The organism is Capnocytophaga sputigena, from assembly GCF_900446695.1.
GTDB lineage: Bacteria > Bacteroidota > Bacteroidia > Flavobacteriales > Flavobacteriaceae > Capnocytophaga > Capnocytophaga sputigena.
Map to the genome: position 1 here is coordinate 170,104 of NZ_UAVP01000008.1, position 57,671 is coordinate 227,774.

At 39.9% G+C, this 57,671-nt stretch carries 49 protein-coding genes and 6 tRNA genes (2 of these 55 only partly in view); 30 read left to right on the forward strand and 25 right to left on the reverse strand.

Features of this window, described 5'->3' with window-relative positions; all coding sequences use genetic code 11:
• From DR017_RS07315 to DR017_RS07360, 9 genes are all read right to left on the reverse strand, one after another.
• Window positions 1-1,482: the 5' portion of a glutamine--tRNA ligase/YqeY domain fusion protein gene (locus DR017_RS07315; protein WP_002677782.1), read on the reverse strand. Its footprint begins 207 nt before the window's first position; the window shows 1,482 of its 1,689 coding nt (coding positions 1-1,482); the start codon lies at window positions 1,480-1,482; its stop codon lies off the left edge, out of view.
• Window positions 1,483-1,904: 422 nt separating this feature from the next.
• A complete protein-coding gene (locus DR017_RS07325; RefSeq protein ID WP_002677961.1) occupies window positions 1,905-3,476 on the reverse strand; it encodes a DUF6850 family outer membrane beta-barrel protein in 1,572 nt (523 codons plus the stop codon).
• Window positions 3,440-4,732, reverse strand: a complete 1,293-nt coding sequence (locus DR017_RS07330; protein WP_040360791.1) for a DUF4876 domain-containing protein — start codon at window positions 4,730-4,732, stop codon at window positions 3,440-3,442. The genes DR017_RS07325 and DR017_RS07330 overlap by 37 nt, the downstream gene beginning before the upstream one ends.
• A 23-nt stretch (window positions 4,733-4,755) precedes the next feature.
• Window positions 4,756-7,404, reverse strand: coding sequence for a TonB-dependent receptor (locus tag DR017_RS07335; RefSeq protein WP_002677980.1), 2,649 nt, complete (start codon window positions 7,402-7,404; stop codon window positions 4,756-4,758).
• Window positions 7,405-7,565: 161 nt separating this feature from the next.
• A complete protein-coding gene (gene pheT, locus DR017_RS07340; RefSeq protein ID WP_002677958.1) occupies window positions 7,566-9,995 on the reverse strand; it encodes a phenylalanine--tRNA ligase subunit beta in 2,430 nt (809 codons plus the stop codon).
• 93 nt (window positions 9,996-10,088) lie between these two features.
• Complete coding sequence (locus DR017_RS07345; protein WP_002677750.1) at window positions 10,089-11,738, reverse strand: acyl-CoA--6-aminopenicillanic acid acyl-transferase; 1,650 nt, start codon at window positions 11,736-11,738, stop codon at window positions 10,089-10,091.
• A gap of 75 nt (window positions 11,739-11,813) precedes the next feature.
• Window positions 11,814-12,803 (reverse strand): aspartate-semialdehyde dehydrogenase, encoded by a 990-nt coding sequence (locus DR017_RS07350; RefSeq protein ID WP_002677977.1) that lies wholly within the window; start codon window positions 12,801-12,803, stop codon window positions 11,814-11,816.
• A gap of 83 nt (window positions 12,804-12,886) precedes the next feature.
• Entirely contained in the window at window positions 12,887-13,324 is a 438-nt protein-coding gene (locus tag DR017_RS07355; protein WP_040360789.1) for an HAD family hydrolase, read from the reverse strand.
• A gap of 15 nt (window positions 13,325-13,339) precedes the next feature.
• Complete coding sequence (locus tag DR017_RS07360) at window positions 13,340-14,476, reverse strand: trans-sulfuration enzyme family protein (RefSeq protein ID WP_002677963.1); 1,137 nt, start codon at window positions 14,474-14,476, stop codon at window positions 13,340-13,342.
• A gap of 137 nt (window positions 14,477-14,613) precedes the next feature.
• Here DR017_RS07360 and DR017_RS07365 point away from each other — a divergent pair, with 137 nt between their 5' ends.
• The 21 genes from DR017_RS07365 to DR017_RS07465 all read left to right on the forward strand — a co-directional run bounded on the left by DR017_RS07365 (window position 14,614) and on the right by DR017_RS07465 (window position 36,577).
• On the forward strand, window positions 14,614-15,582 hold the full coding sequence (locus tag DR017_RS07365) for a hypothetical protein (protein WP_002677797.1): 969 nt from the start codon (window positions 14,614-14,616) through the stop codon (window positions 15,580-15,582).
• Window positions 15,583-15,598: 16 nt separating this feature from the next.
• Window positions 15,599-17,959, forward strand: coding sequence for a hypothetical protein (locus DR017_RS07370; RefSeq protein ID WP_002677641.1), 2,361 nt, complete (start codon window positions 15,599-15,601; stop codon window positions 17,957-17,959).
• 89 nt (window positions 17,960-18,048) lie between these two features.
• Window positions 18,049-18,552, forward strand: coding sequence for a Panacea domain-containing protein (locus DR017_RS07375; protein WP_002677808.1), 504 nt, complete (start codon window positions 18,049-18,051; stop codon window positions 18,550-18,552).
• Between the two features lie 2 nt (window positions 18,553-18,554).
• A complete protein-coding gene (locus DR017_RS07380; RefSeq protein WP_002677693.1) occupies window positions 18,555-19,001 on the forward strand; it encodes a hypothetical protein in 447 nt (148 codons plus the stop codon).
• 33 nt (window positions 19,002-19,034) lie between these two features.
• On the forward strand, window positions 19,035-19,262 hold the full coding sequence (locus DR017_RS07385; RefSeq protein WP_002677837.1) for a hypothetical protein: 228 nt from the start codon (window positions 19,035-19,037) through the stop codon (window positions 19,260-19,262).
• Complete coding sequence (locus DR017_RS07390) at window positions 19,249-19,524, forward strand: type II toxin-antitoxin system RelE family toxin (RefSeq protein ID WP_002677841.1); 276 nt, start codon at window positions 19,249-19,251, stop codon at window positions 19,522-19,524. The genes DR017_RS07385 and DR017_RS07390 overlap by 14 nt, the downstream gene beginning before the upstream one ends.
• Window positions 19,525-21,858 carry a tetratricopeptide repeat protein gene (locus DR017_RS07395; protein ID WP_002677884.1) on the forward strand — a complete coding sequence of 778 codons (2,334 nt, stop codon included), beginning with the start codon at window positions 19,525-19,527 and terminating at the stop codon, window positions 21,856-21,858. It abuts the gene before it with no gap.
• Window positions 21,859-21,871: 13 nt separating this feature from the next.
• Window positions 21,872-22,393, forward strand: coding sequence for a CvpA family protein (locus DR017_RS07400; protein WP_002677713.1), 522 nt, complete (start codon window positions 21,872-21,874; stop codon window positions 22,391-22,393).
• A gap of 13 nt (window positions 22,394-22,406) precedes the next feature.
• Window positions 22,407-23,204 (forward strand): hypothetical protein, encoded by a 798-nt coding sequence (locus DR017_RS07405; RefSeq protein WP_002677733.1) that lies wholly within the window; start codon window positions 22,407-22,409, stop codon window positions 23,202-23,204.
• A complete protein-coding gene (rsgA, locus tag DR017_RS07410) occupies window positions 23,205-24,143 on the forward strand; it encodes a ribosome small subunit-dependent GTPase A (RefSeq protein WP_002677998.1) in 939 nt (312 codons plus the stop codon).
• A 3-nt stretch (window positions 24,144-24,146) separates the two neighbouring features.
• The gene (locus DR017_RS07415; protein ID WP_002677765.1) at window positions 24,147-24,767 is read left to right on the forward strand and encodes a hypothetical protein; all 621 of its coding nucleotides are present in this window, start codon (window positions 24,147-24,149) and stop codon (window positions 24,765-24,767) included.
• Window positions 24,768-24,785: 18 nt separating this feature from the next.
• Window positions 24,786-25,520: a hypothetical protein gene (locus DR017_RS07420; protein ID WP_002677999.1), complete on the forward strand. Its 735-nt coding sequence runs from the start codon at window positions 24,786-24,788 to the stop codon at window positions 25,518-25,520.
• A 1-nt stretch (window position 25,521) separates the two neighbouring features.
• Window positions 25,522-25,983 carry a hypothetical protein gene (locus DR017_RS07425; RefSeq protein ID WP_002677736.1) on the forward strand — a complete coding sequence of 154 codons (462 nt, stop codon included), beginning with the start codon at window positions 25,522-25,524 and terminating at the stop codon, window positions 25,981-25,983.
• Between the two features lie 229 nt (window positions 25,984-26,212).
• Window positions 26,213-26,692: an S-ribosylhomocysteine lyase gene (locus DR017_RS07430; RefSeq protein ID WP_002677943.1), complete on the forward strand. Its 480-nt coding sequence runs from the start codon at window positions 26,213-26,215 to the stop codon at window positions 26,690-26,692.
• A gap of 12 nt (window positions 26,693-26,704) precedes the next feature.
• A complete protein-coding gene (locus DR017_RS07435) occupies window positions 26,705-28,474 on the forward strand; it encodes an aminopeptidase P family protein (RefSeq protein WP_002677661.1) in 1,770 nt (589 codons plus the stop codon).
• 374 nt (window positions 28,475-28,848) lie between these two features.
• Window positions 28,849-30,369, forward strand: coding sequence for a hypothetical protein (locus DR017_RS07440; RefSeq protein ID WP_002677927.1), 1,521 nt, complete (start codon window positions 28,849-28,851; stop codon window positions 30,367-30,369).
• A gap of 1 nt (window position 30,370) precedes the next feature.
• Window positions 30,371-31,297, forward strand: coding sequence for a hypothetical protein (locus DR017_RS07445; protein ID WP_002677640.1), 927 nt, complete (start codon window positions 30,371-30,373; stop codon window positions 31,295-31,297).
• The gene (locus tag DR017_RS07450) at window positions 31,294-32,208 is read left to right on the forward strand and encodes a hypothetical protein (RefSeq protein WP_040360778.1); all 915 of its coding nucleotides are present in this window, start codon (window positions 31,294-31,296) and stop codon (window positions 32,206-32,208) included. Before DR017_RS07445 ends, DR017_RS07450 begins: the two co-directional genes overlap by 4 nt.
• The gene (locus DR017_RS07455) at window positions 32,205-33,104 is read left to right on the forward strand and encodes a hypothetical protein (protein ID WP_002677875.1); all 900 of its coding nucleotides are present in this window, start codon (window positions 32,205-32,207) and stop codon (window positions 33,102-33,104) included. Before DR017_RS07450 ends, DR017_RS07455 begins: the two co-directional genes overlap by 4 nt.
• Window positions 33,105-33,109: 5 nt before the next feature.
• Window positions 33,110-33,979, forward strand: coding sequence for a hypothetical protein (locus DR017_RS07460; protein WP_002677715.1), 870 nt, complete (start codon window positions 33,110-33,112; stop codon window positions 33,977-33,979).
• Window positions 33,980-34,081: 102 nt separating this feature from the next.
• Window positions 34,082-36,577, forward strand: a complete 2,496-nt coding sequence (locus DR017_RS07465; protein WP_002677995.1) for a TonB-dependent receptor — start codon at window positions 34,082-34,084, stop codon at window positions 36,575-36,577.
• On the opposite strand, the gene DR017_RS07470 is transcribed toward DR017_RS07465, so the two are convergent.
• The gene (locus tag DR017_RS07470) at window positions 36,574-36,987 is read right to left on the reverse strand and encodes a hypothetical protein (protein ID WP_002677738.1); all 414 of its coding nucleotides are present in this window, start codon (window positions 36,985-36,987) and stop codon (window positions 36,574-36,576) included. The genes DR017_RS07465 and DR017_RS07470 overlap by 4 nt on opposite strands.
• Window positions 36,988-37,318: 331 nt before the next feature.
• Between DR017_RS07470 and DR017_RS07475 the strand changes: the two genes are divergently transcribed.
• Genes DR017_RS07475 through DR017_RS07500 form a run of 6 tightly spaced genes read left to right on the forward strand, consistent with a single transcriptional unit; the run spans window position 37,319 to window position 45,852 of the window.
• Window positions 37,319-37,891, forward strand: a complete 573-nt coding sequence (locus DR017_RS07475) for a restriction endonuclease subunit S (RefSeq protein WP_002677766.1) — start codon at window positions 37,319-37,321, stop codon at window positions 37,889-37,891.
• Window positions 37,878-39,410 carry a type I restriction-modification system subunit M gene (locus DR017_RS07480; RefSeq protein WP_002677937.1) on the forward strand — a complete coding sequence of 511 codons (1,533 nt, stop codon included), beginning with the start codon at window positions 37,878-37,880 and terminating at the stop codon, window positions 39,408-39,410. Before DR017_RS07475 ends, DR017_RS07480 begins: the two co-directional genes overlap by 14 nt.
• Complete coding sequence (locus tag DR017_RS07485; RefSeq protein ID WP_002677776.1) at window positions 39,410-40,786, forward strand: Fic family protein; 1,377 nt, start codon at window positions 39,410-39,412, stop codon at window positions 40,784-40,786. The genes DR017_RS07480 and DR017_RS07485 overlap by 1 nt, the downstream gene beginning before the upstream one ends.
• Window positions 40,783-41,937, forward strand: a complete 1,155-nt coding sequence (locus DR017_RS07490; protein WP_002677669.1) for a restriction endonuclease subunit S — start codon at window positions 40,783-40,785, stop codon at window positions 41,935-41,937. Before DR017_RS07485 ends, DR017_RS07490 begins: the two co-directional genes overlap by 4 nt.
• A gap of 34 nt (window positions 41,938-41,971) precedes the next feature.
• Complete coding sequence (locus tag DR017_RS07495; RefSeq protein ID WP_002677996.1) at window positions 41,972-45,178, forward strand: type I restriction endonuclease subunit R; 3,207 nt, start codon at window positions 41,972-41,974, stop codon at window positions 45,176-45,178.
• Entirely contained in the window at window positions 45,178-45,852 is a 675-nt protein-coding gene (locus DR017_RS07500; RefSeq protein WP_002677679.1) for a M48 family metallopeptidase, read from the forward strand. Before DR017_RS07495 ends, DR017_RS07500 begins: the two co-directional genes overlap by 1 nt.
• Window positions 45,853-45,854: 2 nt before the next feature.
• Here DR017_RS07500 and DR017_RS07505 read toward each other — a convergent pair whose 3' ends face one another.
• Both DR017_RS07505 and DR017_RS07510 read right to left on the reverse strand, forming a co-directional pair.
• Complete coding sequence (locus DR017_RS07505) at window positions 45,855-47,156, reverse strand: hydroxymethylglutaryl-CoA reductase, degradative (protein WP_002677806.1); 1,302 nt, start codon at window positions 47,154-47,156, stop codon at window positions 45,855-45,857.
• A 28-nt stretch (window positions 47,157-47,184) separates the two neighbouring features.
• Window positions 47,185-48,378 carry a porin gene (locus tag DR017_RS07510; RefSeq protein ID WP_002677784.1) on the reverse strand — a complete coding sequence of 398 codons (1,194 nt, stop codon included), beginning with the start codon at window positions 48,376-48,378 and terminating at the stop codon, window positions 47,185-47,187.
• Between the two features lie 116 nt (window positions 48,379-48,494).
• Here DR017_RS07510 and DR017_RS07515 point away from each other — a divergent pair, with 116 nt between their 5' ends.
• Both DR017_RS07515 and DR017_RS07520 read left to right on the forward strand, forming a co-directional pair.
• Window positions 48,495-49,175 (forward strand): porin family protein, encoded by a 681-nt coding sequence (locus tag DR017_RS07515; RefSeq protein ID WP_002678003.1) that lies wholly within the window; start codon window positions 48,495-48,497, stop codon window positions 49,173-49,175.
• 287 nt (window positions 49,176-49,462) lie between these two features.
• Window positions 49,463-50,140, forward strand: a complete 678-nt coding sequence (locus DR017_RS07520) for a porin family protein (protein ID WP_002677771.1) — start codon at window positions 49,463-49,465, stop codon at window positions 50,138-50,140.
• A gap of 156 nt (window positions 50,141-50,296) precedes the next feature.
• Here the strand turns inward: DR017_RS07520 and DR017_RS07525 are convergent.
• The 12 genes from DR017_RS07525 to DR017_RS07580 form a co-directional block, all read right to left on the reverse strand.
• Window positions 50,297-50,369: transfer RNA gene (locus tag DR017_RS07525), tRNA-Phe, on the reverse strand.
• 102 nt (window positions 50,370-50,471) lie between these two features.
• The gene (gene fbp, locus DR017_RS07530) at window positions 50,472-51,497 is read right to left on the reverse strand and encodes a class 1 fructose-bisphosphatase (RefSeq protein ID WP_002677768.1); all 1,026 of its coding nucleotides are present in this window, start codon (window positions 51,495-51,497) and stop codon (window positions 50,472-50,474) included.
• A 74-nt stretch (window positions 51,498-51,571) separates the two neighbouring features.
• Window positions 51,572-52,288: a pyridoxine 5'-phosphate synthase gene (locus DR017_RS07535; RefSeq protein ID WP_002677911.1), complete on the reverse strand. Its 717-nt coding sequence runs from the start codon at window positions 52,286-52,288 to the stop codon at window positions 51,572-51,574.
• A gap of 11 nt (window positions 52,289-52,299) precedes the next feature.
• Entirely contained in the window at window positions 52,300-52,803 is a 504-nt protein-coding gene (locus tag DR017_RS07540; protein ID WP_002677694.1) for a hypothetical protein, read from the reverse strand.
• A gap of 13 nt (window positions 52,804-52,816) precedes the next feature.
• Entirely contained in the window at window positions 52,817-53,056 is a 240-nt protein-coding gene (locus DR017_RS07545; protein WP_172458402.1) for a NifU family protein, read from the reverse strand.
• 52 nt (window positions 53,057-53,108) lie between these two features.
• Window positions 53,109-54,230, reverse strand: a complete 1,122-nt coding sequence (locus tag DR017_RS07550; protein ID WP_002677756.1) for an Mrp/NBP35 family ATP-binding protein — start codon at window positions 54,228-54,230, stop codon at window positions 53,109-53,111.
• A gap of 582 nt (window positions 54,231-54,812) precedes the next feature.
• Window positions 54,813-54,883 (reverse strand) — tRNA-Trp (locus tag DR017_RS07555).
• Window positions 54,884-54,957: 74 nt separating this feature from the next.
• The gene (tuf, locus tag DR017_RS07560) at window positions 54,958-56,145 is read right to left on the reverse strand and encodes an elongation factor Tu (RefSeq protein WP_002677857.1); all 1,188 of its coding nucleotides are present in this window, start codon (window positions 56,143-56,145) and stop codon (window positions 54,958-54,960) included.
• A 65-nt stretch (window positions 56,146-56,210) separates the two neighbouring features.
• Window positions 56,211-56,282: transfer RNA gene (locus tag DR017_RS07565), tRNA-Thr, on the reverse strand.
• A gap of 12 nt (window positions 56,283-56,294) precedes the next feature.
• Window positions 56,295-56,367, reverse strand: a tRNA-Gly gene (locus DR017_RS07570).
• Between the two features lie 22 nt (window positions 56,368-56,389).
• A tRNA-Tyr gene (locus DR017_RS07575) sits at window positions 56,390-56,471 on the reverse strand.
• Window positions 56,472-56,509: 38 nt separating this feature from the next.
• Window positions 56,510-56,583, reverse strand: a tRNA-Thr gene (locus DR017_RS07580).
• Window positions 56,584-56,679: 96 nt separating this feature from the next.
• Here DR017_RS07580 and DR017_RS14110 point away from each other — a divergent pair.
• Window positions 56,680-57,030, forward strand: a complete 351-nt coding sequence (locus DR017_RS14110; RefSeq protein ID WP_157753327.1) for a hypothetical protein — start codon at window positions 56,680-56,682, stop codon at window positions 57,028-57,030.
• On the opposite strand, the gene DR017_RS07595 is transcribed toward DR017_RS14110, so the two are convergent.
• Window positions 57,022-57,671 carry the 3' portion of a glycoside hydrolase family 3 N-terminal domain-containing protein gene (locus tag DR017_RS07595; protein ID WP_002677986.1) on the reverse strand. Its footprint extends 1,636 nt past the window's final position, so 650 of the gene's 2,286 nt are visible here — the last part of the coding sequence; its start codon lies off the right edge, out of view; the stop codon is at window positions 57,022-57,024. The genes DR017_RS14110 and DR017_RS07595 overlap by 9 nt on opposite strands.

Consider the following 57,671-nt stretch of genomic DNA (forward strand, 5'->3'; position numbering starts at 1 on the left):
ATCTTCTTGGCGATCGGGTTCAGGAACAGTAAATAGACGGTCGTAGAGGCGTGCTTCGGCTTCTATTGCGTGAGCTACTGATACCCAATGCAATGTACCTTTTACCTTGCGCATACTCGCCTCGGTACCACTACCACTGCGGCTCTCGGGGTCGTAAGTACAATGGATTTCGGTAATATTCCCTTGAGCATCTTTCACAACACTTTCAGCTTTGATGATATAAGCATTTTTAAGGCGTACTTCCCCTCCTAATTTCAATCGGAAATACTTTTTATCAGCTTCTTCGCGGAAGTCGTCGCGCTCGATATACAATTCACGACTGAAAGGCACTTTACGGAAAGTCATAGGGGTTACCTCAGGGTTATTTTCGGCGTCAAGCCATTCTTCTTGTCCCTCAGGATAATTGGTAATCACCACTTTCACGGGGTCGAGCACTGCCATTACGCGGTTAGCTTTTTTATTGAGGTCTTCGCGCACACAGAATTCTAAAAGAGATACATCGATGAGGTTTTCGCGTTTGGCAATACCAATGGTATCAGCGAATTTGCGAATCGCTTCGGGGGTATATCCACGGCGGCGCAAACCAGAGATAGTAGGCATACGAGGGTCATCCCAGCCAGCCACATAATTTTCGGTTACCAATTGTAAGAGTTTTCGCTTACTTACAATGGTGTGACTAAGGTTACGACGGGCAAACTCACGTTGTTTAGGTCGGGTACGTGAGTTGTCGTATACTTGATCTAAAAACCAGTCGTATAGTTCGCGGTGAGGCAAAAACTCTAAGGTGCAGAGAGAGTGAGATATTTGTTCGAGGTAGTCGCTTTCACCGTGAGCCCAGTCGTACATAGGGTAGATATGCCATTTGTCGCCTGTGCGGTGGTGTGAAGCGTTCATAATACGGTAGATGATAGGGTCGCGCATTAGCATATTAGGCGATGCCATATCTATTTTGGCGCGGAGTACATAGGTACCATTTTCGAACTCACCGTTTTTCATACGTTCAAAAAGGGCGAGGTTTTCCTCAGGAGAGGTATTGCGATAGGGACTATCGGTTCCTGCAGTAGTAGGGGTACCTTTTTGAGCCGCAATTTCTTCGGAGGTTTGTTTATCTACATAAGCTTTTCCTTGTTTGATGAGCATTACTGCCCAGTCGTAAAGTTCTTGAAAATAGTCGGAAGCATAGCATTCTTTATCCCATTTGAATCCGAGCCACTCTACATCGCGGCGAATCGCATCTACATATTCTTGTTCTTCTTTAGATGGGTTGGTGTCGTCAAAACGCAAATTTACAGGGGCATTGTAGCGCAAGCCTAAACCAAAGTTGAGGCAAATAGAGCTCGCGTGACCGAGGTGCAAGTAACCATTCGGTTCTGGGGGGAAGCGAAAGCGCAAAGCGTTGGCGGGAAAACCTGCAGCGAGGTCTTCCTCAATGATATTTTCTATAAAATTATTAGAGCGTTGTTCTTTTAATTCTTCTGACATTTTTTTAGTGTTTAGGGAGAGTATTCTTTACAAAGTGCAAAGGTAGGAATAATTAGTGAATTAGCAAAGTGCGAAGGCGAGAGGGCTTGGAAATATAGGGTGCGAGCCGCACGGGCAGGTGGTGGAAGCTGTGGAAAATATGAGAGTGTGGGAGGTGGGGGAGCGGTGGGAGCTAGTGGGAATAATGGGAAGGATAGGAGCGGTGGGAGTTGGGGGAGCTAGGGGAAGAGAAAATAATAGAAAAGTAGTGACAAGCATTTGTTTTTAGTAAGATTTTGCTTCCTTAAATAGGAAATCATTCAAATCTTCATTTTCACAATTAAAAGGTTTAATTATATGATTGAATGTAGTTTAACAGAAATAGATTGATTATCAAGCAATCAACTTTACCAAAGTGTAGGGACACAAATGCGAATATCGCATTAATAATTAAGTTGTAGATGTAAAGACAAATGGTAACGGTCATCACTTTTGAAAGTAGTGCTATACGTTGTTTTTACTCCTAATACAGCGAAGAGATGGTTGCGCAATTGTTGTTTGAAATCTGTTCCAAAAGAAAAATGGTATTGAGTTTTGCACAAGAGTGTATTATCTGGGTAGACTACCTCGTCGTAAAATAACCGAATAGTTTTAGCGGCGTAATCGTTGTTGGTGAGAGTTTTATAATATTCTATATTCTGATTTTCCAGTTTGCTATAGGTAGGCAATTGACATTGGAATGCTACAAAAGGGGCTATTTCAACTCCCGAAAGTTGGTAACTACGGCTGTGTAATGCTTGAGCGGTGAGGAAATGCCTATCAGTAAGGGTTTGTGCTAATACATCAGTTTGGTAGGCTTGGTGATAGCCGAGCGTAACAGCAGTTTCGCATAATTGAGTGTATTTTTCAGAATAATAATGTACTGAAAATTGCACATCGCGCAATTGCGCTTCATAGTTTTTTCCTTGTTGTAGATTTAAAAAATTTTTACGAGAAGTTTCAGTATATTGAGCGTAATATCTCAACTGAGCTTCCGATAGCTTTTTCAGGCGTTGTATATAGACCTTATAGTTTGTGGTATTAAGCGTTGCCATTAAGCGTTCATCGGCTTCATACTCAGTATTACTTTGGTAAGTATTTGCTTTTTGCCATTGGTAATGAGCTCCAGTTATCCATTGGACAGTAGGAGTTGTATAATGATAATGCAGCGTTAGCTCATTGAAAGGTCGTTCACGTTTGGTAGAGACATCAGTGGGAAGCTCGAAAGTGCCATAGCCTAATTGCCAACGGAGGTATTTAGGGTAGTTCATAGGGATATGGCTATCACTATCGGAAAAAGAAATACCATTGTCTACTTGGGCAAGTCCGTACGTTGTTCCTATGGCTATTTGTTGTTGAGAGGTAAGATTCAGTGCTAATTGGGCGGTAAAAGCTAATTCATTAGTTATTATTTTAGGACGAGGATCAAAGGAGGTACGGTATTTTTCACCTAAGTGATAACGGGCAGCAATCATTCCGTTGAGATGAGAGGTAATGAGTGGAGTGATAAGTCCACCAAATACTTGGTATTGTTGAGCATTCCAATTAGAAGCCTTGCTCACGGCATAGTAATGAGGGTCGGGCATTAGCCCATCGGGAGCAACCTCAACATAAGAGAGATTCCATTTTTTATTGGTTTGATATTCTCTTTTAATAGTGACATCGCCGAAGAAAGCTGTTTTTTTAGCTTTGTAATAACCATTAGTATTTAGGCTGATAGTTGTAACAGCTGAAGGTTGTTGTCCCAAGTGTAAATCACCTTTTTCAGTTTGGAAAGAAAGTCCGGAATTTGTAAAATTCTCTAGAGAAGAGGCAGGCAAGAGTACAGGAGTTTGCAGATAAGTTTGGAATACTTTAGGATGTAAGTAACTATCCACTCTGCTTTGAGAGTAGATAGTTACTGTTGAAGCAAATAATATGAAAAGGGTTTTAGGTATCATCAGTTTAGGGAACTTACATCCGGAGTGGATATCCATATAAAGTCGTTGGTAGAGTTGTTCGTATCTTGATAGAAGATTTTATCACCTACTCTTTTAGTTTCTTTGCGAATAGCTGATTCGGAGGAGTAAGCACCTTTAGGGCTACTGAGGGCTCCAGCATCTACATTAGTAGGCAAACGTTTAGGCAGGTTTGCTTCTTGACAACCTACACCGTCAATAATAATATCTACAGGTATCTGCAAGTATTTTCTATCAGGTTTTTTTCCACGCATAGCGGGACTTTGCACTACTTTTAGAGCATCAGTTTCAGCTTTAGTAGCCCTAAATAACACATAAGCATCACGCCCTTGCACATTTAATACCATATCTTTAAGTGTGTTTATTTTATAGCGTACCTCCATATTAATGGCAGGATTATCAATATCAGTATTATTTTCTTGATTAGGCAAATAGACCTCGAATTTAGCTTTACTTAAATCGACTGTTAGTTCGGGGTTAGGGACTTCGTGCTTTTTACCTCCAATGGTAAGTGGTGCTTTGTGGTTCATCGCTGTTTTGGCGACAATCATTGATTTACCTGAAGCCAAGGGGTAAGTAGTACCATTACCAGGGAAGGCATAGATTTCGTAAGCATAAACAAATTTTGTATTAGCATCTTTACCAACGCCTACTAAATCAGGAGATTTACTCCAGTCTATCTGACCATTCTCATCTAAGTTTTCTTTTGAAAAACTGTTATACCAGCCGTGGATTTGAGCAAAGCAGATATTATCTAAATAGATGGTTTCGTTAGAATTGTTATGCACCTCAAAGAATTGGTCTCTCCACTGGAAACCAGCAGCTTTTTGATTATCAGAACTAACATAATAAACTTGTTTAATAAGCAAATCGCCTGTTTTACCTGTTTGTAATACCAATTCACTGATAGCATTTTGCTGTGCATTGATAGTTACTTTACTCAACGAAGCGTTGAAGCTCGCTTCTTTTTCCTCACCAAAGAGTCTTTTCATCTGTTCGGCAGATAGAGAGATAGAAGCAGAAATATCATAGGTACCCGCAGATATTACTACACTTGCCTTTCCTTGAGCATCGGTTTTGACAGTGTATATCTGACCATTTTGCAAATTGGTAAGTTTTACATTTACTCCTTCGGCTGCTTTGCCACCAAAGAAATCGTCGTACTTCACCGATAAACGATGAGTGATATTGGTTACAAAACCATCGCTATCATTATCTTTTTTGCAGGATAGCACGGTTATAAAGAGTGCGAAAATTAGAATTACTCGTTTCATATAATTAGAAATATTGATTATTTTCAAAACTGATATTTTACATTTCCACCAAATGAAATTTTGCTATTTTGTAGAGAAGTATGTCCGTTGACAGTAATTTTAGGTCGATAGTTTAGGAAATTATTAGCATAAAGAGAGATAGATAGTCCGTTGAGCATTTCCTTGGTGATGCGCAAATGGAAATTGTGATAAGTAGGGGTATGTACAGTTTTAGTTTCGTTAGGTGTTAAAAATAAATGCTTATAGCGAGAGTGTGTACGCTCGGCAGCAGGGATTTCGTGATATACTAAATTTTTATCCATATAAGCATACGGATAAATATCTCTCAAGGCAATATAGTTATTAGAAAAGGTGAATTGTTCGACAGTGAGTGAAAAAAGCAAGCCTAAGGAAGATATATGATGAGTAGCTGTGAGTCGCAAGTGCATTTGTTCGCGCTGAGAAGCATCGGTAGGATAATAGCCATATACATATTTTTCTTCGAGAGCATTGTTGGTTTTGCTGATATAAGGTAGGCGCGAAGTACTTGAAGAAAACACATAACTCCCTGAAAGTGAAAATTGAGTATTGATTTTATCTATCTTATTGAAAAACAGGATGAGTTCAACCCCTTTATCAGTATAGTACGATCCGTTAGTAGCTGTAGAATAGGTACGCACTACTTTTTCATAGCCATCAATACGATAGGTAGGAGGTATGTGTTCAGGATCGGCAGAAGGAATATAGGTGAGTTTAGGGAGGTCGTAGAGCTTGAAAGTAGTTTCAGAAGTAAAGGCATCGAAAGTTTTATTGAGATATGTTGTGAGGTTTAGCTGCATAAACTTGAGAGAAACATCAGCACCAAGTTCGTATTTCCACGCTTTAGAAGGTTTTAAATCTACTTTCCGGCGTTGTTCTACATAAGTTTGCACACGATTCACTGCATAATGATTGGTACGATCGTCACGCAAAAGGATATCAAAATGAACGTTACCAGGAAATCGATTGGCTAAGGAAGGTGCTTTGGTAGCTAAACCTATACCCCCTCTTAACTTGAAATATTTGGTGAACTCATACGCCATATTCACACGCGGACTCAGACTACTGTAACCGTTTTGATTTTCGTAACGCAAACCTATATTGGCAACTAACAGTTGTCCGTTAGCACGTTGCCATTGCAAGTTATCCTGCAGATAAACACTCAACAATTTGTTTGCAATTACATATTTATTGAAGTTCAAAGGGCGTACTCCTTCTTCAGAATTAGATATTTTACTCACCGTACCCACTGTGTTGGCGGTTGAAGAATCAAACACTTTACCTTCACCTAAATTATCGTTGTAGAGGAAACCTATCCCTGCACTTATATTTTGGCTAAATTTATCGTTCTTTAAATGCTTGCTTATCCCCAGCTGACTGTTGATGCTAAAAGGTAACCCTATAGTGCGCACTAAAGAACGGAAAGCGACAGGTGTATAAAGCCCTTCGTGCAGTGCTGTGGTGGTAGCGGTGGGCACTACCTCTCCCCCATTGTTGATAAACTGCTCTTTGTAATCATCTTGTTTAGAAACAGAAAGACCGAAAGTAAGATTTAGTTGGTCAATCCATTTTTTGCTGAACTGCCATCCTAAACGATTGCTAAATGTGAGTCCGTAGTCTTTTTTATTAGATGAATTACGAAAACCCTCTACTTGTTCTTTATCCGTTTTATTACCATCGATATTGCTTCTCAGGGTTAGGCTAAAAGTATTGCGGAAGTTGTTCTTAGGACTCACTACACTCCAAATAGAAGAAAGCGTTACACGGTTATAGCCATCAAGGTTGTTACGAGGGTCAGCATTGGCATTTAAGTAGTCTAACGACAGACTCAAATTACCTACTTTATCACTGATTTTAAATCCTTTATTTACACTTACAGCATTTCCTCCACCTATCATACTGGCAGATACTTGCAAAGGATAAACTCCTGCTTTGCGTTCAATTACCACCAAACCTGTAGTTGCATTGCCGTATTTAGCGTCGGCGATCCCCGTAATTACCTCTACTTTTTCTATACTTGAAGCAGGAATAGTTCGCAAATCCATACCTGTGTTGATACGAGAGAAAGCTGTAGTATTGATATTCTTGCTGTAAGTTTGCATATTCTCATCGTTACTCAAAGGCATATCGTCAATAATATAGCTAATACCAAAAGAATTATTATCGGACTTGATTGCAGTACGTAGGTTCAGTATATTAGGAGTGAAAAAAGAAGGTTTTTCTATAGTTTGTCCAGGGAGCTGTTGTAAGATATCGGATACCGAAAATGATTGGAATTGCCCTATAGCATAATTATTTAACACTACTGCCGAACTCACTTTGTCGCGTACCTTGGTAGCTGTTACGACCACCTCGTTGAGACGCAGGGTTTCCTCTTGCATTATTACAGAAATGGAATGAGTGAGGGTTGCTGTTCCTTTGATTGTTTGCGATTGCAATCCCAACATTGTAAAGCTAAGGTCGTATTCTTTATAAACAGAGATAGAAAACTCACCTTTATCATTGGTAAAGGCCCATTTTCCTGAGATTTTATCAACCACTGTTACTCCTTGTAGAGGTTGTTGTTGCACACTCACCACACGTCCTGAGAGGGTGATTTGCGCTATTAAACCACAAGGAAATAAGAGAGATATAATAAGAAGAAAAATCCTCATTTCATTTGTTTTAAAAACACCTAATCATTTTATTGAGAGTGCAAAGATAGGTTATTTTTATTAATTACAAATAACAAAGAGGTTTTTTATAAAAAACTTTGCCAAAGTTCACGGCACAAGAGGTGATTAGAACTTTGGCAAAGTATATAGGTTTTTCATTTTTAACGAATTGCTGCGCCGAATTGCTTTTCAAAAGCATCTTGTAGGCGTTGCATCGTTTTATCGATTTGTTTATCGGTAAGGGTTTTGTTGTCGTCTTGGAGAACGAAACTAAGAGCGTAACTTTTCTTGCCTTCGGGGAGTTTATCACCTTGATATACATCGAAAAGGTTCACGCGTTGCAAGAGGTCTTTTTCGGTAGTATAGGCTACTTTATAAAGATCGGCAAAGGTTACTTTATCGTCGAGCAAGAGAGCTAAATCACGGCGTACTTCGGGGTATTTAGGTATTTCTTTATAGACTACTTTATGCCCTTGTACTTGTGCTACAATCTCTTCCCAATTCAAATCGGCGACGAGTACTTCTTGCTTGATTCCAAACTCTTTGAGCACTTTGGTTTTTACAACGCCTATAGTTCCTAAAAGGGTCTCCCCTATTTGCCAACGGAAACCTTCGCTGTATACAACTTCATTAGTTTCTAATGGCAAGGTAACTATTTCTTTTAATCCGAGACGTTCAAAAAGAGATTCTACGACTCCTTTGAGTTGAAAGAAAGAAACCTTTTGTGCTGGACTTCCCCAGTGTTCGGGTTGAGTATTCCCTGTAAGATAAAGCACTAAATGCTTATTTTCACTATAATTACCATTGATATAGTGATAATTTTTGCCAAACTCAAACAATTTCAAATCGGAGCGTTTGCGGTTGTTGTTGTAGGCAATCACTTCTAAGCCTGAGAACACGAGATTTTTGCGCATATACCCTAAGTCGCTGCTGAGCGGATTGAGGAGTTTCACGGCTTGTTCAGGTTTTTCGGTATAAGTAGTGATTTCTTTTTCGGAAACAAGACTATTGGTCATAATTTCCAAAAATCCTTGAGCGACTAACTGCTCGGCTACTACATTCTGCATATTATGGTCGGCATACTTATCAGAATGTGACATTGTAGCATTCACTTTTTCGGTGATAGCGATATTGTTATAGCCATAGATACGGAGGATTTCCTCTATTACATCGGCTTCGCGTTGTACATCTACACGGTAAGAAGGAATTAACAGACCTAAACCGCGTTCGGTGAGCGAATTGACTTTGATATCGAGGGAATGAAGAATGGACTTAATGGTGTCGCGAGGTATTTTCTGACCGATGAGTTTATCGACATTCTCGAAAGCGAGAAATACCTGAAAATCTTCTTGTTTTTTAGGGTAAAAATCTATCACATCGGAAGAGATGACACCACCAGCAATATTTTCAATGAGTACAGCGGCGTATATCAGTGCGTATTTACAATCTTCGATGTTGATACCACGTTCAAAACGATAAGAAGCATCGGAGTTGATAGCGTGGCGTTTAGCAGTTTTGCGTATTGAAACGGGATTGAAATAAGCACTTTCTAAAAAGATGTTGCGAGTGAATGGCGTAACCCCAGAATTTTCACCGCCTAATACCCCTGCAATACAGAGTGGTTTTTCGGCATCCCAAATCATAATATCTTCAGCACTGAGGGTACGTTCTACTCCATCGAGGGTTTTGAATTTGGTGCCTTCTTCAGCATTTTTAACTACTATTTTACGTCCGATAATATGGTCGGCATCGAAAGCGTGGAGAGGTTGCCCCATTCCGTGTAACACGTAATTAGTCGCATCAACCACGTTGTTTTTAGGGGTAATACCTATGGCTTTGAGTTTGTTTTGCAACCACACAGGCGATTCGCCAACGCGTACATTGCTGATAGTTACACCGGTGTAACGAGGTACGAGTTTTTTATTCTGTACCTCTATATCTATTTTTACTGAACGGTTATCGACGTGGAATTTGGTTACTGAAGGGGTTATAAGCTCTAAAGAGGTTCCTTTCTGTATCAATCCGGCACGCAAGTCGCGTGCTACACCGTAGTGGCTCATTGCATCGGCGCGGTTAGGGGTAAGACCAATTTCAAAAACTTCATCAGTTTCTACCTCAAACACTTTACTTGCAGGAGTTCCTACTTCATATTTATTATCGAGCACCATAATGCCGTCGTGACTTTCGCCTAAGCCTAGTTCGTCTTCAGCGCAAATCATTCCAAAACTTTCTTCTCCACGGATTTTTCCTTTTTTAATTTCAAAAGGCTTGTCATCTTTATCGTATAATACAGTGCCTATAGTTGCTACGAGTACTTTTTGCCCTTGGGCGACGTTAGGAGCGCCACAAACGATTTGCAGAGGAGCGTCGCCCCCTACATCTACTTTAGTGATTTTGAGTTTATCGGCATTAGGGTGTTTTTCGCACTCAAGCACGTGACCTACGACTACGCCTTTGAGAGCGCCTTTTACACTTTCGAAGTGTTCAATACCTTCTACTTCTAAACCTAAATCAGTAAGAATTACTGCTGTATCTTCAGCAGGCAAGTCTAACTTCAAATATTGTTTTAACCAGTTATAGGATATTTTCATTGAATGAACAATTGATAATTAATAAAGTTTTTTTCTTTAGAGAGTGCAAAGATATAAAATAATTACGAATTACGAGTCACGAATGACGAATTTTTAGTGAGCTATCAGTAACTTCTCTATTTTCTCTCGTTCTTCGCTATAAGGAATTTCGCATTGTAGAGCTTTTTGAAAGAGCTGGTAAGCCGTGGAGGTGTTGCCTTGGGCTTGGTAGGCTTTTCCTAAAAGGTAATAGGCTTTCCAATAATGAGGATTAAGAGCAGTGATGTGTTTTACTTTGTCTATAACTATAGGGGTATGCTCGCGCAAATGGGTTTCTATTTGCTGTTCTAACCCTCGGTAGGCTTCGTAATCTTTAAAGGCTTGGCTGTAGAGAAAGGGGGCGGCAGGGATATTCAAAGAGGGGTTTTGAGTGTAGGGCGTGTGAGAGGGGTAGCTACTACCAGAGAATATCTGTTTCAAATCGTAGGCTACAAAAGTGCCCAACTGATAAGGAGCTGTCGATACCCACACCAAGCGCTCTTGTGGTTTGAAAATAACCGCGTGATGCGCCAAAAGTTGGTTGAGGGCTTTCTCGTTACCATAACCTATAGAATCGCCGTGTAGCCCCTCGGTACTACGCAGAATAGCAGCCATTTTTGAAGGAGTTAGTTTAGGTTCTTGTGTTAGAAACTCCTGCATTTTGGCATAACGATAGGCTGAGTGTGAGGTGTTTATTTGTTTCAGATTTTTCTTGTCGGTTTTATAAGGTTCGCTTTGAAAATGGTTGGCGCAGACCACTGCATTAGAAGCTTCGTATACTCCAAACTTTTTGGGAGAGACTTCAATAATCACCGCTTTGCCATCGGCGGCACTGCCTACCATTATAGCCTCAGACACAAAGACTTTGCGCTTTTTGGCAATAGCAATCGCCTCGTCTATATTTTTAGCATATTGCAAAATCTCACGGCAGAGGAGTGAAATGGGGGTACGGGCTTTGAAGGGAATAGACGATTTCCCAGCATTGATAGTAACTGTAAGTCCTTCGAGATTCATACCCGAAAGCACGCCTATCATTCCGCCCCAAGCGTAACTCATAAAGGGAATACCTTCCTCAGGACGCACAAAGCGGACAATCTTTTCGGTAGCAAAATCATCGGAGAGGTAAAAATCGAAATTGCGACCAATGAGCAGCTGACCTTCTTCAGTTTTATCACCCCAAACTGCTAATGATGAACAACCTACAAGCATCAAATCTTGCAAAGCGTGCCCTAAATCGTGAGCTGAATGCAAGTAGAGCGTACGCTGATAAGCAGGGGCTAAGTAGTTGAAAATCGTATCGGAGTATTGGGCTTGCCCCCACAATTCCTGTTTAAAGGGCGGAATTACACAATTGTTGATATCGCGATTGAACCATTTGATGAACTTGCGTAAGAAACGCTGTTTGCGTTCAGAAGGCACAAAGTGATTCAGTTTAGTGAAGAGCAAACTGTCTTGACGACGGTACAGAGGCTGAGTAAGAGCCCCCGAATTGAGTCCTAATTGATAGGGATTCCCCGAAAGGTAGAGTTCCCACAAACCTTGTTGGTTTTTAGCAATATAGTTATCACCAAAATACCGCAGCGAGTCATTTATTGCGGTAATTTGAGGTTTCTGGTATGGATAAACAACTTCTGGCGGAGTGATTTTCTTATAGAAAATACCACAGGAAGTAAGAGTAAAAAGTAACAGGTAAGAGATAAGAGATAAGAGTTTGAGATGTTTCATTTTTCACTAAAAAATAGCCAATGAGTCAATAATGGTATTGATTCATTGGCTAATTTATTGATAGTTATTAGGATACTATAACAATTTATTTTTAATCAAATATTCAGCGATTTGTATAGTATTCGTGGCAGCACCTTTGCGAAGGTTATCGGCAACGACCCAAAGATTGAGCGTATTAGGTTGTGACTCATCGCGACGGATACGACCTACAAACACATCATCTTTGCCGTGAGCGTACAAAGGCATAGGGTAAGTATTGGTTTCGGTATTATCTTGCACTTTGATACCTGCCGATTGCGCTAAGAGAGTGCGTACTTCATTTATATCAAAATCGGTTTTGAGTTCTACATTCACCGATTCGCTGTGACCACCTACTACCGGTATACGTACCGCAGTGGCAGTAACGGCAATACTATCGTCACGCAATATTTTTTTGGTTTCACGCACGAGTTTCATTTCTTCTTTAGTATAGCCATTCTCTTCAAACACATCGCAGTGCGGAATAGCATTGCGGTGAATTTGGTAGTGATAAGCCATTTCACCTTTTTCGCCTTTGTACTCGTTCTCTAACTGACGTACCGCTTTCACCCCTGTACCCGTAATCGACTGGTAAGTAGAGACTACCACGCGCTTGATGCCGTATTTGCGTTGTAAAGGAGCTAAAGCAACGAGCATTTGGATAGTAGAACAATTAGGGTTAGCAATAATTTTGTCGTCTTTGGTAAGGACATCGGCGTTAATTTCGGGGATTACCAATTTTTTGGTAGGATCCATACGCCAAGCCGAAGAGTTATCTACCACAGTAGTACCTACTTGAGCAAACTTAGGCGCCCATTCTTTAGAAACAGAAGCGCCTGCTGAAAAGAGGGCTACATCGGGTTTGAGTGACACGGCTTGTTGCAAGCCAATCACAGTATATTCAGTGCCTTTAAAGACGATTTTTTTGCCTACTGATTTTTCTGAGGCTACAGGAATTAATTCGGTTACAGGAAAATTGTGTTCTGCAAGTACTTCTAACATTACGTTACCTACCATTCCGGTAACGCCTACTACAGCTACTCTCATATATTTTAGTATTTAGTTTTTTTAGTATTCTACGAATTTTGTGTTTTTTATAGAAAAGCAATGTATAAAGATTGCTTTGATAATCAAAGTAATTTCAATATTCTTTCTATCCAAAAGTTATCATTAGGAGAAATAATAATCACTTTAAAACCATATTGTTCTGCTTCACTTTGCACACCTTGAGCATCATCTATATGAAGGTCGAAACCAAAAGCTTTAGGATATTTGGAAGCGTTAATTTTCAAAGATTGTAGAGTGTGTTCATTTTCTTTTTGGGTGATAATTTTCCCTATTTTGATGCCATAATATCGAAACATCCGTCTTATATAGGGTTTACTTCTCAGCGAAGTAGTGTAGATATGCACCTCATTACCTTGAGATTGCAGTGTTTTGATAAGAGTTTTCGTCCCTTTACGAATAGGCTCTATTCCCAATAACTTCGCCCACCACGATCTTTTTTCAGTAGGAAATTCATTATTGTAAGGAATAAGAGTTCCATCTAAATCAAAACTTATCTGCATTACTATTGCCAATCCCTATTTCTCCAATGCTTGTTTGAAATCTTCAATCAAATCCTCGGCATCTTCAATCCCCACAGCTACACGGATAAGGGTGCGCGTAACACCACGTGCCACTTTTTCTTCTTCTGGAAACTCAGTGTGAGTGAGGGTACTGGGGTGAGTTACCAAGGTTTCTACACCGCCCAAACTCACTGCAAAAAGAGCTACTTTCAAACTCTCAAAAAAGGCTTTGGCTTTGGCTTCACTCTTTACAGTGAACGAAAATACCGACCCGCCTCCCGAAGCCTGACTTTCGTGCACTGCTTTGCCTTTGTTATGTGCCTCAGTAGGGTAATACACTTTCTCTACTTCGGGGTGAGAGCGCAAGAAATCAAGAAGTTTAAGGGTATTTGCTTGGGCTTTTTCCACTCTTAGTTTGAGGGTTTTCATACTGCGAAGTAGCAACCAACTATCGAAAGGTGAGAGAATTGCCCCTATAGCTACTTGGGCAAAACTTATTTTCTCGGCAAGCTCGTCGCTATTCACCACCACAGCTCCTGCGATAATATCATTGTGTCCTCCCAAAAACTTGGTTGCACTGTGCAATACTATATCTGCCCCTAACTCTAAAGGGTGTTGCAACACGGGCGACATAAAAGTATTATCGACCATTGAAAGCAGGTTGTGGCGTTTAGCGATAGCTACCACGCTGCGTATATCGGTAACTTCTAAAAGGGGATTGGAAGGGGTTTCTATAAAAATAGCTTTGGTATTAGGACGCACAGCGGCTTCTATCTGTTGTAAATCGGTAGTATCTACAAAGGTTGCTTCGAAGCCAAACTTGCTGAGTATATCGTTGATAATGCGGTAAGTACCTCCGTAAATATCCAAACTAAGCACAAAGTGATCACCAGCCTTAAACATTGTAAACACCGAGGTGGTCGCTGCCATCCCTGAAGAAAATCCAAAACCGTGTTTGCCATTTTCTAAAAGGGCAATCATTGTTTCGAAATCTTTGCGGGTGGGATTAGACACGCGAGAGTATTCAAACTCTTGCCACTCATTATAAGTTTTGATAGGAAAAGTAGTAGCCATATTTAGGGTACTTCCCCAGTTTTCAATGCCTTTTTCAGGGGTTCTGACTCCGTGAATCGCTTTAGTTTCAAACTTCATATTTTCTGTTATTTACAAAAACAGCGACAAAAGTAAGAATATTTTATCAATTACCAAATTTTTATCTTTAGAGGGAAAGAAAAAAATACCAATCACTTATTGCTGAATATCAATTATTTTTCTACCTTTGTACCCTGATGAAAAAAATATTTCTATTTGCATTCGTTCTCTGCCTTATAGCTTGCAACAAAAAGCAAGCAATTCCTGAGGCTATGTACTTTTGGAAAACGAACCTTTCGTTTACCGAAGATGACAAGGCGTTCTTAAAAGAACACGCCGTGAAAAAACTCTATGTGCGCTATTGTGATGTAGGGCTTAGAGATGAACAAGCCGTGCCCATTGCACCTATAGAAATCGATACCCTTAGCACACGCGGATTGACAATTGTACCTGTAATCTACATCAAAAATGAGGTGTTTGATGATATAGCAACCGCACAATATGCTCCGCAACGTTTTTGGGGAACAGAAACGCTCAGCGAAAATGTGGCTAAATATATTGAGCAAATCAACAACTATTATCATCTCACTGTAAATGAGGTGCAGTTTGATTGCGATTGGACGCTCAACACTAAGGAGTATTACTTCAACTTCCTCAAGCTTTTCAAAGAAAAAAATCCTAATTTACAACTCTCGGCAACCATACGTTTGCATCAAGTAAAATACAAAGATGACACGGGCGTACCCCCCGTAGATTACGGGGTGCTGATGTACTACAATATGGATAAAATCACCGCCACGGGGGCTAACTCTATCTACAATCGCGCAACTGCCAAACGCTATATCGGTTCACTAAAAAGTTACCCTTTACAGCTGAATATCGCTCTACCGATGTTCTCTTGGGGGGTACATTCAGTACGCGGTGAGGTGGTGAATTTGGTTAGCGGACTCACTTCTGCTGAAATCAAAACTCTTAAAGGCGTAGTCGCTACCGACATCCCTAACGTTTATGAAGTGAAAACACAAACCTACTACAAAGGACGCCTTTGGCAAGCTGGCGACCGCATCAAAATAGAGGAAGTAACCGATGCTGAGCGCCAAGAAATGCAGGACGATTTGCTGAAAAATATGAAAAGCCAACCCAAAGAAGTGATTTGGTTTAGGTAAAAAACAACCCACAAAAATGATACAAAAACGAATTATCAAATTAGCTTTTTGCCTCCTTACTTCGATAGCAGGAATAGGAGCATATTTGTACGCTTGCGGATGGTTTCCGCCTGATTGGTATGTTACTAACTCGGCATTTTCACCTGAGGTTACTGTACCTAAGGGAGTATACAACAGTCTGTTTTACAGCGTGGAACGCAGCTTCAACGGCTATGTAGGAATAGATTCCGACCGTTATACTGAAGATGATTTAGCCGACTGGTGTGCTTATGTAGGCAAGGCGATGCCTCGTGAGCAAATTCGCCATTTGATGTATGACAGAGAAGCAATTGAAGAAGTTTTACAACTAAAACATTCTAAAAAATTCACCGATAAACGGGTGCAGAACTTCCTTACTTTTTTAGAAATTACTCGTGGCAATGAGGTGGTTACAGGCGGTAGCTATTATGACCCTTGGGATTACGAGAACAGAAACTACCAACGATTGCAAAATACTGAACCTCAGCGTGTAGAAGCGCTCTACCGCAGTCTAACCTCCGATGCTTTTTTTGCTAATCGTATATGGTTTCAAGCCGTGCGTTTGAAGTTTTATTCAGAAAACAGAAGTTCCGTAATTCCTTTCTTTGAAGAAACAGCAGCTTCCCAACCTAAAAACTCGCTCTACTACCGCGCTATGCACTATGTAGCAGGAGCTTATATAGCCGAAAAACACTACCCTCAAGCTAATGTACTCTTAGCCGAAATATTTGATACCACTCCCGAATTAAGAACGACCGTAGGGTATGATTATCGTCCGTTACCCGATAGAGAAGTTGCACAAATCGCCCAAAAACTCTCTCCTCGTGTACAATGTGCCTTATGGGCAATGCAAGGTTTCTACACGAACAACGAGGCTAATTGTTTGCTAAAAATCCTCACTATCGACCGCCAATCACCTCACGTTGAGTTTCTGCTCACCCGCTTTATAAACAAAATGGAGTACAAACTCAATATATTCGACCGATATGGCGATGATTTGAAATCTATCAAAGCCTATCATCAGCACGCTCGCAAAGTGAGCACCCAAGTTTTCCCTACCGATTGGCTATTGCTTTTAGCCCGTGAAGGCGACCGACTTTCCAATCCCTATTTGTGGAAAGTAGCAGGGGGATATGTAGCAATGTTTAGAGGTGAATTTTCTTTGGCACGTCAGCTTTTGCAAGAAGCCGAAAAATACGTTGAGGGTAACGAGCAAAAAAGTCAGTTGTACCTCTTACAAGCGATGAACGAAGTATCGAGTTTGGAACACATTGATGCTGCTGCCGAAAAACAGCTGACTCTACCTATGCAGCGCGTGTGGAACAACCTCTATTTCTACCGCGACGACGATTTTTGTTACGACGGTTCTTTAGTGTATGACAAGTACAAAGCCGAATACCTCAATTACCGCAAATTTACTAACGATTTGCGCTATGATTATGCCTTTACCTTTATGCGTAAATACCTCCGAGTGCTCTATCAGGCACAAGGCAATGCCCTAATGGCTGAACTCACTCACCCCAAACGCGGTTTTTTCATCAGTGAAGCTAACTATAAGGCTTTTGACGAACTAACTCACAACCCTCACAAAACCGACTGGCAGGCACTTTGGATCAACTATTATCCTTATACCAAAGGAGATATATACGAGTGTCGTGGAATTTATCTATTCCGCCAAGACCGCATAGACGAGGCGCTGGCATTGTTTGAGAAAATACCTTGGGAAACCCGCGGTGCAGAGTATGATTCGGGAAAAGACAAATTAGTGAATGAAAAACGCCGCTTGAGTGAGAAAGCCTTAGCAGTCAGTCCGTTTAAAGGAGGAGTGTATGATATGTATTACTACGATTATATCACCCCACCTCGCGTGGAATACACTAAGATTTCCTTCTTGCGCAAAGCCAAGCAACTAAAAGACCATATAGCGCAAGGTAAAGATGTATATCACAGCGCCATACAATTAGGTAACGCTTTTTGTAACACCTCGTTTTACGGCGTTTCTCGTCAGTTTTACCACAACGAAATCATAGGCGAATGGAGTGCTTTAAGACTTGAAAACAAAGAGAACTACGTGCCTCTTTTGGATATGACCGCTGCTAAAAAGTATTTTCGGATTGCTCTTACAATGGCAACCACTGATGAACAGCGCGCTGAAGCTGCCTTCTTGCTCGGAAAAGCCGAACGCAACGAGTACTTCGCTCAGTTGAATTATTACGACATCCCTGAGAAGAAACGAAAATGGATAGATCAATGGGAAGGTTTCCATATACTCGCCAAATACCCTAACACTCAGTATTATAAAGAAGCCATTAAGGAATGCGGTTGGTTTGCAGATGTTGTGTATTTGTATAATGATTAAATGATTAGAAATAAGCACTATACTTGTAAGTCGTATTTGGCTGTATGAAGAAAAAGTATTACTTTTGCGATATAAAATAAAGAATTGTTATGTTTGATATAGATAAAAGTAAGGCTATCAATAGTATGTTGTTTGTCCTTAACCAATTAGGGGCAGAGAAATCAGATGCTCATAAGGTCTTTAAAATCTTATATTTTGCTGACCAAAAGCACTTGGTAAACTATGGTCGTCCCATCACAGGTGATACTTATGTGAAAATGCAGTATGGACCTGTGCCATCTTTTCTTAGAAATGTATCAGAAGGCAATGAAAAAGAAGGTCTTATCAATAAAACAAACAAACATTTCCTAACTACTTCTTATCAATATGATGAAGAAGACTTATCAGAATCTGAAATAGAGTGCCTAAACGAAGCTATTGCTGAAAATAAAGATATCTCTTTTAAAAAACTTACTGAAAAATCTCACGATAGTGCTTGGCAAAATGCACAGTGGCGTATTGATTATTTAGCAATGGCAAAAGCAGTTACTAACAATCCTGATATACTGAATTACATCAAGATAAATGCTTTGAATGAACAAATGTGTTTTTAGTTATGGATTTAGGCAGTTTCTTCCCTCAAGAAATAAAAGATAATTTCGCCAAACGAAATATAGAACTTGGTAAAACACTACTCATTGAAATACCCGACTTCAATATTTCATATAAGAAATACCTGATTATTGTAGCTACTAATGAATTGTATATTGCAGGAGTTGTTATTAATACTGAAGTGAATTTAAATGTCGCTTGGAGTGAAAAAGTGAAAAATCTCCACTTACTCATCAAACAACAAGACCATTCTTTTTTAAAATACGATAGTTTTGTAGATTGTTCTAAACTGCACAAACGGCTTATCGCTGAAATATGCAATGCTATAAAAGAAAACCCAAGTATGGTAGTAGGAAATGTTACTGATAGTTTTTTAAGAGAATTGCAAATCACTATCACAAACGCTAAAACTATCTCTATCAAAGATAAAAAAGATTTTGGATTTTTATAAAAACTTTTAAAACCTATATTAAATCGTTAAAATATGTATACCATCAATTTACAAACCCCACAGTTTTTAACCGATTCTAACGGAAATTCTTTAGCTCTAATCCCTGCTGACGAATATCGCGAATTATTAGCTTTAGTCGAAATGTACGAAGAATTAGAAGACATACGTTCCGTTCGTGAAGCTAAAGGAGAAGAAACAGAACCTATTGATGTTTTCTTTGAAAGAGTAGAAAAATACAGAAAAGAAAATGGAATCAGTTAAAAAAGAATACACAGTAATCATTATTAAGAAAGTCGATAAATTTCTTAATTCATTATCTGAACCTCATTATTCTGCCATTAAAAAGGCTGTTTATGCTCTTGCTGATGAGCCACGCCCCTTTGGTTATACCAAATTAACAGGTGAAGATTCTTATAGAATAAGAGTAGGTGATTATAGAATTATTTACAATATTTTTGATGATATTGTAACAGTAGAAGTAATCAATATCAATCACAGAAGAGAAGTGTATAAAAGAAAATAAATGAAAAAACACCTAAAACTCATCATTAGCCTTAGCGCCGCTACAATAGTAGGCATTGGCACTTACCTCTACGCTTGTGCCGATGGAGGTTGGTACTACCTCTACAACTCAGTATTCTCCCCCAAAGTTACTGTAAATAAAACTTCTTATACCCCTCTCTACTTAGAAGGGGAAAACCTTTTCTACGGCGATTACGACACTGATTCCCAAGGAAATTTATCTTCGTCCGACCTCAATGATTGGAAGCAATACCTCGGTAAAGATTTTTGGGCGGAAGGTATTCAATATTTTATGTACAACAACGATGCTCTTGCCGATATTCGCAAATACAACGATGCAACCGACAAGAGTAGTGTACGACTTTCTCATCATACCCCAAAAACCCAAAGCGCACGCCTTACCAACTTCTTTGTTCTTTTAGACATCGCTCGTAACAACGAATCTATCACTAACAACACCCAAAGCGCTTGGGATTACGAAAAACGCAACGTACAATATACTCAAAACAGCCAAATAGAAAAAGCTGAAAAACTATATCAAAAAGCAGTTGCTAATAAAGATACTTTTTTCGCAAACCGTATGTGGCTACAGGTGATGCGCCTCAAATTCTACTCTGCCAACCGCAGCGCTGTAATTGCTTATTTTGAACAGACCCAAGCCGGTCAGCCAAAAAATAGTGTCTATTACCGCGCATTGCACTATGTAGCTGGGGCTTATAAATCACAGAAGAACTACGCCAAAGCTAATGCGCTCTTGGCAACACTCTTCAGCGAAGTACCTAAACTGCGAAAAACCGTTACTTTTGAGTACCGCGCCCTCACCGATAGTGAAACCGAAAAAATAGCCGCTTCTCTTTCCAAAGCCGAACAATGTGCTCTCTGGGCAATGCAAGGCTATTACAGCAAAGAAGAGGTAGCTATCCAGAAAATACTGCACATCGACCCTAAATCACCCCACATCGATTTTCTCCTCACCCGCTATATCAACCGCATAGAGGGTGTGGTAAATAAATTTGGTGATCTCTACCAAAACCAGCCTCTTACAAATGCTACTGCTTATCATCAATACACTCACAAGGTGGCAACCCAAGATTTCAAAACCGATTGGCTGCTACAAACTGCTCGTGAAGGAAAAGTAGGCAATCCTTATTTGTGGAATGTAGCAGCGGGGTACGTTTCGATGTTCCGCAATGAGGCTACAGAAGCTAAAGATTTTCTCAAAAAAGCTGATGCCGTTGCCAAAAACGAAAAACAAAAAGTACAAGTGCGCATCATCGATGTGATGAATGATGTTACTGCGCTACAACAAATAACTGCTACCGACGAGGAGCGCCTCACTAAAAAAGTAGAATGGATGTGGCAATCTGCGCTCCTTAAAGAAAGTGAATACAAATCGGCTTTGCGCTCTCGCTATGCTTTTGATTTGGTACGCAACTACCTTTCAGCGCTTTACAATGTGCAAAAGAACTTGGTAATGAGTGAAATCACTTGTCCAAAAGATGGTTTTTATGAAAACAACAACCATTCAGCAGCTATTGAAAAATTCTTGTTAAAAACAAACAAAACCCCTTGGGAAGCCTTTTGGGCAAAAGAATACGCATTTACTTTAGGCGAAATCTACGAAAGTCGTGCTATCTATGCTTTCTACAAAAATGACCTCGATAAGGCAATTGCCGAAATGAAAAAAATACCTTTTGAAAGCCGACAAGTATATGATGAACAAGCTGAAAAAATGGTGTCCAAACAGCTAAAACTGAGTGAAAGTTCACTACCTGCCAATCCGTTTAACGGCTTTATCAAAGACTGTCACGACTGTGAACACGCCAAAAAACGCTCCCCTTACACCAAAATCTCTTTCTTGCAAAAAGTGAAAGAAATGGAGGATAAACTTGCAAAAGGTGAAGATATGTACAACAACGCACTCCTATTGGGCAATGCGTTCTACAGCGCTTCCTATTTTGGCAACAGCCGCGCGTTCTACTACAACGATATTTTAGGGGAAGCAGGAGGCTTTTTTGTAAATGCTCAGAATATGACTATGTTACTCAATATGACCCACGCCAAAAAATACTACCAAATCGCTCAGCAACACGCTTCTACCGATGAGCAACGCGCTAAAATAGCCTATATGCTCGCCAAAGTAGAACGCAACGAGTTTTACAACAAACAGTACTATTCCGAAGGTAAAATATACGGTGTGAGTCCTTGGGAGAACGAAATCGCTTTTAAAGATTGGCAAGGCTTTAAAGAACTCCGCAAATATCCTCATACCCAATATTATAAGGACGTGATTCGCGAATGTGGATACTTCAGAAAGGTAACAGGTAACAAGTAATAGATAACAAATAATGAATAAGATAGATATTATACTGCTAATTATTTTAGGTTTTGGCTTAGTACGCGGTTTTATGCGCGGACTTATTATTGAGATGGCATCTCTTTTGGCTATTGTAGTAGGCATTTATGGAGCGATACACTTTTCGTTCTTTACTGCCTCTCTCTTAGACAAAATACTCCCTGCCGAAAAACAAACTTTAGAGGTCGTTGCCTTTGGGATAACCCTCATCGTATTGGTATTGGGCGTAATGCTTTTGGCAAAAATACTTACCAAAATGATCAAAGCTGCCGAACTCGGTTTTCTCAATCGATTGGGGGGAGCTTTGTTTGGGTTGCTAAAATCTATTGTGATTGTAGGCTCTATATTTGTATTTTTAGAGCGTACTTTTCAAACCGAAAAATGGCTTTCAACTTCAGCCCTTAGCGAATCAGTACTCTACAAGCCCGTAAAGAGCGTCAGCCAAGTGGTGTACGCCAATGTATTCCCCGATAAAGAAACGGAGGAAGTGAAAAGAGAAAATACAACATACTAATATATAAAACATTATGAAAAAAATCCTTTTATTATCTCTTGCTGTCCTCGCTATTACCGCTTGCGAGCGCAAAACTGCTGCCGATGTCTATAAAGGCGTTCAGGAAACCCGTCCCGCTATCGATAAAAACGGGAATCCTATTGAGGGTTTAGCCGTTGATTCATTGCAATTTGAAACCGAAGTACGCAGCGTACTCCCTACCCAACACCCTCAGTACCGCCTTACTCCTGTTTTCAAAGTGAACTACAGATACGGCGATCGCTCTGTGGGTGAATCTCAAAAACTCAGCAAGTATAGCTACAGCGACTCCTATTATGCACGCCACAACAATGGCAACAACTGGAATGGCAATATCGTGGCAGGTTTTGAAACTATTTATGGCGACGAAATGGTGAACGTCTCCCTTTTTGATGTAGAAAAACAAGAGCAGAAACTGTTCTTTGAAAAACCCGTACTCATAGAAAATGTCTACTATCCTTCGGCTACTCGTGATACTTTGCAAAACAAAAACGTGAACCGCAACTTCTATATGATTTCTTGCTACGACGAGGATACCGATAAAGATGGCTACTACACCCGCGTTGATTTACGTCGGTTTTACCTCTATCAGTTGGACGGCACTCGGGTGAAAGCCCTCATTCCTAAAGAATACGGGGTCATAGGCTCCGATTACGATGGGGTGAATGATGCGCTCTACGTCTATGCGCGTTTAGACAGCAATAAAAATGGTACTATCGACCCTAAAGAGCCTAAACACATCTTCTTAATCGATTTGAAAAAGCCTGAAACTACGGCGTTGTTATACAAGTAAATGGAAGGATTGGTATACAAATCTACAGGCAGTTGGTATATGGTGAAGGACTTGGCAACGGGTCATTTTCACGACTGCCGCATCAAAGGAAAATTCCGCCTAAAGGGCATCAAGAACACGAACCCCATAGCGGTGGGCGATCGGGTGGTGTTTGAATTGGAAGAAGAAGACAGAGGGGTCATTACCGAAATACACCCGCGCGACAACTATATCATCCGAAAATCGGTGAATCTCTCTAAGCAAACTCACATTATCGCATCGAATATCGACCTCGCTTTTTTGGTGGTAACACTCAACAATCCACCTACTTCCACTACCTTTATCGACCGTTTTTTGGTTACTGCCGAAGCCTATAGTATCAAAACTGTACTGCTTTTCAACAAAGTAGATACTTATAATGAAGATGAACTCACCGAAGTGAAATACCTCGCCTCAGTATATCGCAAAGCAGGCTATGAATGTATTGGCATCTCGGCTGCTACGGGCAAGAATATTGACAAGGTAAAAGCGGCTATGGAAGGCAAAACTTGTGTAGTATCAGGGCATTCTGGTGCAGGAAAATCTACCCTTATCAACGCTATCGACCCTCATTTACACCTTAAAACTGCCGAAATCTCTCAGCTTCATCAGCAAGGACAACACACTACCACTTTTGCCGAAATGTTCGACCTGCCCTTTGGAGCGCGCATTATTGACACCCCAGGTATCAAAGGCTTTGGAATGGTTGAAATAGACAACAACTCACTCACCGACTATTTCCCAGAGTTCTTCGCTCTCAAACACCATTGCAAATTCAACAACTGTCTCCACACCGATGAACCCCAATGCGCTATAAAAGAAGCCTTAGAACGCGACGAAATCGCTTGGTCGCGCTACAAAAGCTATCTGCAAATCCTTTCCGGAGATGACAAGGTATATAGAGAAGAAAACAATCAGTAGGATATGAGAAATAATTTCGACCTCATCAGTGAACTTATCGACAAGCGCCTTGCTGCTATAAGCAATAAAGCAGAGAGAGAGCAATTGTTTTTCTTCGTCTTTTTGTTGCAGCGCAAAAAAGATATTGAGGAACTACACAAAAGTACTCATATCGTGAAAATGTATCAGATAAAAGACCGCAAGTCGTTATTAGCTAAAAGAGATGAGATTGTAAAACTCTGTGAGGTTTTTCAATGTAGAGCAATGATCAATCTCAATCCCAAGAGTTATAGAAATGTAGCTTTTGATATGCTCAAACGCCTCCCCGATTTGCTACAACAAGAACACTATGCACGCGTAGAAAAACTGTTTGCCTCTTGTGTAAGTGCTTCGGGTATAGGCAGTAAAAAACTCAAAAAGTACTGGATTATAGATATAGACAGCGACACTCATCAGGTTGATATAGCTCAAATAGAAGCACAAATCAAGATAGCGACTCCCGCAGAAGAAAATAAAATTATAGCTCACATCCCTTCCAAAACAGGTATGCACCTCATCACTACCCCTTTTGATGTAACTCAAGTAACGTTACCTGCTTCCGTAGAACTCAAAAAAGACTGTCTTACTAATTTGTTTATTTATTAAGCAAAATAGATTAAAGGTATGAAAATTATTTGTACCTTTGTGGTGTTAAACCTAAAAACAGCATTACCAATGAAACGCTTCTTCTTATTTTTTGTATTATTGTGGATTTTCGTCAGTTGTGGAAAGTCCGACAACCAGCAAGACAATCGCCTTTATGACAATTGGAAATACATAGGCTATCGCGATAAAGCTTTAAAATTCCACTCACCCTCTTCGTATGTAGCCGATTGCAAGTCGTGTTATACTGTCTATTTTAAAAACGACGACTTTTTTGATATTCAAATATGTAGTAATAAAGGGGGAGGCAAATATCAGATAGATACCCAACAACATCAACTCTTCTCTCAAGGCTACGGACTTACAGAGATTTACGACCCAATGTGTCCCGATGAGGAGGGTTTTTCTATTAGCGGTAATTACCGTTTTATAAGCGATACACTTGCCATTTCACCTAACGACACGCTTACTTCACTCTTTGTAAAAGCAGCTACATACATCCCCCACGTAGATCCTTCGCGTTACTACAAACGAGGTATCCTTAATATAGCACCACAAGGTAGTTATGATTGTTCTGCTGTGAGCCACACCCTTGTTTTAGAAGATAACAGCGGTACTCTATCAATTGCCTATGATCAAACACTCGACCTGAGTAGTTACGAAGGAAAACCTGTAAGTATTTGGGGATATTTCACCCCCAAGTTTAAAAACTGTCCGGAAACATTTCACATAGAACGAATTGTAAAACTATATTAAAATGAAACCCCTTTATTTTTTCTTTTGTATATTCCTCGTTATGAGTTGTAGCAAAAGTTCTGATGATAATAAAACTTTTGCTTTTACTTCTCTACTCAATAGTTATACGGGGTCTACTGCTTCTGTTACTCAGCAGCAAGAAATTATTCATAGCGAAACCGAATTACAAGAGATTGCTAAAAAATGGGGTATAGAACACAAAATAGCCAAACTTCCTAAAATTAATTTCAACACTGAACAGTTGGTACTCATTTGGGGAGACATTAAAGGTTCGACACCATCGCAAATAGAGGTAATCTCGGCTATAGAATACGATGACTACATAGAAATCATCACCGAAAGCAAAGTAACAGGAGAAGCCTTGGCACTTAGTCGTCCTTTTTGTATTATTAAAACGACTAAAACACATAAGAAAATGGTGTTTAAGAGTAATATCTCTACTGGTGGAATTATAGGTTCTTGAAACAATATATGTAAAACATTTGCTTTTTAGTAACGGAATCAATACCTTTGCGGTGTAGTTTATTAGGGGGTCAGGCTTCAGGTGTCAGGCATTAGCGTTTTATCTGAAACTCTCTGAGTTTCTCCGAGAATTCAGAAGCCCTCAATAAACTAAATATCAATTAACAAAAAATCAAGAAGTAAAAGGTATCATTTCTTACCTCTTATCTCTTACCTCTTAACTAAATAAAATGGAAAGAATAGCAAGTTTTTGTATCGACCACCTCAAACTGGAGCGTGGCATTTATGTATCGCGTAAAGACTATGTAGGCAAGGAAGTGCTTACCTCTTTTGATATCCGTATGAAGCTCCCCTACCGCGAGCCCGTACTCGGCAGTCCCGAAATACACACCATCGAACACCTCGCCGCTACTTGGTTGCGCAACAACCCTGAGTGGAAAGACAAAATTATTTACTGGGGACCTATGGGCTGTATGACCGGTAATTACCTCATTCTCGCTGGTGACTATACCTCCAAAGATATCGCCCCCCTCATCACCGAACTCTTTGAGTATATCGCTAATTTTGAAGGAGATATCCCTGGTGCATCAGCTTTAGAATGTGGCAATTTCTACAACAACAACCTCCCTTTTGCTAAATATGAAGCTAAAAAATACTTAGAGGAAACCTTATATCACCTCACTGATAAAAATCTGAATTATCCAGAATAAAAACTATAAACAATGAATACACCCGAAAAATTATCCCTCTTGCGCTCTAAAATGCAAGAAAACCACATCGACGCTTTTGTGGTATTCAGCGCCGACCCTCACCTTAGTGAATACCTACCCAAAGAATGGCTCGAACGCGCTTGGCTCTCTGGATTTACAGGCTCTGCCGGGTTCGTAGTCGTTACCAAAGATAAAGCTGGCTTGTGGACGGACTCTCGCTACTTTGTACAATCGGCAATTGAGCTCAAAGGCTCTGGCATTGACCTCTTCAAAGATGGCGTAGAAGGTACCCCCGATTATGCCGATTGGCTCGTATCAGTACTTCCCGCTGGGGCTACTGTAGCGCTCAACACTTTGGCGACCTCTCACATAGCTTGGGAAAAACTACAAGCTACCTTAGCCGCTCACAACATCAAATTGGTGCATAAACCTCTCATCGACCTTATCTGGACAAACCGCGAAAAAGACCCTCTTCATCACATTTTCGTACACCCCGATAAATGGGCAGGACAAACCGTAGCCGATAAACTCACCACCATTCGCAAAGCAATGGCTACTCACCACACTACCTTGCACCTTATCACTGCCTTAGACGATGTAGCGTGGACGCTCAACCTCCGCGGTAGTGATGTGGCTTACAACCCTGTATTCCTCGGTTATATCGCCCTTACCGATAAAGAAGCTACCCTATTTGTAGATAAAGCCAAACTCACCCCTGAGGTAGAAGCTCATTTGGCAGCAGCCAAAGTAAGCGTGCGTGCTTATGATGAGTTCTACAACTATTTGGCTACCGTAAAAGGACAAAATATACTCCTCGCTGCTAATACCAATCAGGCGATATTTGAAGCGCTCCAAAAGGATAACAAACTCGTGCAAGCTCCTGCCCCTGGCAACCTGATGAAAGCCGTGAAAAACGCTACCGAGCTCGAAGGATTCCGTACTGTAATGGTACGCGATGGGGTAGCAATGGTGAAATTCCTCTACTGGCTCACCCACCAAGTAGGCAAAGAGCCAATGACCGAATACAGCATCGGTAAGAAGTTACGCGATTTCCGCGCTGAGGGTAAGAACTTCGTAGGCGAAAGTTTTGGCAGTATCATTGGTTACCAAGGTAATGGTGCTATTGTACACTATTCAGCTCCCGAACACGGCAGTAAAGAGGTACACCCTGAAGGCAGCATATTGGTAGACTCTGGCGGACAGTATCTTGAAGGTACCACCGATATCACTCGTACTATTCCATTAGGCAAAGTAAGTCAGCAGTTTATAGACGATAGCACCCTTGTACTCAAAGGAATGATACAACTCGCAATGGTACAATTCCCTAAAGGCACTCGCGGCGTACAACTCGATGCTTATGCCCGTATGGCACTTTGGAAAAACCACAAGGACTATGGTCACGGTACAGGTCACGGTGTAGGTAGCTTTATGAACGTACACGAAGGACCTCAAAATATCCGCAAAGACCTCAACCCACAAGTACTTTTAGCAGGTATGGTATGCTCCGATGAACCTGGTTTTTATTTAGAAAATCAATATGGTATTCGTCACGAGAACCTCATTGCGGTACGTGAAGTAGCGAGCAACGAGTTTGGTACTTTCTACGATTTCGAGACCCTCACCCTTTGTCCGTTTATGCCTTCAGGCATCAATGTGAGTCTCCTCACCGATGTAGAACGCCAATGGCTCAATGCCTACCACAAAACCTGTGAAGAAAAACTCGCTCCTCTCTTAGAAGGCGACGTAAAAGAATGGTTCTTGAGTTTGGTAAAACCACTGTAATGGCATAGTTGTTTTTTAATACATAATGAAAACTGCCCTGAAAAGTTTTATACTTTCTTGGGCAGTTTTTTTATTATAGCCTTTGTATAGCTACACTTTGCTAAAGTCCGTAGAATTTAACAAAATCTATTATTACGTTAAAAACAGTTAATCTTTTTATTCCTTTTTTATTGAAATATCCGCAATCTAAAATATTGAAAAATAACAAGTTTGCAATGCTTTTGTTAAAAAGATAATAAGTCGCTATTTTTTTAACATTCAAATTACCAAAAATGCATTTTTTGTTAAGGTGTAAAAATGTTAAAATTCTTCTTTTATTTGCTTTATAAAAAACTACAATCTACCTTTGTTGCAGAATTTTAATCTTAATTGCGATGAAAAACACAAATTTAAAACTATTAGTATTAGCATTAGTAGGATTATTTCTTACCAATTGCCAGCGCGACGATGCTCCAGAAGTATTACCGCAAGAAGAACCAGTTCCTGCCGTAGACCCTCAAGCGGTAGTGAGCTTAAACGAAGCCAAAAGTCTTTTTGAGGCTTCGGAAAACCAGAAACGCACGACCAACAGTGTGAGCCGTAGCAACTACCCGCTTATTGAGTTGGAAACCAATTGGCGGTATTTTGAGCAAATGCAAACGCTCACAGGTGATGCTTATGCTAAAGTATCTGTGAGGATCTCTAGAACAGAACTCAATGGAGAAGTACTCTTCCTTAAAAAAGATGGAAAGACTAAACAATATCTTTTTTTTACTAAGGCAGATAGTATTGCGGCAGATCGTCGTATTATAAATGCTAACTTTTATTTATTTGACACTAAGGGTGTCTTTCTCTCTGCCTACCAAATGAGAAACGGAGTTATTACTCACAAGTTAGTACCGAAACGCAAAGGAAGCTATAGAATTATAGATAATAACGGAGGCTCCACAACTGGGAGAAGTGGAATGCCTATATGTGGCACATGTACTTTACCTTTTTCAGATAATTTCTTTTATTATTGGGAAGACCCTTATGGAGAAGAAAATGAAAAAAGTGGAGGTAGGAATTGTATTGAATTAGACCCCGTTACTGTTATAGGTATAGGTGGTGGTAACAAAAAAATTAATAGAACCCCTAATTTTCCTAACTATCCATATTATGATTATTTACCAATTAACAATTGGGAAGAGAATTATGATAGACGCCATGAAGAAGATGATGATATATGGGCTAAACGCAGGAAGTTTCAAAATAGTAGCAATATAGGAGCAGGTATGGCAAAAGAGGAAGAGAAAAAAGAAGAGAAAAAGCAAGACAAAAGAGAAGATACTATAAAAGACTCTCTTACCAACCCGTGTGCAAAATCCCTTTTAGCTCAAGCTCCTAATTTAAATAACGATATTGCTAAGATTCTTAGAGAGACTTTTGGAACAAGTGATAAATTTAATATTACTGTTAGCAATAAATACTTAATAGGAGCTACAGGTAGTTCTAGTGGACAAGATAATCATGGTATTATAAACTGTAATATTATTTTAAATGATAATATGCTAAAAACAGCTTCTAAAGAATATATTTTAATAACTCTTTATCACGAGGTAATACATTGCTTTTTTATAGTAGAAAAAGAAAGATTAGGAGAAATAGGGTTCAAACAAAAATATCCTTATGTTAGACAAATATCCCTTCCTGTAGGGAATGGGAATGAAGAAAGAAAATATTTATTAATGAATAAGCATAATGAATTTGGACCTTTTCTAGAAAATTTAGCTCAAAGTATCCTTTCTCTAAATCCAACTTTTCCTATTGAAAAAGCAAGAGCTTTAGCAAAAGAGGGAGTAGTAGAAGAATATATGTTTTCTTCAGAAGAAAAAGAATATATTAATGAACAAAAAACTGTAGGAGGTTGCAATTAGTATGAAATATATTTTATTATACTTATTATACTTCTGTTCTTGGGCTACCATAGCCCAAGAACAGAAGTATATACTCTTGGATAGTATTACAAGTAATTATACCGTAAAGAAATATACTCTTAGTACTTTGCCTTATAAGGTGGATTATGAAATAGAAATCTATAATGTGTTTTCTAAAAACTATGGCAAAGGCTTAGATAGTGATTTTATAGTCTTGTTTTCAGTACTCCCTGACCTTGAAAGCAAGAATAGTTGGCAAGAAATAGATTTTTCCTTATTGCAAAAGAACTTTCTGCCAACTAAAAAGTTGTTTGATAGAGTATACAATAGGACTTATAATCCAGAGGCTAAAATCGAAGGTAATAGACAGCTATCTTTGGTGAAAAAAGTTAAAGATAAATACTTTGTAGCTAAAAACTGTTGGGTAAATGAATTTTTCTGCACAAATACACCTTCAGAGATGAAAGTAACAACTAATAATTATGTGATAGATATTCATCAACCAACAATGCCTGTAAGTGTGTTAAGGTCTCTATATAAAAAACAATTTCCTAACCAAGAATTTCCTTTGGATGAACTTTTTTGGATTATACCTAAGCATTTAGAGAATATTTATTTGGCTAATGTAGAAAATAAAGAAGGAGATATTATTTATTATTTTTATTTGTTTTCTAATTCTTTAAGAGATAATAATACTATTAGTGAATTTGCTTATATTAAGGAAAGAGGTATTGTAGCAGGGAATTATTATGGGTATTTCTTTCCTTATGGGAAAAGAACACTTAGGGGAGGTGATTGGTTGAAAGTAAGAGAACCTTATAAAAATGAAATTTTCTGGGCAGAGGAGCTTAAAAAAGAATGGAGAGATAAAGAATTAAAATGGCAAAAGGAACGAGAACGAGAAGAGAAAGAAATTATAGGAAGATGAAACAGTTGGTTCTTTATTTATCATTATTCTGTTCTTGTGCCATTATGGCACAAGAACAAAAATATATATTGCTTGATAGTTTAACAGCTAACTTTAAGGTAAAACAATATACGCTCGACACTTCCCCTTATGGGGTTAAAAATACTATTGAGGTATATAATGTGTTTTCAGAAGGATATGACTTGGAGGTAGGAAAAGGTTATATAATATTGTTTTCAGTACTTCCAGACCTTAATACTAAAACAAATTGGGAAGTAATAGATTTCGATAAGATAAAGGGCAGTCTATTTCCTACTAAAAATATTTTTAAGAGGGTTGTTTATAAAATATTTGGTCTCTTTTCTGATAAGAGCTTACATATTGATAGGTTAAAATTAGTTAAGAAAATAAACAATAAGTACTATGCAAGTAAAATATGTCGTGTAGATGATTTTTATTGTATGGATTACCCTCGTGATATGGTAGTAGCCACAAAGAATTTTATTCTTAACACTAATCAACCTATAAAACCTATAAATGTACTAAAGGAAGATTATAAAAAAGTACTTCCTAATCACCCTTTCCCTTTAAGTAAAGACGGGGGACTTCTTATTCCTAATATTTTTGAAAATACTTATCTTTCTAATATAGAAGAAAAATGGGGTGATGTAATGTATTATTTTTATCAATTCTGTAATTATGATAACAGGGGTATTGATGAACTCGTTTATATTAAAGATAAAGGAATTGTGGCAGGAGCTTATGGTGATTATTTTTACCCAATAGGAAAGATTGATAGAACCGATACCAAAAGGAGTGATTGGAACAAAGTAATTAACGACGCTAAAAATCGTCTTTTATGGGCTGAAGAACTCAAAAAAGAATGGGCTGAGAAAGAGAAACAATTAGAAAATTGGAAGAAAGGAAAATGAAGCAGTTATTATACTTATTATTCTTCTGTTCTTGTGCTGTACAAGCACAAGAACAGAAATATATACTCTTGGATAGTATTACAAGTAATTATACCGTAAAGAAATATACTCTTAGCACTTTGCCTTATAAGGTGGATTATGAAATAGAAATTTACAATGTATTTTCTAAAAACTATGGCAAAGACTTAGATAGTGATTTTATAGTTTTGTTTTCGGTATTACCTGACCTTGAAACCAAGAGTAATTGGGAAGAAATAGATTTTAAAAAGGTTCAGAATAATTTATTTTCTGCTAAGAAACTTTTTGAGGGATTAGAAAACAAAATGCTTGGCTATAACATAATTAGTGAAAAGGAAATCAAACCTATACCTAATAACCTGAAGTTAGTAAAAAAAGTAAAAAATACATATTATGTAAGTAAAGAGTGTATGGCAGAACCTTTTTATTGTATAGACTCTCCTGAGCAAATGATTATTGCTACAGGAAACTATATTATCAATACCCACCAACCTATAGTGCCTATTACTTTATTAAAAGAAGTGTATCAAAAAAAGGTAAATACCAAATTTCCTCTTGATTGGAATGAGTATCCTCCTATAGAAATTCCTAAACATCAGGAACATATTTATTTAGCTAATATTGAAGAAAAAGAAGGTAATACTATCTATTATTTTTATCAATTTGCTAATGTTTTTGATAGAGGTATCTATGAATTTGCTTATATCAAAAACAAGGGAATTGTAGCCGGCACTTATGATGATTACTTTTTCCCAAAAGGAAAAGTATATTATAGAGGTGGAGACTGGCTAAAAGTAAGGCGTCCTTATAAAGAAGAGTTACTTTGGGCTGAAGAACTCAAAAAAGAATGGGCTGAAAAAGAAAAAGCTAAAAAATAGGGCTTATGAAAAACTTATTTTACTTACTATTACTCTGTTCTTGTGCTATAATGGCACAAGAACAGAAATATATATTCTTGGATAGCCTTACCGCTCATTATCAAGTAAAACACTATACATTACGCCCTCATTCTTTTTATGAAGGAAAAGTGATTGAGATGTATAATGTATTCAATCAGGGAGTTTTCTTTGGCTATAATTATTTAACCCTCATCTCGGTATTACCTGATATGAACAATGCTAACTCTTGGGTAGAAGTCTCCAAGGAAGAAGTCGAAAAAGCTGTTGTTAAGATAGAAGAAGTTCGCAGAAGTAATAAAAATAAATTCTTAAACTCCTTCTCTTTAGTAAAAAAAGAAGACGACAAGTATTATAAAGCGAGATGCTGTTTAGTAGAAGTTTTTCAGTTGATGGATTATTCTTCAAAAGTACACTTGAACGATAGTAACATCATCAATACAAAACAAGATTTTGTCACTTATGCTGAGTTAAAAAAAGAATTGAGCAAAGGAAAACATATTAGTAAATATGCTCAGCCAATGGAAGATAAAGAATCTTTCTTGGATAGTTGTTTTGAAAGTATTTACCTATCGGGTACAGAAAAACGCGGCAAAGATACTGTTTATCTGTTTTGGACATTCACTGCTTGGAATAATCGCTCGGGGTTAGAGGCTTATCATCGTGGTATTGACCGCTTTGCTTATATAGAGGGCAAGGGCATTGTAGCGGGAAGTTATGATTTTTTGTTTGACACTCAAAGTCCGCGTCACTCACATAACAGTGAATCTACTATAAAGAAAGAAGTAGGTAGAGAGTTACTTTGGGCTGAAGAACTCAAAAAAGAATGGGCTGAAAAAGAAAAGGCTAAAAAATAAGGTAGTGATTAAATTTCACTGCCTTTTTTCTTGCTATATTTAAAATTTTCTCTATTTTTGCACGCTGTAATAAAATAGAATAATTTTAAATAGTAATTTTATATGAAACGTATCTTTCTGTTATTAACCTTTTTAGGTGTTAACATTCACTATATTTTTGCTCAACAAACCGATGTAAGAGGGCGCGTAACCGATGAAAACAAACAGCCGCTCGTAGGGGTTACTGTACTACTCGAAGGCACTAACAATGGTGTTACCACCAATGAAGCTGGGTTTTACAACCTCCACCACGTACCCGTTGGCAAACAAACTATTGTATTTAGTTACATTGGCTTTCAATCGCTGAAAATACGCGCCGATATCAGTCCTAATCCCAGTGGTACGCACACGCACCTCGATGTACAACTCAGCGAAGAACTCACCGCCTTGCAAGAAGTAGAAGTAGTTGGCAGAAAGGAAAGTAGCTATAAAAACACCAATTCCTTTATAGGTACCAAAACAGCTGCCGCTCTAAAAGACGTCCCTCAGTCGGTGGGGTATGTTACCAAAGAGCTCATTTTAGACCAAGGTGCTACTACCGTAAATGAGGTAGTAAAAAATATCAGTGGGGTAAACCAATACACTTCCTACAACGATTTTTCAATACGCGGATTTCGTGCGACAGGCAACCGCAATTCAGGGAATTTGCTCAATGGGATGCGTGCCCAAACGAGCTTGTGGAAACAATCGTCATTGGCTAATATCGAGCGCGTAGAAGTGATCAAAGGGCCTGCTTCGGCACTCTTTGGCAATGCTGCCCCTGGAGGTGTGATCAATAGGGTAACCAAAAAACCTCTTCTAAAAAACCAGAACAGTATCTCGGTAGGCGTGGGCAGCTGGAATACTCTCAAAACCTACGGTGACTTCACCGGTCCGCTCAACCCTAAGAAAACCCTTTTATACCGCCTCAATTTAGGCTATGAAAAAACCGATTCTTTCCGCGATTTGCAGGGCTCTGAAAGCTATATCGTCGCCCCTTCATTTTCTTATCTTCCTAACGACAAAACCCGCGTGAATGTTGATTTTGTCTATCAGAATTTCAATGGCAAAATAGACCGCGGACAAGCCTTTCCTGCCAATGGTACGCTCTACGATACCCCCATCAGTATGTCGATGAGCGCTGCTAACGACTTCCTTAAGGAAAATACTCTCAACACTACTATCGGACTCTCTCATAAGTTCAACGAGCATATTTCGTTTAATGCTATCTACCTCAACTCTACTTATAGCGAAGATATGCAAGAACACACCCAAGCCAACTTATACTATAAGCAAATAGGCAATGGTGCCAACGCTTTCCGCTATGCCGACCCTAACAAGGTGCTGATGCTTTTCAACCAGCGTAAGCGCTCGTTTGCGAACAATAGTTTTAACAACTACTTCAACTTCACTTTCAACACAGGCATTGTAAAACACAAGCTGCTCGTGGGTTACGACTATTTCCTATCGGAACAGAAATACGGTTCTTCGGGCACTACTGCTCAGGGGTATTTGAGCAAGGACAAAACCAAAGTAGTGAATACCTATACCACCACCGCCAACGTGTTGGCAGGTTCAGTAGAAACTCCTACTACCAATGTGCCAGTGTTCGATTTAGAAAATCGTTCGGCGGGTAATAGCTATAAAGACATTAGCAAGTATATCTACCGCCAAAATGTGCTCAATCCGTATGAGGAATATTCTCACGGCGTATATGTGCAAGAGCAAATGGACATCAGCATTGTGAAAGTGCTCGTAGGGTTGCGACAAGAATGGTTTACCGAAATCCTCAACAAAGGCACTGATAAAGAGACCCAACGCGAAACCAAAGCCTTTATACCACGTGTTGGATTGGTGGTGGAAGCCTCCGAAAACATCAACCTCTATTCCACTTGGGTAAAAGGATTCCAACCTCAAGGAGCGAACATACAGTCCGACCCCGAGCGCTATGGAGGTCCGTTTGATTATGTGAAAAGTGAGTTACACGAAATAGGGCTCAAAACTGAATGGTTCAACAAGCGGTTGAATGCTACTATTTCGGTATTTAAAATAAAGCAAGAGAACTCGTTAGAGCAAAGTGCTAAAACAGGCAAACCCGATTGGCGTGTACCTGTAGACGAAGAATCGAATGGTTTTGAAGTAGATGTCGCCGGACGTATCGCCCCCAACTGGAGTGTAGTGGCGAACTACGCCTATACCGATGCTCGTATCGTAAAACTAAAAGAAGAAGGTGCGCTAAAAGACCTGAATATGCAACGCCCCAGCACACCCCGTCACGCTGCTAATTTCTGGACGAAATACATTATCCAAAAAGGTGCTTTAGAAGGTTTGGGATTAGGCGTAGGAGTGAATTATGTAAGTGAGCGTTTAGGGCAAGTAGGGCGTCGTGCTACGGCTGCCACCTACCCCGAATACACCTTAGTAAACGCTGTACTCTACTACAAAGTGAAAGATGTACAGTTCCAAGTAAATGTAAACAACGTGCTCAACCGCACCTATTGGATTAGTGGTTACGATAACCTCCGCAACTTCCCTGGTGCCCCACGCAATGTAAATGCTACCGTTACTTACAATTTTTAGAAGAGTTTTCTATACCAAGTGCTAACATCTTTGCGAATTGCTTGGTAATTATCATAAATGAGCAGAGCTAATTCAAACTCTGCTCTTTTATTATAACTTTTATTGACTGTAAAATAGCCGCAAAACTTCCCCGAAGCATCTACTACTATAGGAGGTTTAGAGGCAAAATCATTCCACGGACTCAAACTATTCATAGGGTTGCCATAGGTACCAAAATGATTCCATATAGACATCGAACTATTAGCCGACCCGTACTTACCCAAGTCATTCCATATAGAATTGCTGTCAGTTTTACTACAATTCAAGCATCCCAAATAAACATCGTGATTGCTTCCACCATATAAATGCAATTTCTGTGCGCTTACAGCAGAGACTAACAACAAAAAAATAAACAAGATAGGGGTTTTCATAGTGTATGACATTTTTTTGCCTACAAAATTAGTAAAAATAGCTCAAACATTGAAAACTCTCAATAGATTTTTTATACCTTAGACATTTTTTTACTTCTAACACTTAACTGAATTTTAAATTATGCTTATTCCAAATCCTATATTCTTTAACAATCCATTGAAAATCAAATAGATTTTAAACTTTTATTATTTAATTATTAGGTGGTTTTTTTCATACCAAATTCTTCTTAAAAAAATATTTTGAAAAAATCTACAATAAAAATTTGCGTAATTAAATTATTTGTTATTACTTTGCGCCCTGAAAATACAATTGTAGAAATTTTCAAATTATATGAAGGCTTTAAAAGAATTAAGTAAAATACAATTTGGTTGTTATGATAGTGCGCTCCCCAAGGGAGAGATCTTATACTTACAGCTCAAAAACTTTGATGAAAACAATCAATTCTTGGGGAATGTAGATGCTTTTGTTAAAGAAGATGAGAAGTATACTAAAAATCTCCTTTTAGCTAACGATATCTTATTACCCTCTAAAGGGAACCGAATTTTCGCCACTTTGTTTCAAGCACAATGGGGCAAAGCAGTAGCTTCCTCTATATTTTATGTGTTAAGAGTCGATACTTCTATTGTATTGCCTACTTATTTGGTAGCTATTCTCAATTTACCTCAATACCAGCAACAATTATGGCAAATGGGAGGAGGTAGTAATATTTTTTCACTAAGGAAAAAAGAGTTAGAAGATTTGCAAATTCCGCTTCCTTCTTTTGAAGTACAGCAACAAATAGCTACTTTTAACCTGCTATTTCAGCAAAAAAACATTTTAAGACAACAAATTATAAAAAAAGAACGCCAATTACATCAGGCTATTATTCAACAATTAACAAATAGTAACTATGGAAGAAAATAAAATAACTCGCGATACTATCAATGCTATCGTATGGAAAGCTTGTGATACCCTGCGCCCTGTAATGGGAAGTGGGCAATATAAAGACTACATTCTCACGCTCTTGTTCGTGAAATATCTTTCGGATGTAAGAAAAGAAAAAATAGAAAGTTACCGCGAAAAATACAATGGCGATGAGGCTATGGTGAGTCGACAATTGCAAAAAGATCGCTTTATCATTCCTGAAAAAAGCACTTTTGACTATTTATACGACCATCGCAACGAGCCCAATTTAGGCGAAATTATAGACATAGGACTTACCGCTTTAGAAGAAGCCAATCGCAGCAAGCTAACTAATGTATTCCGCAGTATATCTTTCAATTCCGAAGCTGTTTTTGGTCCTACCAAGCAACGCAACGAGATACTCAAAAAACTGCTTACTGACTTCCTCAATTTAGACCTTAAACCCTCACATCTTGCAGGCAACGATGTGATAGGCGACAGTTACGAATACCTCATCGCTCACTTTGCTGGCGAAGCAGGTAAAAAAGCAGGCGAGTTTTACACCCCTGCCGAAGTGAGTACCCTTTTGGCTAAATTGGTAGCCCCTAAGGCAGGCGACCGCATTGCCGACCCTGCTTGTGGTTCGGGTTCGCTCCTGATAAAAGTAGCTAAAGAAGTACAAGGCAAAAACTATTCACTTTACGGGCAGGAAAACAACGGTAGCACTTGGGCGTTGTGCCTGATGAATATGTTCTTACACGAACAAGATGCGGCAAACATCACTTGGGGCGACACCCTCAACCACCCCCAACTCATAGAGAATGATGCGCTGATGAAATTTGATGTAGTGGTAGCCAATCCGCCGTTTTCTTTAGATAAATGGGGTGTAGAAAATGCAGCTTCCGACCCTTACCAGCGTTTTCATCGCGGTATTCCCCCTAAAACTAAAGGAGATTATGCCTTTATTAGCCATATGATTGAAACCACCCATGAGACTAACGGACGAGTAGGAGTAATTGTGCCTCATGGGGTACTCTTCCGCGGAAGTTCGGAGAAAACCATTAGGCAACAACTCATTGAGGAAAACCTATTAGAGGCGGTAATAGGTTTGCCTGCCAACCTATTCTACGGCACCAGTATTCCGGCGGCTATCCTGATTTTCAACCGAGCAAAAGGAGCTAATACCGATGTGCTTTTCATAGATGCGAGCAAGGCTTACGAAAGTGGCAAGAACCAAAACCATTTGCGCGATGAGGACATTAGCCATATTGTTTCGGTATATCAGAACTACAAAAAAGCTAAGCCCATTAACGCTGAAAAAGGCAGTGTAATAGAAGAACGTTTTGCCTATCGCGCTACACTAGCAGAGATAGAAGCCAATGACTACAACCTGAACATTCCGCGCTATGTAGATACTTTTGAGCCAGAAACTTTGGTAGACATAGCTACTGTACATAGCGAGCTGGGGCAACTAAAACAAGAGCTCAGCGAAGTAGAGCAACAAATAGAACGATATTTAAAAGAACTAAACCTTGTGTAATGACAACAGATATTTTAAACTATATAGACCAACTTTCGGCTACCTACAATAGCCTACTCCCTATGAGCCCTGAAAACCAGCGCCGATGGGATAAAAAAGTGCGTTTGGAGTTCAATTATAATTCTAATCATATAGAGGGAAATACACTCACTTATGGAGAAACTGAATTGCTATTGCTCTTTGATGAAACCCACGGCAGTCGCCCAATGAGGGATTACGAAGAGATGAAAGCACACGATGTAGCTTTCCAAAAAATAAAAGAATGGGCTACCGATACCGAGACTCCTCTTACCGAACAGGAGATTAAAAATCTCAACCAAATTATTCTGGTACAGCCTTTTTGGAAAAACGCTATTACCCCTGATGGGCAACCCACCCGCCGACAAATAACAGTAGGCAACTACAAAACACAGCCCAACTCGGTACGCTTGCCCAATGGAGAATTGTTTGAATACACAGCCCCACAAGAAGTACCTATAAAAATGCAAGAACTTATGGAGTGGTATCGCGATGAGCAAACCACTTTACATCCTGTAACCCTTGCAGCTATGTTTCATTACAAATTTGTGTGTATTCACCCTTTTGACGATGGTAACGGGCGTGTATCGCGTTTGCTAATGAATTACGTACTTTTAGCACATAAGCTGCCCCCAGTGGTTATTAAATCTAGCGACAAACAAAACTATTTGCACGCGCTCCACTTAGCTGACACAGGGCAATACGAAGCCTTTATACGCTATATAGCAGAACAAGTAGTGAGTAGCTTGGAAATGGCAATAAAAGCAGCCAAAGGCGAAAGTATAGAAGAACCCGATGATTTAGACAAAGAAATCGCACTTGTCGCTCGACAGCTACAACACCAAGAGACTTACAAAACCCCCCAACAAGTGCTAAACGTTTTTCACTGGGCACAGCAAAAGCTCCTTGCCCCTTGTGAAGCTGTATTACAAAAGTTTGACAAGCTTTTTCAGGAGAAGAAAAGAGTTAGAAAAGTAAATCATAAGGACGTTGAAGAAGAAAACAGAAATAGTTTACTTGAAGTTCTAACTGCCTCTGTTCCTAAAATTGCCAAACAACTCAACAATCCCATAAAAAAGGAAAATGTTTATGGTATAGACCCTTATACTACAGATATATATAACATTACTCTCCAATACTATTTATATGGTAGTGCTTATGCAAGGGATAGTTCTGTTGTGAATTGCATTTTTTATATTTCATTTGAAAAGAATTCATATACTATAGAAATAGAGGTAATGAATGATTATCTCTTCAAAAAAAGCTATCCTTATAGCACTTTTCCAGATGATGAGAGTATAAGCGTTTTACCCCAACAATTAGGCAAGGAACTATTAGCAAAAGTAAAAAAAGTATGATAACAAATATACCCAAACATTGGAAAATAAAGAAGTTAGGAGAGATAGCTAATATTAGTTCAGGGACAACACCTTTTAGAAAGAATCCATTATTTTACGATAATGCTGATATACCTTGGGTGAAAACAACCGACTTGAATAATAGTTATATTACCACAACAGAAGAAAAAGTTAGTATGTATGCTTTAAACAATACATCTTTACGGCTGTACCCAACAAACACTGTTTTAGTAGCAATGTATGGAGGTTTTAACCAAATAGGACGGACAGGAAAATTAGCTATGGAAGCAACTATTAACCAAGCTCTTTCTGCCTTAGTTTTAAAAAACGATGATGTAAATTCTGATTATTTACTTTTTTGGCTAAATACGAATGTTGAAAAATGGAAGAGATTTGCAGGAAGTAGTAGAAAAGACCCTAATATAAATGGAAAGGATGTTGCTGAGTTTTCTATATTAATTCCCCCTTTAAAAGAGCAAGAAAAGATAGCCGAGATGCTACTTACTTGTGATAAAGCCATTCGCCTTACCACTCAAATTATCACCCAGCTAAAACAACGCAACCAAGGGCTTGCTCAACAGTTGCTAACAGGAGAGAAAAGAGTAAAAGGTTTTGAGAACAGTGTATGGAAAGAGGTGAGACTGGGAGAGCTTTTAGACTATGAGCAACCTACTAATTATCTTGTTAAAAATACTGATTATAGTAATGAATATAAAATTCCTGTGCTTACGGCTGGAAAAACATTCATTTTAGGTTATACCAATGAAAAAGAAGGAATATGTACAAATATCCCTTTAATTCTATTTGATGATTTTACAACAGATTCAAGATATATTGATTTTCCTTTTAAAGTAAAATCATCAGCTGTAAAGCTATTAAAAACAAAGAAAAATGTAAATCTTAGGTTTATTTTTGAAGCTATGAAACTTATAAAATATGCTATTGGAGGACACGAACGTCATTGGATTTCAAAATACGCTTTTTTAACTATCTTTGTACCTTCATTTAAAGAGCAAAATGCTATTGCTCAAATTCTTGATACTGCCCATCAAGAGCTCAAACTATACGAACAAAAGCTACAACTCTTGCAAGCACAAAAGAAAACACTAATGCAAAAGTTGCTTACTGGAGAAGTTTTGACCCTTGCCTAATCTCTTAATTAACAAATCAACAAATAAAAGACCTATGCACTACCGAGAAGAAATCATATCGCAAATACCTGCTTTACAACTCCTGATAAATATGGGCTATCAATACCTGTCGCCTGAAGAAGCTTTGGCTATGCGCGGTAATAAGTACAGCAATGTGCTTTTAGAGCCTATTCTCAAGGCGCAACTTGCCAAGATAAACCGTATTCACTACCGCGGGAAAGACTATGCTTTTTCGGAAGAGAATATCAATGCAGGAGTAGTAGCCCTCAAAGAACTTCGTACTCACGAGGGGTTTATGGGGGTAAACCAACAGGTGTATGACCTGCTTACATTGGGCAAAACCTTTGAGCAAACCATTGGCAGTAGCAAGAAAAGTTATTCTTTTAGGTATATCGATTGGGAATGCCCCGAGAACAACGTCTATCACGTAAGCGAAGAGTTTGCCGTAACACGCACTGCCCGCAACGATCATTATCGCCCTGATATTGTATTGTTTATCAACGGCATCCCGATAGTAGTCATAGAGTGCAAAAGCAATGTGATTAAAAATCCTATTACCGAGGCTATTTCGCAGCACTTGCGCAACCAGAAAGACGATGGTATACGCGAGCTGTACCAATATTCGCAACTGTTATTGGCTTTAGCGGTAAATAGTGCAAGTTATGCCACTACCGCCACCCCACTAAAATACTGGCAAGTATGGTGCGAACTCTTCGGCGATCGTTTGGCTGAAAACAAGGCAAATCAGCAACTGAAATCCCTTAAAAACCGTCCGCTTCCTGTCGATGAACAGAGTGCGCTCTTTGCCCATCGCTACCAAAGTACGCAATACTTTTTTCGTCAGCAAGCAACAGAAGAGGTACTACTCACCGAGCAAGACCTCACGCTTTATTACCTTTGCAGGAAAGAGCGCTTGCTACGGCTTATACAACACTACACTATTTTTGACAATCACATCAAAAAGATAGCCCGCTATCAGCAGTTTTTTGCAGTAGAAGACACTTTGGCAAAAGTAAAACACATAGAAGACGGCAAGCGCTTAGGCGGGGTCATCTGGCACACTCAAGGCAGTGGAAAATCGCTTACTATGGTAATGCTGGCACAACTTTTAGCTGCCGACAAGAGCATTAAACACCCCAAAATACTATTAGTAACCGACCGTACTGACCTCGATGAGCAAATAAGTAAAACTTTCAAAAAGTGTAATCTACCTGTGGAGAAAGCTGCTACAGGTACAAAACTTACTGAGCTACTAAAAGAGCATACCGATAAGGTGATTACCACTACCATTCACAAGTTTGAAACCGTAGTAAGTCAGCTAAACAAAGCCCTCACCTCTTCAGAAATATTTGTGCTGATAGACGAAGCCCACCGCACCCAATACGGCAGGTTAGGGGTGAAAATGCAACAAGTATTTCCCAAAGCTTGTTTTATAGCTTTCACGGGTACCCCCCTGATGAAAAAAGAGAAGAACACAGCTGCTAAGTTCGGTGGCATCATCGGTACCCCCTACACTATTACCGATGCGGTAGCCGATGGAGCTATTGTTCCTATCTTATATGAAGGTAGGCATAATCTTTTCGACCTAAACGAAAAGCCTTTAGATAACTATTTTGACCGTGTGAGTGAACCCCTTAGTGATTACGGCAAAGCCCATCTAAAACGCAAAGCAAACAGCATTGCACAGCTCAATCGCGCCGACCAGATTATTCAGGCGCGCGCTTGGGATATAGCAGAACACTTTAAGAAAAACGTACAAAACGAAGGTTTTAAAGCAATGTTAGTAACCCCAAGCAAAACCGCTGCTATAGACTACCGCAACTATTTAATGAAAGAGTGCAAACTCGACTGTGAAGTACTTATCTCGGCTCCAGACACACGAGAGAACAACGAAGATAGTTTTGAAGAAAACGAATATAAAGTAGGCTCTTTCTACAAAGCAATGATGGACAAATACGGGTCATCTAAAAAATATGAAGACAGCCTAATTGATAGTTTTCGAGACAAAGAACAGCCCGAACTGCTGATAGTAGTCGATAAGCTCCTCACAGGTTTTGACGCCCCTATCGTAAAGGTAATGTACCTCACCCGTAGCCTGAAAGAGCATACCCTTTTGCAAGCTATAGCCCGTGTAAACCGAGTGAAAGAAGGAAAAGATTACGGGCTTGTCATAGATTATTACGGCAATTTGGAAAACCTCGACAAAGCCATTGAAATGTATGGCTCTTGGGAAGATTTTGAGGCAGACGACCTCAAGGGAACTGTTACCAATGCTGCTAAAGAAATTGAAAAGCTACCGCAACTACACTCGCAGTTGTGGGATATTTTCAAAACCGTAAAAAACAAATATGACACCGAAGCCTATGCCGAACTATTATCCGACAAAGAAAAGCGAGAAACGTTTTACGAACGGCTCTCCCTCTTTGCGCGTATGCTGAAGTTAGCCCTTTCGTTAGTGAGTTTTGATACAGAAGAAAATGCGCCGACTATAGAGCGTTATCAAAAAGATTTGAAGTTTTTCCTCGCATTGCGCACCGATGTAGCACGTCGTTATTTTGACACGATTGATTACACCGAATACGAAAAGCAAATACAAAAACTGATTGATAAACACATTATTACCGATGGGGATTTTCTACAAATCACTGAAAAGATAGATTTGTTTGACAAAGAAGAACGCGATAAAGCATTAGAGCAGCTAACAGGACACGCCTCTAAAGCCGACCATATCGCTTCGCGCACTGTGAAAGCCATCAGTATAAAAATGGATGAAGACCCTATTTTTTATCAAAAACTCTCCACCCTCATCAGGCAAACCATTGAAGCTTATCGACAAAAACGCATAGACGAATTGGAGTATTTCAACAGAGTAAGAGATTATGAAAACCAGTTTTTTGAAGGAACACAATCCAATTTGCCAGAGGCTTTGATAGGAAATAAAAAAGCTACTGCTTTCTACAACCTCTTAGGCGAACATCTCAAAACCCTTGACCCCTTGCCTCATACTGCCCAAAAAGTAGAATGGGCTTTGCAGTTAGATTTACTTATCAACCACATTATCTACGAAGAGGGTAGCCCTATAGTAGATTGGCAACAAAACAGTTTATTGGTAAACGAGATAGCACAAACTATAGATGATTTTTTCTATCAGCTAAAACAACAGCAGGGGGTAGAAATCCCTTTTGATATAGTAGATACTATTATAGAAGAAATCGTAAAAGTAAGTAAACAAATAGGATAATGAGCACCCACTACGAACTTTATTATACTGATAGAAAAACCTTAGGTATAAAGGTCTATCCTGATACTTCGGTAAAGGTATTTGCCCCTATAGACACAGATTTACCTATAATAGAACAGTTTTTGAAGGCCAAACGCAAATGGATAGAGAAACAGCAAAGAAGCTTTCAAACCTATTTACCTAAAACCCCTGCGCGCCAATACATAGGAGGAGAAAGCTTCTTATATCTCGGTAAACAATATATGCTAAAGATAGAACCTTCTACGGCTGAAGAGGTGAAGCTTTATCAAGGGAGATTGGTAGTAAAAACACTCAATCCTGATGCTACACATATAAAAAAGCTCTTGCAACAATGGTATATTGCAAGAGCTACTATCTTATTTAACAAGCTTTTTGAAGAACAATTTTATTTATTTAAAAGGTTCGGATTAGAAAAACCTATATTACAAATAAAAAAGATGGAGAAGCGATGGGGAAGTTGTACTCCTCAGCAGAAAATAATCTTAAACCCAGAACTCATCAAAGCTCCTATAGTTTGTATAAATTATGTGATACTACACGAATTGTGTCATTTAGTACATCACAATCACAGCAAATCCTTCTACCGGTTATTAGAAAACTTTATGCCAGATTGGCAAAAATACAAACAGCTTTTAGAAACTAAAATGGCGTAACACTATCCCCTGATTTTCTTCAACGCCTCGGCTACTTCACTATGGCTCACTGTTTTATCTTTGAAATAAGCAGTGAGCTGTTGTTTTTCTTCGTCGGTAGCACCTAATTGATTAAAAATATTATTGAGGTGCATTTTCATATGTCCTTTTTGGATACCCAAACTGATGAGCGAACTCACTGCCGAAAAATTCTGTGCTAAACCTACACAAGCTACGATTTGCATCAGCTCGCGAGCATTGGGTTTTTCGAGGATTTCGAGGGCTGTTTTCACCAAGGGGTGAAGCGTGGTAAGTCCGCCTACAGTACCCAAAGCCAAAGGCAATTCCAGTGCAAAATGAAAAGTGTCGCCCTCTATCCAAGCGTTGGAAAGACTCTTGTAATTGCCTGAACGCGCTGCATAGGCGTGTGCTCCTGCCTCAATCGCGCGAAAGTCATTACCGGTGGCTAAAATCACCGAGTCGATGCCGTTCATTATACCTTTGTTGTGAGTGGTGGCGCGGTATACATCGGCGTTGGCAATAGCGAGCGCTTGCACGAATTTTTTGGCGGCTGCCATTCCTTTGAGGTGGGCTATCTCCAATTCGTCTACAGGGCAATGCACTTCGGCACGCACCAAGCAGTTAGGCACATAATTAGAGAGTATAGACATCACAATTTCGTACTGCCCACGGATAGTTGCCTCTTTTTCGGCTTCTTCTCTAAAGGTCTCGGCAAACGATTCCAAACACGAGTTGATGAAGTTAGCCCCCATCGCATCTAAGGTTTCAAAAGTAGCTGACAGCTGATAGTAATCCGCTAATGCTTCAGTTTTATCTACCAAAGTAAGGGAAGTAATGCCCCCGCCACGTTTTTCCATATTGGCGGTGATAGGTTTGGCATTGGCGAGCATCAAAGGCTGTACGCGGGCAAAAAAGGCTTCTAAATGCGCTTTTCCACCGTAGAAAAAGAAGTGCACGTGTCCTGTTTTTTCGGTAGAGAGCACCGTAGTATGGAAGCCTCCCCTACCCTGCCAGAACTTCGCTGCACGGCTGGCAGCTGCCACCACCGAGCTTTCCTCAATTGCCATAGGCACCGTATAGGTACGCCCATTGATGAGGAAGTTAGGCGCTACTGCAAAAGGCAAGTAGTAATTCGTAATCGTATTTTCGATGAACTCGTCGTGGCGTTTTTGAAGTTCAGCATCGGGGTTATGGTATTTTTCAAAGAAAGCTGCTGCGTTCTCTACCTCAGGAAAATAAGTGTCGCAAAGCCATTGAATTTTCTCGGCTTTGGTAAGTTTAGAAAAACCGTTGATTTGTTTCATTTCTATGTGTTAGGGGTTAGTGGGGGTACTAATGACTACTTTTTAAAATCGGTAATGTATAGTAAGCACCGATTGCAATGCGGTGTAGTTGTTCATCTTTTAGATGTAAGGCTTTGTCGTAGCTGAGGGTATTCCCCACGTAGGCTACGTAAAAGCGGAGGTCTTGTCCTTGTATGGGAGCGTATTGAGCGGCGGCGAAGTATATCCAGTTGGTGCGCAACTGCTCACTGAGGCGCTGGGTACTCCCCGCTAACTCAATCCCCGCCTTAGCCGATAGACTCCAGCGGTCGGTAAGTTGATAGTCGTAGCGCGATACAGCACGTTTGTAGACTACATCTTTCTGCATCAAGAAATTATCTTTAGCCAAACCATCGTAGGCGCTGAGGAGTTTTGAAGCTGTAAGTCCGTAATCGGCAGCCATATAGGTATAACTGAGGTCGAGATAAACCGTATGTTTGCCACTTTTATACCAATTCCCCAAAGCTACGGAGTGAGTGAGGTAGTTGGCAGCGTATTGCGATAGGTTATAGGAGTAGCGCAATTTGAGTTTGCCGTCGAGCAAATCGGCATTCCAATAGAGGTACATCCCGATAGGTGCTTTGGAAGCCGTAAAATCGCCCGCTACAAAGCCGTTGTTTTTCAAATGAGTAGCGAATTTAGCATTTATTGTGTTGTGCAACTGTACGCCTACTTTCTGGCGCTCGTTGAGTTTATAGCCCAAAGCGAGTCCTGAAAGGAAGACATTGTTGTAGACCCCATTTAGGTAATCGGTGAAAATATATTCGTAGATAGGGTTGATTTCTTTTTCAAAAGCCCCAAAAGCAGCGAGCTGTTTGCCCACCGTTACATCCCACTGACGCATTGCGCCAAAACGATAGGTAATAAAAGCGTAGTCTAAGGCAGTAGTTCCACCGTCCTGAGAAGTTTCGGTAAAGGGACGATTAGGACGGAATCGCACGCGGTAGAAGAGATCATCGTTGAAATCACCTTGCAGATTGATGCGCGCATTGTCAATCACAAAATGAGTGCTATTTTTAGAGGCATCGTTATAATTATCACTCACACCTCCCCCTCTGAAAAACAAATCGATGTTTAGTTTTTTGGCAAAAGCCGGAAGTGTGGGAGGAGGAGTTGGCTTTTCTATTGCCAAAGTATCAGCCTCTTGAGCGATAGCAAATATAGTGGTTAAGGTTGTTAATAGCGTGAAAAAACGTCTTTTCATAAAAGAAAAATTAATATATTGGGGCAAAGATAAGGATAATTAGCTAATTAGCAAATTTATAGATTTGCCGATTTGGCAATTATTTATTACCTTTGTCCTTATTAATAGCTAAATTTATGAACCGAATGAAATTATTAGCAATGACATTCCTCTGGGGAATCGTTGCACAAGCACAAATAAAATGGGGTGTAGAAGCCAAAGCAGGGATTACCGCAGGCGGTCTTTACGGAGTTTCATCGCCTGAGTGGGTAATGGAAAGCGCTTCGGGATTGCAAATAGGCGGATTGTTGAGCGCTCAGTTTGACAATGGCATTGCGATAGAATCGGGATTGGTATATGCCTCCAAAAACTTTAAACACGAGTATAGTTACGGTGGAGGCTATTACAAATCTGACGGTAGCTATATGCGCAAGCAAGTTTTTAATCATCATTATTTGGAAATTCCGCTCTATGTAGGTTTTCGCCTTAGAGCGCGACATATTACTTTTGTGTGGAAAGCTGGACCATATATCGCAACGGCTTTGGCTGCCAATGTACGCGAAGAACAATCGGTGTATAAGGATAGTAGGTTTTTGCACATCAACAAAAGTAAATACTCATTGAGCATTGGCAATGGCAACAACGATGGGCTCAAGCCTTTTGATGCGGGGTTCAACTTTGCTACAGGTTTAGAAATCAAGCGCTTTACCATTGGTTTCCAATACTCAGTAGGTTTCATCGATATATTGCCTAACCCTAATGAAAACTATATGAAGCAGCAGTGTTTTGCTTTTTCGATAGGGGGAAGAATTCTTTAAAGAGACCATCTGGATTTTTTTATCTGTGAGGGCGTTTGCAAAACATTTTATCTGTGAGGGCGTTTGCAGCACATACCCAGCTATCGCTGGCTTTCCTACATAACACACTCTAAAAGTGATTGACTATCAAAGTAATCAACTTTGCCAAAGGTCGTAGCACGACAAGCAATTAAAACTTTGGCAAAGGTCGTAGCGACGCAAATACGATTGGAGAGCTTTAATTTGTGGTTTACAATTATTTTTGTAACTTTGTACCTTTAAATCATTAAACTTTAAAACATTATACAATGAAAAGAGCAAAATTATTTTTGGCAGCAGCCCTGCTTTTGGGGATGATAAGTCCTCTGCGCGCACAAGTGAAAATGGGATTAGAAGTAAAGGCAGGCTTGAACATTGCTGGTGTTTATTATTCAGACACTTATGACAGTAAAAGGTCGATCACTCCAGGATTTCACACAGGAGCTTTAGCAAGTGTAAATTTCCCTACAGGATTCTACCTTGAATCAGGATTATTGCTCACCACCAAAGGACATTCTTACAAGTATAAATACAAAGAAGACAAAGAGAGGTTCCTAAGTGAAAGACATTACAGCTACGGTTATTTAGAGATGCCTTTTTATGCGGGCTATCGCTTAAAGTTGCGAAAAGTAAACTTATTGTGGAAAGCAGGACCTTATGTAGCTGCTGCGTTGTGGGGTAATTCACGTGAAGAGTGGACGCACTACAAGAAGAAAAAAGTAATAGACCACACCGTAAGAAACAGTCATTCATTAATTATTGGCAACAGCAGCTCTGATGATTTACGCAGATTTGATGTAGGTTTCAACTTAGCTACAGGCGTAGAAATCAATCGTTTTACAGCGGGCATTCAATATGGAATAGGTTTCACCGATATACTTCCCAGCCACTCAGAAAGTACTTCTAATCAGGTATTCAGTATTTCGGTAGGGTACAGAATTTTTTAATAACAAACATACTTATACTTTGCCAAAGATACGAGCCGCACAAGCAATTAAGTACTTTGCAAAGTACTAAATAACAAAAGCCTCAGCGAATGCTGAGGCTTTTGCAATTCCTAATCCTTAAAAATATGAAAAATTTCCTCTATGAAGAAGATCTCGTGGTACCTCCAGGAATCGAACCAGGGACACAAGGATTTTCAGTCCTTTGCTCTACCAACTGAGCTAAGGTACCAGTTGTTTTATCATTACGGCTGCAAAAGTAGTACTATTTTTGAAACTTGCAAAATATTTTGTGAATATTTTGCAAGTTTTTTATCATATTTTTTATAACTCACTAATAATCAAGTTTATCATTTGGATATTTTGCCATAAATTCTTCTACCTTTTTCACCATATTTTCTGATCCGCAGAAGAAAGGTACTCTTTGGTGGAGTTCTGTAGGGCGGATATCCATAATGCGTGTGTAGCCATCGGAGGCTTTACCACCTGCTTGTTCGGTGAGAAATGCCATAGGGTTACATTCGTAGAGCAAGCGCAATTTACCGCGTGGCGTACGCGTTCCCGAAGGATAGATATAAATACCGCCTTTGAGCATATTGCGGTGAAAATCGGAGACTAAAGAGCCTATATAACGAGAAGTATAAGGGCGATTGCCTTCTAAGGCTTGGCAATATTTGAGATAATCCTTCACCCCTTGCGGAAAATGCACGTAATTTCCTTCGTTGATGGAGTAGATGGTACCATCTTTAGGGTACTGCATATTAGGGTGAGAGAGGTAGTAAGTACCGATAGAGGGGTCAAGAGTGAAGCCATTTACCCCGTGACCAGTGGTATAGACAAGCATTGTAGAGAGTCCATAGACCACATAGCCTGCTGCGACTTGCTTGTTGCCCTCTTGGAGAAAGTCTTCTAATTGCACAGGAGTCCCTACTGGAGTTACGCGTCTATAGATAGAGAAGATAGTGCCTACAGTTACATTTACATCGGCGTTGCTAGAACCATCGAGTGGATCGATGAGTACTACATACTTGCTGTTAGGACTGTTCTCGGAAGAGGCAATGGGAATGAAAAACTCGTTTTCTTCGGAAGCAATGCCACATACTACATCACGCTGGGTAAGGGCACGGATAAAGAGGTCGTTAGCGAAAACGTCTAACTTTTTCTGTACCTCACCTTGTACGTTTTCTTGCCCCATATCGCCCAAGATGTCGTCTACTAATCCCGCTTTGTTTACTTCGCGGTTTACTAGTTTAGAGGCTAATTTAATCGCACTCAGCAAACGTGAGAGCTCGCCAGTTGAATGTTGGAAGTCCTTCTGATTTTGGATGATGAACTCCCCTAAAGTAAGATGTGTTTTCATTTTGTTGATATGTTAATGTATTAGTTTCTTAATTTAGTGCGAGCTCTATGAAATTTTGCTAATTAGCTAATTTACTAATCTGCTAATTTATTTAGGTATAGCTGGATTACATTCTCTAAACCTAAATAAAGAGCCTCGCAAATAAGCGCGTGACCAATGGAGACTTCTAAGAGGTTAGGTATTTGCTCTTTGAAGTATTTTAGATTATCGAGGCTCAAATCGTGACCAGCATTAAGTCCTAAGCCTACTTTTTGAGCTTCTAAAGCTGCTTTTACATAAGGTTCTACGGCAGTTTTGTTCCCAAGGGCGTACTGGCTGGCATAGCCTTCGGTATAGAGTTCTACACGATCAGTACCGGTAGCAGCGGCGGCAGTTACCATTGCCTCAACAGGGTCTACAAATAGTGAGGTACGAATGCCATTGCGTTTGAACTCGGTTACTACTTCAGTTAAAAAATCTTTGTGTTTAATGGTGTCCCAACCGGCATTAGAGGTGATCGCATCTTCGGCATCGGGAACAAGGGTAACTTGGGTAGGTTTGACTTGCAATACCAAGTCGATAAATTTAGGGATGGGATTTCCTTCGATATTGTATTCGGTAGTTACTACTTTTAGCAAATCGAAGGCATCTTGATAGCGGATGTGACGTTCATCGGGGCGAGGGTGGATAGTAACACCTTCAGCTCCAAAACGTTGTACATCTTTGGCTACTTGTAATACATCGGGCATATTGCCACCGCGTGCATTGCGCAAAGTAGCTATTTTATTGATATTTACACTTAATTTTGTCATTAATTCTGTTTTTAAGGGGTTGTAGTTTCTACTTCCTCTCCTCGCTCATCGGCTTCTACCTCTTGACGAAGGATAGAATCTTGTCTGTTAGGGGTTACCCTATAGGCTTTAGGGTCGTATTTAGGATCGGAGATATTGAAACTGGCGGTGTCCTTATCGCGTTGAGGCTTCAGGTCACCTACGAGTACTTTTTTGATAGACGCCAAATACTTGTCGTTATCTTGGATTTTTTGCTCTAAGGAATCTACTTTGAAGAGCAGACTGAGAGTTTCGCGTTTGTTTTCGACGGCAGTATAGCCTAAAATATACTGGCGCAGAGGGGAATAGATAATCAGTACTGTAGTGAGAGCGATGAGCACAAAGGCAAAGAGAGAACCAAATACAAAGATATTGAGCCGACTCAAGCGGAAGGAAGTTTTTTCCTCGTAGGTACTGTCGTCCATTACTATCAAGCGGTATTTGCTCAACCACTTGCGTTTCCAATATTCTTTTCTTGATTCTTTATTCGCTGCCATTGTCGCTAATTCATTATTCTACACTGATTACTTTTTCTATTTGAGGCACATACTCTTTGATAGTCATTTCTACTCCGCTTCTAAGCGTAAGTTGATTGACAGAGCAGTTGGTGCAAGTGCCTTCTAAACGCACTTTGACGATTTTTCCATCTTCGATATCAACCAAAGTAATATCGCCGCCATCATTTTGCAAATAGGGGCGTATTTTATCTAAGGCTTTGATAACTTCATTTCTAAGTTCTTCCATTTTTATTAGGTAACAGGTATGTTGTTGTCTGTTTAATTATTAATTGTTGTTTTTATTATTAATTAGTACTGCATCCTGCGGTAGTGGTGATTCGGATTGCTTCGGAGGGAGGTAGTGTTTCGTTGCGTTCTACGACACTTTTCACGACCTCTTGAGCTAAGGTACGGAAGGCGTTTGCTTGAGGAGTGCCGTCTTGTAGCACTGTGGGGCGACCTTCGTCACCTGCTTCGCGTATGCCTTGTACTAAAGGAATTTCGCCTAAGAAAGGTACGTTCAAATCGGCAGCGAGGTTTTTAGCACCTTCTTTTCCAAAGATGTAATACTTATTGTTAGGCAACTCTTCTGGGGTGAAATAAGCCATATTTTCTACAATCCCCAACACAGGCACGTTGATATTTTCTTGTTCGAACATCGCTACTCCACGGCGGGCATCGGCGAGGGCTATTTTTTGAGGGGTGCTCACTACTACTGCTCCCGTAATAGGCAATGCTTGCATAATACTCAAGTGAATATCGCCCGTTCCTGGAGGAAGGTCGATAAGGAGGAAATCGAGTTCTCCCCAGTAGGATTCAAAAATGAGTTGGTTAAGTGCTTTAGAAGCCATAGGTCCACGCCATATTACTGCTTGATTAGCATTGGTAAAGAATCCGATAGAGAGGATTTTCACGCCGTAGTTTTCGATAGGCTGGATGAACGATTTGCCATTGATAGCCACCGATTGAGGTCGGTTACCTGCTACATCGAACATTATGGGGATAGAGGGTCCATAGACATCGGCATCGAGGACACCTACTTTGAAGCCCATTTTGGCGAGAGCGGCAGCCAAGTTGGCAGTTACAGTGCTCTTCCCTACCCCACCTTTACCAGAGGCAACAGCGATAACATTTTGGATACCAGGAATGGGTTTTCCTTTGATTTCAGGCACTTCGGGGGCGATGACTTTCACATTTACCACTACTTTGGCTTTTTCGTGAACTTCGCCGTGAATGGCTTTCATTATTTCGACTTCGGTGCGTTTTTTGGCTTGCAAACTAGGATTGTTGATAACTACATCTACTACTACTTCGTCGCCAAATACTACTATATTTTGGACAGCGCCGCTATCGACCATATTTTTTCCTTCACCAGGAGCGGTAATTTTGCGAAGCGCTTCTAATACATCTTTTTTTTGAATGTTCATTTGTTATTTTTAGTTAAGAGATAAGAGGTAAGAATTTGTCACGCTCTTATTTTTATTTTTTTAATTCTGCTTTATAGTCAAATAAATTAAATTACGAATAAATAGCTTATTTTTAGAGAGGTTTCCAAGAGGGCGTTTGCAAGAGGGCGTTTGCAGCACATACTCAGCTACCGCTGGCTTTCCTACATAACATACTCTAAAAGTAATTGATTACCTAAGTAATCACCTTTGGCAAAAGTTTTTAGACTTTGGCAAAGTGTAGCGGCTCAAAATTTAGAAACCGATTTTGATAGACTATGGTGATTCTTATTTGAAAGGCAAAGATATAACTTTTTTATTTATTATCAAAACATTTAGTGGTTTTTAGGTGAGGTGTGAGGTGCACAGGCAGGTGGTGGGGTGCGAGCCGCACGGGCAGATGGTGGGGTGCGAGCCGCACGGGCTGATGGTGGGTGCGGTGGGTGCGAGCCGCACGGGCTGATGATGGGAGGGATGGGAATGGTGGGAATAGTGGGAGGGGTGAAAAAGGAAAAACTTTGTCAGAGTTTGGGGACTTTGACAAAGTTTATTGGATTTTTATTGCACGGGTGGAGGGATTCGAACCCCCATCAACGGTTTTGGAGACCGCTATTCTACCCTTGAACTACACCCGTATTTTAAAAAAGTTTTGAGTTTTTAGAACCCAAAACTTTTTTGTATGATTGTTAACTTAATTCTAAGTTAGAAATTAGTCAAGGATTTCAGTTACTTGACCAGCACCTACTGTACGACCACCTTCGCGGATAGCGAAGCGAAGACCTACGTTAAGAGCGATAGGTTGCAACAATTCTACTTCGATAGTTACGTTATCACCTGGCATAACCATATCAACACCTGGTTGCAAGTGGATAGTACCGGTTACGTCGGTAGTACGTACGTAGAATTGAGGACGGTAGTTGTTGTGGAATGGAGTGTGACGACCACCTTCTTCTTTAGAAAGGATATACACCTCAGCTTTGAATTTAGCGTGTGGAGTTACAGAACCTGGTTTGCAGATTACCATACCACGTTTGATATCTTTTTTGTCGATACCACGGAGCAACAAACCTACGTTGTCACCAGCTTCACCACGGTCGAGGATTTTGCGGAACATTTCAACCCCAGTAATAGTAGAGGTCAATTTTTCAGCACCCATACCGATGATTTCAACAGCTTCACCTGTTTTAGCAACACCAGTTTCGATACGACCTGTAGCCACAGTACCACGACCAGTGATAGTGAACACGTCTTCGATAGGCATCAAGAAAGGTTTATCGATGTCACGAGTAGGAAGTTCGATGTAGTTATCAACAGCGTCCATAAGGGCGAGTACAGTATCAACCCATTTTTTCTCACCGTTAAGAGCTCCAAGAGCAGAACCTTGAACGATAGGAGTGTTATCACCATCGTATTGGTAAGAGCTCAAAAGTTCGCGCATTTCGAGTTCAACAAGCTCTAACAATTCAGGGTCATCCACCATATCAACTTTGTTCATAAACACAACGATACGAGGGATACCTACTTGGCGACCCAAAAGGATGTGCTCACGAGTTTGAGGCATAGGACCATCGGTAGCAGCAACTACGAGGATAGCGCCGTCCATTTGGGCAGCACCAGTAATCATATTTTTTACGTAGTCGGCGTGACCAGGACAGTCAACGTGTGCGTAGTGACGTGTAGCTGTTTGATATTCTACGTGAGAGGTATTGATAGTAATACCACGTTCTTTTTCTTCTGGAGCGTTGTCGATAGAATCGAAGCTACGAGCTTCTGAAAGACCAGCGTCAGCTAATACTTTAGTAATAGCGGCTGTCAAAGTAGTTTTACCGTGGTCTACGTGTCCAATTGTACCAATATTCAAGTGGGGTTTGGAACGATCAAATGTTTCTTTTGCCATTTTAAATAAATTTTAAATCTTAGTTATATAAATGAGTGTTTGATGTGTGTACAAAAGATAATATGAGCTGATGACGAGATTTGAACTCGTGACCTCTTCCTTACCAAGGAAGTGCTCTACCCCTGAGCTACATCAGCATACACGAAAAGAGCGGGAGACGAGGTTCGAACTCGCGACATTCAGCTTGGAAGGCTGACGCTCTACCAACTGAGCTACTCCCGCAAAAAAAATAAAAATATGACAGTGGGGAGAACAGGATTCGAACCTGTGAAGGTAAAACCAGCAGATTTACAGTCTGCCCTCGTTGGCCGCTTGAGTATCTCCCCGAGAAATTTTAAACTATTAAAATATGTACTTTATTTTGAGCCGGCAGAGGGATTCGAACCCACGACCCCGAGATTACAAATCACGTGCTCTGGCCAACTGAGCTATGCCGGCGTTTTTGTCTTACAGAGCGCAAAAGTATAACAAATTTTGAAACCTCCAAAATTTTTGAGAGTTTTTTTTATGATTTTTGATAAAATATTTTTTAAAATGTTGAAAATCAAATGGGTTTTAATGAAGGTGGTGGGAGCGGTGGGAGCAGTGGGAACTATGGGAGGTGTAGGAGTGGTGGGAGTGGTGGGAGCGGTGGGAGCGGTGGGAGGTGCGAGCTGCACGGGCGATTTGTGGGTGGTGGGAGTTGCACGGGTTGTAGGGTGGTGGGAGTTCTCAGAGAGACTCGGAGAGGCTCGGACGTGCGAACCGCACGGGCAGTTTGTGGGGATTATGGGAAGTGCGAGTTGCAAAGATGGTCTTATAAAAAACTTTGCCAAAGGTGTAGCTGTGAAGCTATTAAAACCTTTGGCAAAGTTTAGCAATAATGAAAGAAAAAATCTATTTTAGTTCGAAATCTTTTTCGTTGCTGTTGTCGGCGGAGTGTTGAGCTACCCAGAGTTTGAAAGCACCGGGTTCGGTTACTTTTTTCAAATCGGCGTTGTAGAAGGCTAAAAGGTCTTCGGTAATTTCAAACTGTACTTGCTTGCTTTCGCTGGCTTTGAGTGCGACTTTTTGGAAACCTTTGAGCTCTTTGACTGGACGGGTTACGCTACCCACCAAATCGCGAATGTACAATTGCACTACTATTTCACCATCGCGCTTGCCGGTATTGGCTACTTGGGCTGTAACAGTGAGTTTGCCTCCTTTGTTGAGGGTGGCACTGCTGAGCTGTACATTACTAATATTAAAGGTGGTGTAACTCAATCCGTAACCAAATGGATAAAGCGGTGTGATAGGTGAATCCTCATATTTAGAACGATAATCACCCATTGGGTTATTAGGATCTACGGGACGACCAGTGGCTTTTTGGTTGTAATACACAGGCACTTGACCTACATTGCGAGGAAAACTCATTACCAAACGCCCTGAAGGGTTGTACTTGCCTGCTAATACATCAGCGATGCCATAACCTGACTGGGTACCAGGGAACCACACTTGCAAAATAGCATCAGCTAATTCACTCTCTTCACTGAGATCGAGCGGACGAC

Coding starts and splice junctions, on each gene's coding strand:
- DR017_RS07325 (WP_002677961.1), bottom strand. CDS start 3,476: ATGGATATCCACTCCGGATGTAAGTTCCCTAAACTGATGATACCTAAA.
- DR017_RS07330 (WP_040360791.1), bottom strand. CDS start 4,732: ATGAAACGAGTAATTCTAATTTTCGCACTCTTTATAACCGTGCTATCC.
- DR017_RS07335 (WP_002677980.1), bottom strand. CDS start 7,404: ATGAGGATTTTTCTTCTTATTATATCTCTCTTATTTCCTTGTGGTTTA.
- pheT (WP_002677958.1), bottom strand. CDS start 9,995: ATGAAAATATCCTATAACTGGTTAAAACAATATTTGAAGTTAGACTTG.
- DR017_RS07345 (WP_002677750.1), bottom strand. CDS start 11,738: ATGAAACATCTCAAACTCTTATCTCTTATCTCTTACCTGTTACTTTTT.
- DR017_RS07350 (WP_002677977.1), bottom strand. CDS start 12,803: ATGAGAGTAGCTGTAGTAGGCGTTACCGGAATGGTAGGTAACGTAATG.
- DR017_RS07355 (WP_040360789.1), bottom strand. CDS start 13,324: ATGCAGATAAGTTTTGATTTAGATGGAACTCTTATTCCTTACAATAAT.
- DR017_RS07360 (WP_002677963.1), bottom strand. CDS start 14,476: ATGAAGTTTGAAACTAAAGCGATTCACGGAGTCAGAACCCCTGAAAAA.
- DR017_RS07365 (WP_002677797.1), top strand. CDS start 14,614: ATGAAAAAAATATTTCTATTTGCATTCGTTCTCTGCCTTATAGCTTGC.
- DR017_RS07370 (WP_002677641.1), top strand. CDS start 15,599: ATGATACAAAAACGAATTATCAAATTAGCTTTTTGCCTCCTTACTTCG.
- DR017_RS07375 (WP_002677808.1), top strand. CDS start 18,049: ATGTTTGATATAGATAAAAGTAAGGCTATCAATAGTATGTTGTTTGTC.
- DR017_RS07380 (WP_002677693.1), top strand. CDS start 18,555: ATGGATTTAGGCAGTTTCTTCCCTCAAGAAATAAAAGATAATTTCGCC.
- DR017_RS07385 (WP_002677837.1), top strand. CDS start 19,035: ATGTATACCATCAATTTACAAACCCCACAGTTTTTAACCGATTCTAAC.
- DR017_RS07390 (WP_002677841.1), top strand. CDS start 19,249: ATGGAATCAGTTAAAAAAGAATACACAGTAATCATTATTAAGAAAGTC.
- DR017_RS07395 (WP_002677884.1), top strand. CDS start 19,525: ATGAAAAAACACCTAAAACTCATCATTAGCCTTAGCGCCGCTACAATA.
- DR017_RS07400 (WP_002677713.1), top strand. CDS start 21,872: ATGAATAAGATAGATATTATACTGCTAATTATTTTAGGTTTTGGCTTA.
- DR017_RS07405 (WP_002677733.1), top strand. CDS start 22,407: ATGAAAAAAATCCTTTTATTATCTCTTGCTGTCCTCGCTATTACCGCT.
- rsgA (WP_002677998.1), top strand. CDS start 23,205: ATGGAAGGATTGGTATACAAATCTACAGGCAGTTGGTATATGGTGAAG.
- DR017_RS07415 (WP_002677765.1), top strand. CDS start 24,147: ATGAGAAATAATTTCGACCTCATCAGTGAACTTATCGACAAGCGCCTT.
- DR017_RS07420 (WP_002677999.1), top strand. CDS start 24,786: ATGAAAATTATTTGTACCTTTGTGGTGTTAAACCTAAAAACAGCATTA.
- DR017_RS07425 (WP_002677736.1), top strand. CDS start 25,522: ATGAAACCCCTTTATTTTTTCTTTTGTATATTCCTCGTTATGAGTTGT.
- DR017_RS07430 (WP_002677943.1), top strand. CDS start 26,213: ATGGAAAGAATAGCAAGTTTTTGTATCGACCACCTCAAACTGGAGCGT.
- DR017_RS07435 (WP_002677661.1), top strand. CDS start 26,705: ATGAATACACCCGAAAAATTATCCCTCTTGCGCTCTAAAATGCAAGAA.
- DR017_RS07440 (WP_002677927.1), top strand. CDS start 28,849: ATGAAAAACACAAATTTAAAACTATTAGTATTAGCATTAGTAGGATTA.
- DR017_RS07445 (WP_002677640.1), top strand. CDS start 30,371: ATGAAATATATTTTATTATACTTATTATACTTCTGTTCTTGGGCTACC.
- DR017_RS07450 (WP_040360778.1), top strand. CDS start 31,294: ATGAAACAGTTGGTTCTTTATTTATCATTATTCTGTTCTTGTGCCATT.
- DR017_RS07455 (WP_002677875.1), top strand. CDS start 32,205: ATGAAGCAGTTATTATACTTATTATTCTTCTGTTCTTGTGCTGTACAA.
- DR017_RS07460 (WP_002677715.1), top strand. CDS start 33,110: ATGAAAAACTTATTTTACTTACTATTACTCTGTTCTTGTGCTATAATG.
- DR017_RS07465 (WP_002677995.1), top strand. CDS start 34,082: ATGAAACGTATCTTTCTGTTATTAACCTTTTTAGGTGTTAACATTCAC.
- DR017_RS07470 (WP_002677738.1), bottom strand. CDS start 36,987: ATGAAAACCCCTATCTTGTTTATTTTTTTGTTGTTAGTCTCTGCTGTA.
- DR017_RS07475 (WP_002677766.1), top strand. CDS start 37,319: ATGAAGGCTTTAAAAGAATTAAGTAAAATACAATTTGGTTGTTATGAT.
- DR017_RS07480 (WP_002677937.1), top strand. CDS start 37,878: ATGGAAGAAAATAAAATAACTCGCGATACTATCAATGCTATCGTATGG.
- DR017_RS07485 (WP_002677776.1), top strand. CDS start 39,410: ATGACAACAGATATTTTAAACTATATAGACCAACTTTCGGCTACCTAC.
- DR017_RS07490 (WP_002677669.1), top strand. CDS start 40,783: ATGATAACAAATATACCCAAACATTGGAAAATAAAGAAGTTAGGAGAG.
- DR017_RS07495 (WP_002677996.1), top strand. CDS start 41,972: ATGCACTACCGAGAAGAAATCATATCGCAAATACCTGCTTTACAACTC.
- DR017_RS07500 (WP_002677679.1), top strand. CDS start 45,178: ATGAGCACCCACTACGAACTTTATTATACTGATAGAAAAACCTTAGGT.
- DR017_RS07505 (WP_002677806.1), bottom strand. CDS start 47,156: ATGAAACAAATCAACGGTTTTTCTAAACTTACCAAAGCCGAGAAAATT.
- DR017_RS07510 (WP_002677784.1), bottom strand. CDS start 48,378: ATGAAAAGACGTTTTTTCACGCTATTAACAACCTTAACCACTATATTT.
- DR017_RS07515 (WP_002678003.1), top strand. CDS start 48,495: ATGAACCGAATGAAATTATTAGCAATGACATTCCTCTGGGGAATCGTT.
- DR017_RS07520 (WP_002677771.1), top strand. CDS start 49,463: ATGAAAAGAGCAAAATTATTTTTGGCAGCAGCCCTGCTTTTGGGGATG.
- fbp (WP_002677768.1), bottom strand. CDS start 51,497: ATGAAAACACATCTTACTTTAGGGGAGTTCATCATCCAAAATCAGAAG.
- DR017_RS07535 (WP_002677911.1), bottom strand. CDS start 52,288: ATGACAAAATTAAGTGTAAATATCAATAAAATAGCTACTTTGCGCAAT.
- DR017_RS07540 (WP_002677694.1), bottom strand. CDS start 52,803: ATGGCAGCGAATAAAGAATCAAGAAAAGAATATTGGAAACGCAAGTGG.
- DR017_RS07550 (WP_002677756.1), bottom strand. CDS start 54,230: ATGAACATTCAAAAAAAAGATGTATTAGAAGCGCTTCGCAAAATTACC.
- tuf (WP_002677857.1), bottom strand. CDS start 56,145: ATGGCAAAAGAAACATTTGATCGTTCCAAACCCCACTTGAATATTGGT.
- DR017_RS14110 (WP_157753327.1), top strand. CDS start 56,680: ATGTTGAAAATCAAATGGGTTTTAATGAAGGTGGTGGGAGCGGTGGGA.